This window comes from Paracidovorax avenae ATCC 19860 (assembly GCF_000176855.2).
Lineage (GTDB): Bacteria > Pseudomonadota > Gammaproteobacteria > Burkholderiales > Burkholderiaceae_C > Paracidovorax > Paracidovorax avenae.
This window is the reverse complement of sequence record NC_015138.1, coordinates 1,405,668-1,461,042: the sequence shown is the minus strand read 5'-3', so window position 1 is coordinate 1,461,042 and position 55,375 is coordinate 1,405,668. Positions and strand designations below refer to the sequence as shown.

Annotated in this window: 54 protein-coding genes and 1 tRNA gene (2 of these 55 only partly in view); 16 read left to right on the top strand and 39 right to left on the bottom strand. The window is 68.9% G+C overall.

Features of this window, described 5'->3' with window-relative positions; translation table 11 throughout:
- Positions 1–417, top strand: the 3' portion of a protein-coding gene (locus ACAV_RS06445) for an alpha/beta hydrolase (protein WP_013593765.1). 477 nt of this gene lie to the left of the window's left edge; the window shows 417 of its 894 coding nt (coding positions 478–894); its start codon lies beyond the left edge, outside the window; its stop codon occupies positions 415–417.
- A gap of 20 nt (positions 418–437) precedes the next feature.
- On the opposite strand, the gene ACAV_RS06440 is transcribed toward ACAV_RS06445, so the two are convergent.
- Positions 438–929 carry a winged helix-turn-helix transcriptional regulator gene (locus tag ACAV_RS06440; protein ID WP_013593764.1) on the bottom strand — a complete coding sequence of 164 codons (492 nt, stop codon included), beginning with the start codon at positions 927–929 and terminating at the stop codon, positions 438–440.
- Positions 930–1,013: 84 nt separating this feature from the next.
- On the opposite strand from ACAV_RS06440, the gene ACAV_RS06435 reads away from it, so the two are divergent.
- From ACAV_RS06435 to ACAV_RS06425, 3 genes are read left to right on the top strand one after another with little or no spacing between them, the layout of a single operon-like run.
- Positions 1,014–1,880, top strand: coding sequence for an SDR family oxidoreductase (locus ACAV_RS06435; RefSeq protein ID WP_013593763.1), 867 nt, complete (start codon positions 1,014–1,016; stop codon positions 1,878–1,880).
- Positions 1,881–1,928: 48 nt separating this feature from the next.
- Complete coding sequence (gene miaA / locus ACAV_RS06430; RefSeq protein WP_013593762.1) at positions 1,929–2,981, top strand: tRNA (adenosine(37)-N6)-dimethylallyltransferase MiaA; 1,053 nt, start codon at positions 1,929–1,931, stop codon at positions 2,979–2,981.
- Positions 2,978–3,682 carry an ABC transporter ATP-binding protein gene (locus tag ACAV_RS06425; protein WP_013593761.1) on the top strand — a complete coding sequence of 235 codons (705 nt, stop codon included), beginning with the start codon at positions 2,978–2,980 and terminating at the stop codon, positions 3,680–3,682. The genes miaA and ACAV_RS06425 overlap by 4 nt, the downstream gene beginning before the upstream one ends.
- A 26-nt stretch (positions 3,683–3,708) precedes the next feature.
- Here ACAV_RS06425 and ACAV_RS06420 read toward each other — a convergent pair whose 3' ends face one another.
- A complete protein-coding gene (locus tag ACAV_RS06420; RefSeq protein ID WP_013593760.1) occupies positions 3,709–4,137 on the bottom strand; it encodes an Hsp20/alpha crystallin family protein in 429 nt (142 codons plus the stop codon).
- 148 nt (positions 4,138–4,285) lie between these two features.
- Between ACAV_RS06420 and ACAV_RS06415 the strand changes: the two genes are divergently transcribed.
- From ACAV_RS06415 to ACAV_RS06390, 5 genes are all read left to right on the top strand, one after another.
- A complete protein-coding gene (locus ACAV_RS06415; protein ID WP_013593759.1) occupies positions 4,286–6,886 on the top strand; it encodes an ABC transporter permease in 2,601 nt (866 codons plus the stop codon).
- Between the two features lie 199 nt (positions 6,887–7,085).
- Entirely contained in the window at positions 7,086–7,793 is a 708-nt protein-coding gene (locus ACAV_RS06410; RefSeq protein WP_013593758.1) for an IPTL-CTERM sorting domain-containing protein, read from the top strand.
- Positions 7,794–9,022: 1,229 nt separating this feature from the next.
- Positions 9,023–10,072 (top strand): tetratricopeptide repeat-containing glycosyltransferase, encoded by a 1,050-nt coding sequence (locus tag ACAV_RS06400; RefSeq protein ID WP_049791229.1) that lies wholly within the window; start codon positions 9,023–9,025, stop codon positions 10,070–10,072.
- Positions 10,073–10,126: 54 nt separating this feature from the next.
- Entirely contained in the window at positions 10,127–11,206 is a 1,080-nt protein-coding gene (locus tag ACAV_RS06395) for a PLP-dependent cysteine synthase family protein (protein ID WP_013593755.1), read from the top strand.
- 2 nt (positions 11,207–11,208) lie between these two features.
- A complete protein-coding gene (locus tag ACAV_RS06390) occupies positions 11,209–12,333 on the top strand; it encodes a lipocalin-like domain-containing protein (RefSeq protein WP_013593754.1) in 1,125 nt (374 codons plus the stop codon).
- A gap of 13 nt (positions 12,334–12,346) precedes the next feature.
- Here the strand turns inward: ACAV_RS06390 and ACAV_RS06385 are convergent, their stop codons facing one another.
- The 6 genes from ACAV_RS06385 to ACAV_RS06360 all read right to left on the bottom strand — a co-directional run bounded on the left by ACAV_RS06385 (position 12,347) and on the right by ACAV_RS06360 (position 18,324).
- A complete protein-coding gene (locus tag ACAV_RS06385; protein WP_013593753.1) occupies positions 12,347–13,327 on the bottom strand; it encodes a branched-chain amino acid ABC transporter permease in 981 nt (326 codons plus the stop codon).
- 19 nt (positions 13,328–13,346) lie between these two features.
- On the bottom strand, positions 13,347–14,231 hold the full coding sequence (locus ACAV_RS06380) for a branched-chain amino acid ABC transporter permease (protein ID WP_013593752.1): 885 nt from the start codon (positions 14,229–14,231) through the stop codon (positions 13,347–13,349).
- 47 nt (positions 14,232–14,278) lie between these two features.
- Positions 14,279–15,484, bottom strand: a complete 1,206-nt coding sequence (locus ACAV_RS06375; RefSeq protein ID WP_013593751.1) for an ABC transporter substrate-binding protein — start codon at positions 15,482–15,484, stop codon at positions 14,279–14,281.
- Positions 15,485–15,547: 63 nt separating this feature from the next.
- Positions 15,548–16,768, bottom strand: coding sequence for an ABC transporter substrate-binding protein (locus tag ACAV_RS06370; protein WP_013593750.1), 1,221 nt, complete (start codon positions 16,766–16,768; stop codon positions 15,548–15,550).
- Positions 16,769–16,840: 72 nt separating this feature from the next.
- Positions 16,841–17,551 (bottom strand): ABC transporter ATP-binding protein, encoded by a 711-nt coding sequence (locus tag ACAV_RS06365; protein WP_013593749.1) that lies wholly within the window; start codon positions 17,549–17,551, stop codon positions 16,841–16,843.
- The gene (locus tag ACAV_RS06360; protein WP_013593748.1) at positions 17,551–18,324 is read right to left on the bottom strand and encodes an ABC transporter ATP-binding protein; all 774 of its coding nucleotides are present in this window, start codon (positions 18,322–18,324) and stop codon (positions 17,551–17,553) included. Before ACAV_RS06360 ends, ACAV_RS06365 begins: the two co-directional genes overlap by 1 nt.
- A gap of 340 nt (positions 18,325–18,664) precedes the next feature.
- Between ACAV_RS06360 and ACAV_RS06355 the strand changes: the two genes are divergently transcribed.
- Complete coding sequence (locus ACAV_RS06355; RefSeq protein WP_013593747.1) at positions 18,665–20,500, top strand: ABC transporter transmembrane domain-containing protein; 1,836 nt, start codon at positions 18,665–18,667, stop codon at positions 20,498–20,500.
- 47 nt (positions 20,501–20,547) lie between these two features.
- Here ACAV_RS06355 and ACAV_RS06350 read toward each other — a convergent pair whose 3' ends face one another.
- From ACAV_RS06350 to ACAV_RS06240, 23 genes are all read right to left on the bottom strand, one after another.
- Positions 20,548–21,042, bottom strand: coding sequence for a DUF1178 family protein (locus tag ACAV_RS06350; protein WP_013593746.1), 495 nt, complete (start codon positions 21,040–21,042; stop codon positions 20,548–20,550).
- A 70-nt stretch (positions 21,043–21,112) separates the two neighbouring features.
- Positions 21,113–21,418, bottom strand: coding sequence for a DUF2818 family protein (locus tag ACAV_RS06345; protein ID WP_013593745.1), 306 nt, complete (start codon positions 21,416–21,418; stop codon positions 21,113–21,115).
- A 127-nt stretch (positions 21,419–21,545) separates the two neighbouring features.
- Entirely contained in the window at positions 21,546–23,039 is a 1,494-nt protein-coding gene (gene nuoN, locus ACAV_RS06340) for an NADH-quinone oxidoreductase subunit NuoN (protein WP_013593744.1), read from the bottom strand.
- A 24-nt stretch (positions 23,040–23,063) separates the two neighbouring features.
- Complete coding sequence (locus tag ACAV_RS06335; protein WP_013593743.1) at positions 23,064–24,539, bottom strand: NADH-quinone oxidoreductase subunit M; 1,476 nt, start codon at positions 24,537–24,539, stop codon at positions 23,064–23,066.
- A 13-nt stretch (positions 24,540–24,552) separates the two neighbouring features.
- Positions 24,553–26,589 (bottom strand): NADH-quinone oxidoreductase subunit L, encoded by a 2,037-nt coding sequence (gene nuoL, locus ACAV_RS06330; RefSeq protein ID WP_174270269.1) that lies wholly within the window; start codon positions 26,587–26,589, stop codon positions 24,553–24,555.
- A gap of 28 nt (positions 26,590–26,617) precedes the next feature.
- Positions 26,618–26,926, bottom strand: coding sequence for an NADH-quinone oxidoreductase subunit NuoK (nuoK, locus tag ACAV_RS06325; RefSeq protein ID WP_011794416.1), 309 nt, complete (start codon positions 26,924–26,926; stop codon positions 26,618–26,620).
- A complete protein-coding gene (locus ACAV_RS06320; RefSeq protein WP_013593741.1) occupies positions 26,923–27,591 on the bottom strand; it encodes an NADH-quinone oxidoreductase subunit J in 669 nt (222 codons plus the stop codon). Before ACAV_RS06320 ends, nuoK begins: the two co-directional genes overlap by 4 nt.
- A gap of 38 nt (positions 27,592–27,629) precedes the next feature.
- Positions 27,630–28,145 (bottom strand): NADH-quinone oxidoreductase subunit NuoI, encoded by a 516-nt coding sequence (gene nuoI, locus ACAV_RS06315; RefSeq protein ID WP_011794414.1) that lies wholly within the window; start codon positions 28,143–28,145, stop codon positions 27,630–27,632.
- A gap of 15 nt (positions 28,146–28,160) precedes the next feature.
- Positions 28,161–29,237, bottom strand: coding sequence for an NADH-quinone oxidoreductase subunit NuoH (nuoH, locus tag ACAV_RS06310; protein ID WP_013593740.1), 1,077 nt, complete (start codon positions 29,235–29,237; stop codon positions 28,161–28,163).
- Complete coding sequence (gene nuoG / locus ACAV_RS06305; RefSeq protein ID WP_013593739.1) at positions 29,234–31,396, bottom strand: NADH-quinone oxidoreductase subunit NuoG; 2,163 nt, start codon at positions 31,394–31,396, stop codon at positions 29,234–29,236. The genes nuoH and nuoG overlap by 4 nt, the downstream gene beginning before the upstream one ends.
- Before the next feature lie 15 nt (positions 31,397–31,411).
- On the bottom strand, positions 31,412–32,770 hold the full coding sequence (gene nuoF / locus ACAV_RS06300) for an NADH-quinone oxidoreductase subunit NuoF (protein ID WP_013593738.1): 1,359 nt from the start codon (positions 32,768–32,770) through the stop codon (positions 31,412–31,414).
- Positions 32,767–33,291, bottom strand: a complete 525-nt coding sequence (nuoE, locus tag ACAV_RS06295; RefSeq protein WP_013593737.1) for an NADH-quinone oxidoreductase subunit NuoE — start codon at positions 33,289–33,291, stop codon at positions 32,767–32,769. Before nuoE ends, nuoF begins: the two co-directional genes overlap by 4 nt.
- Complete coding sequence (locus tag ACAV_RS06290; protein WP_013593736.1) at positions 33,288–34,541, bottom strand: NADH-quinone oxidoreductase subunit D; 1,254 nt, start codon at positions 34,539–34,541, stop codon at positions 33,288–33,290. The genes nuoE and ACAV_RS06290 overlap by 4 nt, the downstream gene beginning before the upstream one ends.
- A gap of 30 nt (positions 34,542–34,571) precedes the next feature.
- Positions 34,572–35,180 (bottom strand): NADH-quinone oxidoreductase subunit C, encoded by a 609-nt coding sequence (locus tag ACAV_RS06285; RefSeq protein ID WP_013593735.1) that lies wholly within the window; start codon positions 35,178–35,180, stop codon positions 34,572–34,574.
- A gap of 13 nt (positions 35,181–35,193) precedes the next feature.
- Positions 35,194–35,673 (bottom strand): NuoB/complex I 20 kDa subunit family protein, encoded by a 480-nt coding sequence (locus ACAV_RS06280; RefSeq protein WP_011794407.1) that lies wholly within the window; start codon positions 35,671–35,673, stop codon positions 35,194–35,196.
- 24 nt (positions 35,674–35,697) lie between these two features.
- The gene (locus ACAV_RS06275) at positions 35,698–36,057 is read right to left on the bottom strand and encodes an NADH-quinone oxidoreductase subunit A (protein WP_013593734.1); all 360 of its coding nucleotides are present in this window, start codon (positions 36,055–36,057) and stop codon (positions 35,698–35,700) included.
- Between the two features lie 76 nt (positions 36,058–36,133).
- Positions 36,134–36,218: transfer RNA gene (locus tag ACAV_RS06270), tRNA-Leu, on the bottom strand.
- A gap of 116 nt (positions 36,219–36,334) precedes the next feature.
- The gene (gene secG, locus ACAV_RS06265; RefSeq protein WP_013593733.1) at positions 36,335–36,724 is read right to left on the bottom strand and encodes a preprotein translocase subunit SecG; all 390 of its coding nucleotides are present in this window, start codon (positions 36,722–36,724) and stop codon (positions 36,335–36,337) included.
- A gap of 35 nt (positions 36,725–36,759) precedes the next feature.
- The gene (tpiA, locus tag ACAV_RS06260) at positions 36,760–37,515 is read right to left on the bottom strand and encodes a triose-phosphate isomerase (protein ID WP_013593732.1); all 756 of its coding nucleotides are present in this window, start codon (positions 37,513–37,515) and stop codon (positions 36,760–36,762) included.
- Positions 37,512–38,516: an NAD(P)H-quinone oxidoreductase gene (locus ACAV_RS06255; protein WP_013593731.1), complete on the bottom strand. Its 1,005-nt coding sequence runs from the start codon at positions 38,514–38,516 to the stop codon at positions 37,512–37,514. Before ACAV_RS06255 ends, tpiA begins: the two co-directional genes overlap by 4 nt.
- A 93-nt stretch (positions 38,517–38,609) precedes the next feature.
- Positions 38,610–40,889 (bottom strand): polyribonucleotide nucleotidyltransferase, encoded by a 2,280-nt coding sequence (gene pnp, locus ACAV_RS06250; RefSeq protein ID WP_013593730.1) that lies wholly within the window; start codon positions 40,887–40,889, stop codon positions 38,610–38,612.
- Positions 40,890–41,105: 216 nt separating this feature from the next.
- The gene (gene rpsO, locus ACAV_RS06245; protein WP_011794401.1) at positions 41,106–41,372 is read right to left on the bottom strand and encodes a 30S ribosomal protein S15; all 267 of its coding nucleotides are present in this window, start codon (positions 41,370–41,372) and stop codon (positions 41,106–41,108) included.
- A gap of 127 nt (positions 41,373–41,499) precedes the next feature.
- Positions 41,500–42,672, bottom strand: coding sequence for a pyridoxal phosphate-dependent aminotransferase (locus tag ACAV_RS06240; RefSeq protein WP_013593729.1), 1,173 nt, complete (start codon positions 42,670–42,672; stop codon positions 41,500–41,502).
- Between the two features lie 50 nt (positions 42,673–42,722).
- Between ACAV_RS06240 and ACAV_RS06235 the strand changes: the two genes are divergently transcribed.
- Positions 42,723–43,025, top strand: coding sequence for a hypothetical protein (locus ACAV_RS06235; protein ID WP_013593728.1), 303 nt, complete (start codon positions 42,723–42,725; stop codon positions 43,023–43,025).
- A gap of 132 nt (positions 43,026–43,157) precedes the next feature.
- The gene (locus ACAV_RS06230) at positions 43,158–45,017 is read left to right on the top strand and encodes a phospholipase D family protein (RefSeq protein WP_013593727.1); all 1,860 of its coding nucleotides are present in this window, start codon (positions 43,158–43,160) and stop codon (positions 45,015–45,017) included.
- Positions 45,018–45,052: 35 nt separating this feature from the next.
- Here ACAV_RS06230 and ACAV_RS06225 read toward each other — a convergent pair whose 3' ends face one another.
- Complete coding sequence (locus ACAV_RS06225) at positions 45,053–46,024, bottom strand: tRNA dihydrouridine synthase (protein WP_013593726.1); 972 nt, start codon at positions 46,022–46,024, stop codon at positions 45,053–45,055.
- A 105-nt stretch (positions 46,025–46,129) separates the two neighbouring features.
- Between ACAV_RS06225 and ACAV_RS06220 the strand changes: the two genes are divergently transcribed.
- Positions 46,130–46,669 (top strand): hypothetical protein, encoded by a 540-nt coding sequence (locus ACAV_RS06220; protein WP_041828608.1) that lies wholly within the window; start codon positions 46,130–46,132, stop codon positions 46,667–46,669.
- Positions 46,670–46,698: 29 nt separating this feature from the next.
- Here ACAV_RS06220 and ACAV_RS06215 read toward each other — a convergent pair whose 3' ends face one another.
- The 7 genes from ACAV_RS06215 to ACAV_RS06185 all read right to left on the bottom strand — a co-directional run bounded on the left by ACAV_RS06215 (position 46,699) and on the right by ACAV_RS06185 (position 54,097).
- Positions 46,699–47,865, bottom strand: a complete 1,167-nt coding sequence (locus ACAV_RS06215; RefSeq protein ID WP_013593724.1) for a methyltransferase — start codon at positions 47,863–47,865, stop codon at positions 46,699–46,701.
- Positions 47,866–47,887: 22 nt separating this feature from the next.
- Complete coding sequence (locus ACAV_RS06210) at positions 47,888–48,421, bottom strand: GNAT family N-acetyltransferase (protein WP_013593723.1); 534 nt, start codon at positions 48,419–48,421, stop codon at positions 47,888–47,890.
- Positions 48,422–48,616: 195 nt separating this feature from the next.
- Positions 48,617–50,053: a coniferyl aldehyde dehydrogenase gene (locus tag ACAV_RS06205; protein ID WP_013593722.1), complete on the bottom strand. Its 1,437-nt coding sequence runs from the start codon at positions 50,051–50,053 to the stop codon at positions 48,617–48,619.
- Positions 50,054–50,163: 110 nt separating this feature from the next.
- Entirely contained in the window at positions 50,164–50,517 is a 354-nt protein-coding gene (locus ACAV_RS06200) for a hypothetical protein (RefSeq protein WP_013593721.1), read from the bottom strand.
- A gap of 28 nt (positions 50,518–50,545) precedes the next feature.
- Positions 50,546–53,155 (bottom strand): ATP-dependent chaperone ClpB, encoded by a 2,610-nt coding sequence (clpB, locus tag ACAV_RS06195; protein WP_013593720.1) that lies wholly within the window; start codon positions 53,153–53,155, stop codon positions 50,546–50,548.
- A 181-nt stretch (positions 53,156–53,336) separates the two neighbouring features.
- On the bottom strand, positions 53,337–53,855 hold the full coding sequence (gene moaE, locus ACAV_RS06190; RefSeq protein ID WP_013593719.1) for a molybdopterin synthase catalytic subunit MoaE: 519 nt from the start codon (positions 53,853–53,855) through the stop codon (positions 53,337–53,339).
- Positions 53,856–53,860: 5 nt separating this feature from the next.
- Entirely contained in the window at positions 53,861–54,097 is a 237-nt protein-coding gene (locus ACAV_RS06185; protein WP_013593718.1) for a hypothetical protein, read from the bottom strand.
- 91 nt (positions 54,098–54,188) lie between these two features.
- Between ACAV_RS06185 and ACAV_RS06180 the strand changes: the two genes are divergently transcribed.
- The 3 genes from ACAV_RS06180 to ACAV_RS06170 all read left to right on the top strand — a co-directional run.
- Positions 54,189–54,443 carry a hypothetical protein gene (locus tag ACAV_RS06180; RefSeq protein ID WP_011794389.1) on the top strand — a complete coding sequence of 85 codons (255 nt, stop codon included), beginning with the start codon at positions 54,189–54,191 and terminating at the stop codon, positions 54,441–54,443.
- A gap of 29 nt (positions 54,444–54,472) precedes the next feature.
- Positions 54,473–54,802, top strand: coding sequence for a hypothetical protein (locus ACAV_RS06175; protein WP_013593717.1), 330 nt, complete (start codon positions 54,473–54,475; stop codon positions 54,800–54,802).
- A gap of 225 nt (positions 54,803–55,027) precedes the next feature.
- Positions 55,028–55,375, top strand: partial view of a hypothetical protein gene (locus ACAV_RS06170; protein ID WP_013593716.1) — the 5' portion only. The gene runs 96 nt beyond the window's last position; 348 of the gene's 444 nt are visible here — the first part of the coding sequence; the start codon lies at positions 55,028–55,030; its stop codon lies beyond the right edge, outside the window.

Sequence of the window (55,375 nt, the reverse complement as noted above, 5' to 3'; positions counted from 1 at the left end):
ATCGCCATCGACCTGGCCGCCATGGTGCCGGACGAAAAGGGCACCATCGTGGAGGGAACGTTTACCAACATTCCCGAGGTGGTGGCCACGTTCAAGTGGGGGTGGCTGCCCATCTCGGGTCTCATCACGCAGCGTTTCGAGTCGATCCGCAAGGTGGCACACATCGGCTCGCCGCTGCTCGTGGTGCACGGCAGTGACGACAGCCTCATCCCGCCCTCCCTGGGCAGGCGGCTGTACGAAGCGGCCCAGGGGCCGAAGCGCTTCGTCCTGGTGGAGGGCGGCACCCACCACAGCACCAACAGCGTGGGCGAAGCGCAGTACCGCGAGGCGCTGGCGGACCTGTTCCGGATTCCCGCCGGACCCGTGCCCGCGCACGCACCGGCGCAACGGGCATCGGCCGCCAGTTCCGCGGCCTGACCGGGCCAGGGCCCGGAGGGTCAGCCCGCTGCGGCTGCGGAGGCCGCGGCGGAGCCCCTCGCCGCCAGGATCTCCGGCAGGTGCCCGCCGATCCAGTCGGCCAGGGCCTGCACGTGCCGGCCGACCTCGCGTCCGAGGGGCGTCAGGCGGTACTCGACATGCGGCGGCACGACGGGATAGGCCCGGCGATCCACGAAACCGTCCCGTTCCAGCACCTGCAGCGTCTGCGCCAGCATGCGCTCGCTCACGCCGCCCACCTTGCGCCGCAGCTCGCTGAACCGCAGCGTGCGGTCGTCGAGCGCCACCAGCACCAGCACGCCCCAGCGGCTCGTGACGTGCTGCAGGATCTCCCGCGCCGGGCAGTCCGGCGACAGCACATCGCCCCGGCGCATCAGTTCGGCCAGGGGCAGGGACGCCTGGGCGTCGGAGGACGGAGGCGGAGGGCGCGACAGCCCGGGGGGCGCGCCGGAGGACACGGGGTGTGAAGTGGGGATGGCGGTGCGCTGGTCCATCACTTACCTTTTTGTAGGTACTTACGAAAAGTTTGCTTGAGGGCTATTGTCGCGTCTTCGTTCACTCGTCACAAGGAACAGGACATGATCGCCATCACCGGAGCCTCCGGCCAGCTCGGCCGCCTCGTCATCGACGCCCTGCTGCGCACGGTTCCCGCCCAGAACATCGTGGCGCTGGTGCGCAACCCGGCCAAGGTGCAGGACCTCGCCGAACGCGGGATCGTGGTGCGGCAGGCGGACTACGCCGCCCCCGCTGGCTGGGATGCGGCCCTGCAGGGCGTGCGTCGGCTGCTGCTGGTCTCCAGCAGCGAAGTGGGGCAGCGGACGGCGCAGCACCGCACCGTCATCGATGCCGCGCGGGGCGCGGGCGTGGAACTGCTGGCCTACACCAGCGTGCTGCACGCGGACACCTCGGCCCTGGAACTGGCGCGCGAGCACCGGGACACCGAAGCGTTGCTGCGGGAATCCGGCGTGCCCCACGTGCTGCTGCGCAATGGCTGGTACACCGAGAACTACCTGGCCGGGGTGGGCGCCGCGCTGCAGCACGGCGTGCTGCTGGGCAGCGCGGGCGAAGGGCGCATTGCGTCGGCAGCGCGGGCGGACTATGCCGAAGCGGCCGCCGCGGTACTGCAGGCACCGGACCAGACCGGGAAGGTGCATGAACTGGCGGGCGACAGCGCCTATACGCTGGCGGAGCTGGCTGCGGAAATCTCCCGCGCGTCGGGCCGGGCCATTCCCTACCGCGACCTGCCCGAAGCGGAATACGCAGGGGTCCTGGAAGGTGCCGGGCTGCCCGCGCCGTTCGCAGCCATCCTGGCGCAGTCCGATGCCGCGGCGGCGCGGGGAGCGCTCTTCGACGGCGGCGGCCAGCTGGCACGGCTCATCGGCCGGCCGACCACGCCCTGGCAGGGCCAGGCGGCAGAGGCTGTCCGCGCCGCCATGCCGGGCTGACCTGCCAGCCGCGGGCAGGCACCGGGCACTGGTACGCTCCGGGGGATCATGTCCACTCCCCCTTTCCTGCCGGCCGCCGGTGTGCCGGCAACCCACCTGCCCCGCGGAACGGCCGCGCCGGCGCTTCCCGCCTGCCTCGCGCTGGCGGGCCCTACCGCATCGGGCAAGACGGCCGGAGCCCTCGCCCTGGCCCGTGCGCTCGCACCCCACAGGCCCGTGGAAATCGTGAGCGTGGATTCGGCGCTGGTGTACCGCGGCATGGACATCGGCACGGCCAAGCCGACCGCCGCCGAGCAGGCGGCCGTGCCGCACCACCTGATTGACATCCGCGATCCGCTGCAACCCTACAGCGCAGCCGAATTCGTGGCCGACGCGCAACGGCTCGTGCGCGAGATCCAGGCGCGCGGCGCCCTGCCGCTGCTGGTGGGGGGCACGATGCTGTACTTCAAGGCGCTGTGGGACGGTATCGACGACATGCCGCCGGCCGACGCCGCCGTGCGGGCCCGGCTGGAAGCACAGGCCGCGGCCGAAGGCTGGCCGGCCCTGCATGCGGAGCTGGCCCGCGTGGATCCGCCGACGGCGGCCCGGCTGGCGCCCGGCGACAGCCAGCGCATCCAGCGGGCGCTGGAGGTCTGGCACGTGTCAGGGCGCCCGCTTTCGAGCTTTCACACCCGCGCGGCAACGTCCGGGAACGCAGCGGACGCGGGGCACGGGCCCATGCCGCTTTTTTCGCTGGAACCCCAGGACCGTGCGTGGCTGCACGAACGCATCGCCCGGCGCTTCGACGCCATGCTGGACGAGGGTTTCGTGGACGAAGTCCGGCGCCTGCGCGCGCGCGGCGACCTGCACCCGGACCTGCCGTCGATGCGCTGCGTGGGCTACCGGCAGGCATGGGAAGCGCTGGACGCCGAAGAGCGCACCGGCCGCCTTCCGCTGGCGGAACTGCGCGAGCGCGGCATCGCCGCCACCCGGCAGCTCGCCAAGCGGCAGGTCACCTGGCTGCGCGCGATGCCGTGGCGCCACGCGATCGCCTGCGATGCCCCCGGCGCCACGGAGCGCTGGGTGGCGGCCGCTCTCGACGCGCTCGGGGTGCGGGCATGACGGCCCAGGGCGATGCGATCTCTGCGGGCATGCCGCTGCTGCAGGCGGCCGGGCTGACGCGCCACTACGGCACCGGCACGCCCGTGTTCCGCGACGTCGACCTGGCCGTGCAGCCCGGGGAATTCATCGCCATCGTCGGCGAATCCGGCGTGGGCAAGTCCACGCTGCTCAACTGCCTGGCCGGGCTGGACCATTGGCAGGCCGGCAGCGTGCGCCATGGCGCGGCCGACCTGGGCACCATGGACGATGCAGAGCGCGCCCGCTGGCGGCGCATGCACGTGGGGTTCGTGTTCCAGGCGTTCCACGTGCTGCCGCACCTGGACGTGGCGCAGAACGTGGCACTGCCGCTGATGCTGCTGGGCCGCAGCGACCCGGCGCGGGTGGACCGCATGCTGGAGGCCGTAGGCCTGCAGGGCCTGGGCGCGCGGCTGCCCCGGCAACTGAGCGGCGGCCAATTGCAGCGCGTGGCCATCGCGCGCGCGCTGGTGCACGGCCCGGGCCTGCTGCTGGCCGACGAGCCCACCGGCAACCTGGACCCGGCCACTGCGGAACGGGTGATGGACCTGCTCGTCGCGCAGACGCGCGACCACGGGGCCGCGATGGTGCTCGTCACCCATTCGCGGACCGCGGCGCAGCGCGCCGACCGCACGCTGCGCCTGACCGCGGACGGCATCCGGCCGCAGGCCATCGCGGCCGGCTGAGTCGCCCTGGCCCGCCATGGCCCACCCTATTCGATCGCGATCCGCTGGCCGCCGGTGCCGCGTTTCTTGGGCAGCGTCAGCGTGAGCACGCCGTGGTCGTATTTCGCCTTCGCTTCCTGCGCGTCGATCTCGGCCGGCAGCTGGAACGAGCGGGCCACGGCGCCGTAATAGCGTTCGGAGCGCAGCACCTTGTCGCCTTCGGTCTGCTGGTCGTGCTGCCGCACCTCGGCGCGCAGGCTCACGACGTTGCCGTCGAGCGAGACATGGATGTCTTCCTTGGGCACGCCGGGAATCTCGGCGTGCACGGTGTAGCCGCCGTCGTTTTCCTTCACGTCCACCTTGATCTGCTGCGGCGTGGGCAGGCCGTCGCCATGCAGCGGGCGCACGTAGAAGCCGGGCGCGAAGTCCTTGAAAAATTCGTCCAGAAGACCGCCACGGGTCACGAGTGAATTCATGATGAGCTCCTTCGTCGTGTCGAACATCGGGGTTGGAAAACGTGCCGGCATGCCGGCCGCACTGCCCATATAGGCCTGCGGCCATGCGCTTCAAGACCCCGTGCGGCCTCCACGGCACGCGCGGTGACGGCAGCGCCACAATCGCTCCATGCTCGCCTTGCTCCGCACCTTTTCCTGGCAGGAACTGCGCCGCCATCCCTGGCGCACCGCGGTGGCCATGGTTTCCGTCATGCTGGGCGTGGCACTTGCCTTCGCGGTGCATGTGATCCATGCCTCCGCACTCTCGGAGTTCAGCCAGGCCGTGCGCGCGGCCGGCGGCCAGCCCGACCTGCAACTGCGCGCCGCGCAGGGCGACCTGCCCGAGGCGCTGTACGGCCCCGTGGCCACCCATGCCCTCGTAGCCAGGGCCGGTCCCGTGCTGGAGGTTTCCGTGCAGGCCAGCGCGCCCGGACGCAGCCCGGTGGCGCTGCGCGTGGTGGCAGCGGACACGCTGCTGCTCGGGGCCATGGCGCCGGAGCTCGCGCCGCAGCCGTTCCCGGACGCGGGCCGGCTCGCCATCCTGTCGCCCGCCACGCTGTTCCTCAATGCAGCCGCGCTGCAGGCCCTGGGGCTGCAGGCCGACCGCGGCAGCCCCGTCACCTTGCGGCAGGGCCTGTCGGGGAACGCAGCCCGGATAGCCGGCACGGTGGCGGCCGCGGGGCCGCCGCTGGCGGTGATGGACATTGGCGCGGCGCAGGATTTCTTCGGCCGTGCGGGCCGGCTGAGCCGCATCGACGTGCAATTGCAGCCCGGCCGCCGCGTGGAGGATTTCCAGGCAGCGCTGCCGCAGATGCTGCAGGCCGCGGGCCTGGAGGCGGCCGATGCGGCGGGCCTTGCCGTGGTGCGGCCGCAGGACACGGCCCGGCGCACGGACGACCTGTCGCGCGCCTACCGGGTGAACCTGACGGTGCTGGCCCTGGTCGCGCTCTTCACCGGGGGCTACCTGGTGTTCTCCGTGCTGGCGCTGAGCGTGGCGCGCCGCAGTCCGCAATTCGCGCTGTTGGCGGTGCTCGGCGCCACGCCGCGCATGCGGCGGGCCCTGGTACTGGCCGAGTCCGCGGCCCTGGGGGCTGCCGGCAGCGTGGCCGGCATCGCGCTCGGCACGGGCCTGGCCGCGCTGGCACTGCGTGCCATGGGTGGCGACCTGGGCGGAGGGTATTTCGAGGGTGTGCGCCCCTCGCTGCAGTGGAGTGCCGGCGCCGCGCTGCTGTACGCGGCGCTGGGGACCGCGGCCGCGCTGGCGGGGGGCTGGTGGCCCGCGCGATCGGCGGAACGGCTGGCGCCGGCCGTCGCTCTCAAGGGGGCGGGCACGGCCTCCGACATGCAGCCCCGGCTGGCACTGCCCGCGCTGTGCGCCGCGGCGGGGTGTGCGCTGGCATTCGCGCCGCCGGTGGCGGGGCTGCCGCTCGGCGCGTACGCGTCGGTCGCGTTGCTGCTGGTGGGCGGCATCGGCCTGCTGCCGGTGCTGGTGCACGGGCTGCTGGGCCTGCTGGCACCCTGGGCGGGCCGCCGCCCGCTGCCGATGCTCGCCGTGGAGCGTGCGCGGCGGATGCACGGCATGGCGGCCGTGGCGGTCGGCGGCGTGGTCGCCAGCCTGGCCCTGTCCGTGGCATTGACGGTGATGGTGGCCAGCTTCCGCGGCTCGGTGCTGCAGTGGCTGGACACCGCGCTGCCCGCGCCGCTGTACCTGCGTGCGACGGGGGGCGGCGGGGGCGGCGGCGATGCGCCCTTTCCGCCGGGATGGGACGACACCGTGGCGCGGCTGCCCGGCGTGGAACGGGTCGAGGCGCTGCGCATCGGCAGCCTGCTGCTGGATCCCTCACGCCCCGCCGTGGCGCTGCTGGCCCGGTCCTTCGGGCGCGGCGCGGCGCAGGCACTGCCGCTGCGCGAGGCCCCGCTGCCCGTGCCTCCGGGCCGTATCGCGGTGTACGTGAGCGAAGCGCTGGCCGACCTGTACGGGGTGCGGCCGGGCGCCAGCTGGCCGGCACTGTCCCGGGCGATGGCACTGCGCACCCGGGGTGCCGGACAGCCCACGGCCGAGTTCTTCGTCGCAGGCATATGGCGCGACTATGTGCGCCAGTTCGGCGCGGTGGCCATGGAGCGCACCGACTACATCCGGCTCACCGGCGATGCCGGCATCGACGATCTGGCGATATGGCCCGTGCCGGGCGCGGACGAGGCCGCGCTGCGGTCCGCCATCACGGACCGGCTGCCGCAGGCCCTGCGCGAGGGCGCGGAGCCTGCCATCGAGTTCAGCACCGCACAGGCGATCCGGGAACGCTCCCTCGCGCTCTTCGACCGCAGTTTCGCTGTGACCTACTGGCTGCAGGCCGTGGCCATCGGCATCGGGCTGTTCGGCATCGCGGCGAGCTTCTCGGCGCAGGTGCTCGCGCGGCGCAAAGAACTGGGCCTGCTGTCGCACCTGGGCCTGACGCGTCCGCAGATCCTCGGCGTGGTGGCCGGCGAAGGCGCTGCATGGACCGCCGCCGGGGCCGTCGCCGGACTGGCGCTCGGATGTGCCGTCTCGGCCGTGCTCGTCCACGTGGTGAATCCGCAGAGCTTCCACTGGACCATGGAGATGCACATCCCCGCGGCGCGGCTGGCGCTGCTGTGCTGCGCGGTCGTCGCCACCGGCACGGTGGCAGCGTGGCTTGCGTGCTACTCGTCCGCATCCCGCCATGCAGAACTGGCACTCCGGGAAGACTGGTGAATCAAAAAAATGCTTACCACGTGATGCTTTTTGTTGAATTTCACGCAAAATGACGTCATTGCGAATAGCTATGGGGTTCCGGGGAGGGCGCTCCATGACAAGGTGCCCGAGCACCGACGAGGCTGTTCAGCGTATTACTACATTCATCGCAGAAACCGGCCCGATACGCCGGCCTGCAGGTTGTCCGGAGGAGATTTTCATGCTTCGTCACCCACTGCGCTGGCTTGCCGGCGCCGCGCTCGCGCTCACCCTCTGCACTCCGGTCGCGGCCCAATGGGTGGTCCCGCCCGGCTCCTCGCTCGACGTGCCTCCGGGCGGTGCCGTGGACATCTCCTGCACGTCGCTGGACATGCAGGGCACGCTGAACCTGAGCGGCGGCACGCTGTCGGTGGACTCCTCCGCCACCTTCGCCTCCGGCTCCAACGTGACCGGCTCCGGCGGCACCATCTCGGTGGGTGGAGACCTCATCGCCACGGGCCCGGTGAACACCGGCAACAACACGCTCGTGCTGCGCGACGGATGCGACCCGGGCAATACGTCCCAGATCAGCGGCAACATCGTCGTGCAGAACCTCGTGCTGCAGAGCACGACGGGCCGCAACTTCGTCCTGCCCGCAGGCGCCAACATCACGGTGCTGGGCTCGCTGACGATCCAGGGCACCCAGGCGCAGCCGGTGCAGCTCACTTCGGCCAGCGGCACGGCCGTGGTGAACCTGGGCCCGAATGCCACCATCACCCGCAATTTCGCCAGCGTGCCGCCGACGGTGCAGATCGGCGCCGCCGCGACGGCAGTGACCTCGATTCCCACGCTCAGCGAATACGGCCTGGTGCTGCTGTCCCTGCTGATGGGCGCGCTCATGGCCTGGAAACGCCGCGGACCGGCACCACGCCCGCACAGCGCACGCTGAATGCCCTTGCCGGGGCGGAACACTTCTGCCCCTGGCCAGGTACCTGTCGCGTGCGCCGCATGCGCATCAAAAAGATATCCAGAGATCCAGTAGAGAGAGGGTTCCACCATGCCGAAAAAACGCCCGGGCCATCATTGGGCCGCCACCACGCTGTGCTCCGTCCTCGCCCTGCATGCCGCAGGCGCGCTCGCCGCGGACATCACCGTCACCCCCCCTGCCGGTGGCGGTTTCGTCGTCAAGGGCGGCACCCAGGAACGGCTGCGCGTGCAGGGCACGGGAGAGGTCTACATCCCCGGCCTGTCCTCGACCGGCACGAGCAACACCCTGACCTGCTATGACGCGGGCACGGGGCAGCTCACCAGGTGCGCCCCCGGCGTGGGCGGCGGAGCGACAGGGGCTACGGGCCCCCTGGGCCCAACCGGGGCGACGGGCCCTGCCGGCGCCACGGGTGCGACGGGCGCCACCGGCGCGTCCGGCCCGACGGGCGCCACCGGGGTGACCGGGGCCACCGGGCCTTCCGGAACCGGAGCCACCGGCGCAACGGGCCCGACAGGCGCCACGGGCGTGACCGGAGCCACGGGACCGACCGGCGCCACGGGCATCACGGGTGCCACGGGCGCCACCGGGGTGACCGGCCCGACCGGAGCCACGGGTGTGACGGGCCCCCAGGGCACACAGGGTCCGCAAGGTATCCAGGGCATCCAGGGTGTTCAGGGCAACACTGGAGCGACAGGTCCCACCGGGGCCACCGGCCCTACAGGTGCGACAGGCAACACCGGCGCGACCGGGGCCACGGGCCCGACGGGGAGCGTGGGCACATTGACGCGAAGTACAAATACGGGCACCTGCGGCGGGAGTGGCACGCAAGATGTGACCGCCACCTGCAGTTCCGGATCGGTGGTGTCAGGAGGATGCCATTCCAATGACACGACGCTGAACAGCATCTCACGGTCATTCAGGCCCGCCAGTACCAGCAATCAATGGACATGCAGTTTTTCATGCAACTCCGCAGTAACCATCACTGCTGAGGCGTATTGCCAATGATGCAGAGGGCAGCTCTGTGCTAACCGCATATCCTGCCAGCCGTATCGGCTTCGTATCAAGGGAATCTGCTCCGTGGCGAAGTGCAGGCCAGATGCCAAAATCGTCTTGCTGTTGACTATTGCATCACTGCAGTCTTGCGAGAAAAGCCGTTGCCATTGTCCGAGTCCCCCCGCATCTGCCTCAACATGATCGTGAAGAACGAGGCACCGGTGATCACCCGGTGCCTCGCTTCCGTGCGGCCCTTCATCGACCACTGGGTGATCGTGGACACGGGCTCCACCGACGGCACGCAGGACATCGTGCGCGAATTCCTGCAGGGCGTGCCCGGCAGCCTGCACGAGAGGCCCTGGAAGAACTTCGCGCACAACCGCAACGAGGCGCTGGAGCTCGCCAGGCCGCAGGCGGACTACGTGCTCTTCATCGATGCGGACGAGCAGTTGCGCGTGCCCGAGGGCTTCGCCTGGCCCGCGATGTCCGCGGACGGGTACATGTTCACCTGCCGCATGGGCGACTGCGAATACCTGCGCAACGCCATGGTCGCCGCGCGCGTGCCCTGGCGCTGGGAGGGCGTGCTGCACGAGTTCCTGGCAGCCCCCGCGCATGCGCCCTGGCAGCCGCTGCCCGGCCCGTTGATCGATGTGTCGCACGACGGTGCCCGTGCCCGCGATCCGCAGACCTACCTGCGCGACATCGCCGTGCTCGAGCAGGCGCTGCGGGACGAGCCCGGCAACACGCGCTACGCGTTCTACCTGGCCCAGAGCCTGCGGGACGCGGGGCGGCTTCAGGAGTCCCGCGAAGCCTACCGCCGGCGCGCGGCGATGGGCGGCTGGGACGAGGAATGCTGGTTCGCGGTCTTCCAGGTCGCCGTGCTCACCGAACGGCTGCAAGCCCCGCCGCACGAGGTGCGCGACGCCTACCTCGCGGCCTATGCGCAACGGCCCGCGCGCGCGGAGCCCCTGTGCGAACTGGCCCGCTACCACCGGCTGCGGTCGGAGTTCGCGCTGGCCCACCTCTACGCGCAGCAGGCGGCGCGCATGCCGCGGCCCGCGGACATCCTGTTCGTGGATGCCGGCGTCTATGCATGGCGCTCGCTCGACGAACTCGCCGTGAGCGCGTTCTACGTGCAGTCCTTCGAGCAGGGCCGCGAGGCGCTGCAGAAGCTGCTGCAGGAGAGGAGCTTCCCGCCTTCGGAGGCCGCGCGCATCGAGGCCAACCGCCCCTTCTTCGGGCTGTAGCGCAGGATACGGAGCGCGGGCCGCCGCGGCCCGCGCGCCTGCGATACTTCCCGCATGACCCCACTCCCCCCCTCCGGCGCGGCGCCCGGCGGCTGGCTGCACGAAGCCATTGCCCGCATCGAGGCCGACTACCACCGCAGCGCCGACACGCACCTCATTCCGCTCAACCTGCCGGCGTATGCGGCCCACGGCATCGACCTCTACCTGAAGGACGAGTCCACCCATCCCACGGGCAGCCTGAAGCACCGGCTCGCGCGTTCGCTGTTCCTGTACGCGCTGTGCAACGGCTGGGTGCACGAAGGCTCGACCATCGTCGAGTCCTCGAGCGGCTCCACAGCAGTGAGCGAGGCGTATTTCGCGCGGCTGCTGGGCCTGCCTTTCGTGGCGGTGATGCCGCGCCGCACCTCGGTGGAAAAGGTGGCGCAGATCGAGTTCCATGGCGGCCGCTGCCACTTCGTGGACAACCCTGCCGAGGTGTACGACGCGGCGCGCGCGATCGCTGCCGACACCGGCGGGCACTACATGGACCAGTTCACCTATGCCGAACGGGCCACGGACTGGCGCGGCAACAACAACATCGCCGAGAGCATGTTCGTGCAGATGCAGCGTGAGCGCCACCCCGTGCCGCGCTGGATCGTGGTCGGAGCCGGCACGGGAGGCACGAGCGCCACCATCGGCCGCTACATCCGCTACCAGCAGTACGCCACCCAGGTCTGCGTGGCCGATCCGGCCGGCTCGGTGTTCAGCGCGTACTGGCGCTCGGGCGACGGGACGCTCACGGCGGCGGGCTCGCGGATCGAGGGCATCGGCCGCCCGCGCGTGGAGCCGAGCTTCATCCGCACGCTCGTGGACCACATGGAGGAAGTGGCGGACACCGATTCGGTGGCGGCGATGCAGGTGCTCTCGCAATTGCTCGGGCGGCGTGTCGGCCCCTCCACGGGCACCAACTTCGCCGCCATGCTGCGCCTGGCCAGCGGCATGCGCAAGCGCGGCGAACAGGGCTCGCTGCTGTCGCTGCTGTGCGACTCGGGCGAACGCTACCTGCCCACCTACTTCGACGATGCCTGGGTGGCCGGCACCATCGGCGACTGCGCGGCCGCGCGCGCCGGCATCCAGGCCAGCATGGACGCCTGACCATGCCGGGCCGCCCGACGCGCCGCGCCTGCCTCGCCGCCGCGCTCGGCGCCGCGTCCGCCAGCGCGTGGGTGCCCAGGCCGGCACACGCGCTGCCCGCGCGTGCCCTGTCGTTCCCCCGCGACCACGGCAGCCACCCGGACCTGCGCACCGAGTGGTGGTACATCACCGGACATGCCCGCGCGGACGGCCAGGACTGGGGGTTCCAGATCACCTTCTTCCGCTCCCGGGTAGACGAGACCCGAACGCTGCGCTCCGCCTTCGCGGCCCACCAGCTGCTGTTCGCGCACGCCGCGCTCACCGACGTGCGCAGCGGCCGGCTGCTGCACGACCAGCGCATCGCGCGCGCAGGCTTCGGCGTGGCACGGGCGCAGGAATCCGACACCGCCATCCGGATCGGGGACTGGTCGCTGGCCCGCAGCGGCACCGCGGACGGCGGCAGCCGGTACGTCGCCCGCATTCCGGCGGAACGCTTCACCCTGGAACTGCAGTTCGACAGCACCCAGCCGCTCGTCCTGCAGGGCCGCCAGGGCCTGTCGCGCAAGGGGCCGCAGCCGGAGCAGGCGAGCTACTACTACAGCCAGCCCCAGCTGGCAGTACGCGGCACCATCGCGCTGCCCGGCCGGCGCCTTGCCATCGGCACGGACGACAGCGGTGCCCCGCGCACGGCGCGCGCCTGGCTGGACCACGAGTGGAGCGAGGCCCTGATGCACCCCGAGGCCGTGGGCTGGGACTGGATCGGCATGAACCTGGACAACGGCGGCGCGCTCACGGCCTTCCGGCTGCGACGCCAGGACGGCAGCGCGCTCTGGGCCAGCGGTTCGTTCCGCGGGGGCGCGGATGCCGCGCTGCAGATCTTCGAGGACGGGCAGGCCGTGGCGTTCGCCCCCCTGCGCCACTGGACCAGCCCGCGCACCGGCACGCGCTACCCCGTCGCCTGGCGCATAGACACACCCGCCGGCCGCTTCGAGGTCGAAGCCCTGGCCGACGACCAGGAACTGGACAGCCGCGGCTCCACCGGCGCGATCTATTGGGAGGGCCTGAGCGTGCTGCGCGACGCCTCCGGCAGCGAGGTGGGACGCGGCTACCTGGAACTCACGGGCTACGCAGGCGCGCTGCGCCTGTAATGCCAAAGGCGACTCAGGAGGTTTTCCTGATCTTTGCCAGGATCTCCCCCATGATCCCGCGGCGGAACGCCAGCACGCAGACCACGAAGATCAGGCCGGTGACGATGGTCACCGACTCGCCCAGCGTGCGGAACCAGTCCACGCCCGTGAGGGACGCGAGCAGGTTGCCGAATTCGCCGATCTTGTTCTCCAGCAACACCACCACGGCGGAGCCGACCAGCGGGCCGGACAGCGTGCCCAGGCCGCCGACGAGCGTCATCAGGATCACCTGGCCCGAGGCCGTCCAGTGCACGTCCGACAGCGTGGCGAAACCGAGCACCAGCGTCTTGAGCGAGCCGGCCAGCCCCGCGATGGCGGCCGAGATCACGAAGGCCAGCAGCTTGAAGCGCTGCGTGTCGTAGCCCAGCGAGATGGCGCGCGGCTCGTTTTCCTTGATGCCCTTGAGCACCTGGCCGAACGGCGAATGGATGGTGCGCACGATCAGCAGGAAGGCAGCGACCACCACGGCCAGCGCCACGTAGTACATGGTCACGTCGCTGGACAGGTCGAGCACACCGAACAGCTTGCCGCGCGGCACGCCCTGCAGGCCGTCCTCGCCGCCCGTGAACGGCGCCTGCAGGCAGGCGAAGAACAGCATCTGCGCGAGCGCCAGCGTGATCATCGAGAAATAGATGCCCTGGCGGCGGATGGCCAGCCAGCCGAACAGCAGGCCCAGCAGCGCGCCGCCGGCCGTGCCCAGCAGCAGGCCGACCTCGGGCGTGAGCCCCCAGACCTTGATCGCATGGCCTGCGACGTAGGCCGCGCCCCCCAGGAAGGCCGCATGGCCGAAGGACAGCAGCCCCGTGTAGCCCAGCAGCAGGTTGAAGGCCGAAGCGAACAGTGCGAAGCACAGCAGCTTCATCACGAACACGGGATAGGCGCCGAGGAACGGCGCGGCGATCAGGCCCAGCAGCAGCAGGCCATAGCCGAAAGTGGCGAGATTCTTGTGGTGCATGTGCGCGGCCCCGTCCTGGTCACTTTTCCTTGCCGAACAGGCCGGCGGGGCGGATGAGCAGCACCACCACCATGATGACGAACACCACGGTGGACGATGCCTCGGGATAGAACACCTTGGTGAAGCCTTCGACGACGCCCAGGCCCAGGCCCGTGAGGATGGAGCCCATGATCGAGCCCATGCCGCCGATCACCACCACCGCGAACACCACGATGATGAGGTTCTGCCCCATGAGCGGCGTGACCTGGTACACCGGCGCCGCGAGCACGCCCGCGAAGGCGGCCAGCGCCGCGCCGAAGGCGTAGGTGAGCGTGATCATCACCGGCACGTTGATGCCGAAGGCCTCCACCAGGCGCGGGTTCTCGGTGCCGGCGCGCAGGTAGGCGCCGAGCTTGGTCTTCTCGATGACATACCAGGTGCCGATACAGACCACGATGGACGCCGCCACCACCCAGGCACGGTAGTTGGGCAAGATCATGAAGCCGAGGTTGGTGGCGCCCTCCAGCAGCTCCGGCGTGTCGTACCCCAGGCCCGAGACGCCGTAGATGGAGCGGAACACGCCCTCGATGAGCAGCGTGAGCCCCAGCGTGAGCAGCAGGCCGTAGAGGTGGTCGAGCTTGTAGATCCAGCGCAGCAGCAGCCGCTCGATCGCCACGCCGAAAAGGCCGACGACGAGCGGCGCCGCGACCAGCATCACCCAGTAGTTGATGCCGAAATACGAACCCGCCATCCAGGTGAGCAGCGCCCCCAGCATGAACAGCGCGCCATGCGCGAAGTTGATCACGTTGAGCAGGCCGAAGATCACCGCCAGCCCCAGGCTGAGGATGGCGTAGAACGAGCCGTTGACCAGCCCCAGCAGGAGCTGGCTCAGCAGGGCCGGCAAAGAGACACCGAAGATTTCCATGGGGAGGCGGCTTGGGATGCGGGTGGAGGGCGCTCAGGCGGTGCGGGTCATTTCCAGAGCGCGCACTTGCTCTCGGCCTTGGTGGCGAAGACCTGGTCGCCCGGCAGCTTCTTCACGAGCTTGTAGTAGTCCCAGGTGCCCTTGGATTCCGCGGGCGTCTTCACCTGCATGAGGTACATGTCGTGCACATAGCGGCCGTCCGGGCGCAGCGTGCCGCTGTTGAAGAAGTCGTCCATCTTCATGCCGCGCCAGGCCTCCATCACGTTGTCGGCCTCGATGCTCTTGGCGGCTTCCACGGCCTTGAGGTAGTTCATGGTGGCCGAGTAGTCGGCCGCCTGGATCTCGGTCGGGCGGCGCTTGGTCTTCTCCATGAAGCGGTCTGCGAACTTGCGGGTCTCGTCGTTCAGGTCCCAGTACCAACTGGTGGTGAACTGCAGGCCTTCCGTGGTCTTCAGGCCCAGGCTGTGGATGTCGCTGAAGAAGATCAGCAGGCCGGCGAGCTTCATGTTCTTGCCGATGCCGAACTCCTTGGCGGCCTTGATCGAGTTGATCGTGTCGCCGCCCGCGTTGGCCAGGCCCAGGATCTGCGCCTTGGAGTTCTGCGCCTGCAGCAGGAAGGACGAGAAGTCCGACGCGTTGAGCGGGTGCCGCACCGAGCCCACCACGGTGCCGCCCTTTTCCTTCACCACGCGGGAGGTGTCGGCCTCCAGCGCGTGGCCGAAGGCGTAGTCGGCCGTGAGGAAGAACCAGCTCTTGCCGCCCGCGTCCACGATGGCCGCGCCCGTGCCCTTGGCGAGCGCCACGGTGTCGTAGGCGTAGTGCACGGTGTAGGGACTGCACTGCTCGTTGGTCAGCGCCGAGGTGGCCGCGCCGTTGTTGATGAAGACGCGCTTTTTCTCCTGCGCCACCTTGGCCATGGCCAGCGCCGTGCCCGAGTTGGTGCCGCCGAAGACCATGGTCAGGCCCTGCGTGTCGATCCACTCGCGCGCCTTGCTGGCCGCAATGTCCGCCTTGTTCTGGTGGTCTGCCGTGAGCAGCTCGATCGGCCGGCCGAGCACCTTGCCGCCGAAATCGTCGATCGCCATCTGGATCGCCACCGCGCCGTTCTTGCCTTCCACGTCGGCGTACAGGCTCGACATGTCGGTGATGAAGCCGATCTTCACCGGCGCGTCCTGCTGCGCGTGCGCGGCCGAGGCCGCGAAGAGCCCTGCGGCGCCGAGCGCCAGTGCCAGTTTCGTGATTCCGTATGCCATGGTCCTTGTCTCCTTCTGTTGTCGTTCGTCCATCGCGGGAAAGCGGCTGTCAGGCGCGGCGCGTCACTTCCAGAGCGCGCACTTGCTCTCGGCCTTGGTGGTCCACACTTGGTCGGCGGGGAGCTTGGCGACCACCTTGTAGTAGTCCCATGGCTCCTTGGATTCGGCGGGCGACTTCACCTGCATCAGGTACATGTCGTGCGCGAAGCGGCCGTCCGGGCGGATGCTGCCCTTGGCGTAGAAATCGTCGATGGGCGTGGACTTGAGCTTTTCCATCACCTTGTCGGCGTCCGTGCTCTTGGCGGCCTCCACCGCCTTGAGGTAGTTCATCGTGGCCGAGTAGTCGGCCGCCTGGATGTCCGTGGGCATGCGCTTGGTCTTGGCGAAGAACTTGCGGCCGAAGGCGCGCGTCTTGTCGTCGAGGTTCCAGTCCCAGCTGGTGGTGAGCAGCAGGCCTTCGGTGTTCTTCAGGCCCAGGCTGTGGATGTCCGTCAGGAACACCAGCAGGCCGGCCATCTTCATGCTCTTGTTGATGCCGAATTCGCGCGCGGCCTTGATGGCGTTGATGGTGTCGCCGCCCGCGTTCGCGAGGCCCAGGATCTGCGCCTTGGAGTTCTGCGCCTGCAGCAGGAACGAGGAGAAGTCCGAGGCATTCAGCGGGTGCTTCACGCTGCCCAGCACGCGGCCTCCCTTTTCCTTCACGACCTTGGCCGTGTCGGCCTCCAGCGCGGCGCCGAAGGCATAGTCGGCCGTCAGGAAGAACCAGTCCTTGCCGCCCTGCTGCACCACCGCGCCGCCGGTGCCCTTGGCGAGCGCCACGGTGTCGTAGGCGTACTGCACGGTGTAGGGGCTGCACTGCTCGTTGGTCAGCGCCGAGGTACCCGCGCCGTTCACCATGAAGACGCGCTTCTTCTCCTGCGCCACCTTGGCCATCGCCAGGGCCGTGCCCGAGTTGGTGCCGCCGAAGAGCATCGTCAGGCCCTGCGTGTCGATCCACTCGCGCGCCTTGCTGGCGGCGATGTCGGCCTTGTTCTGGTGGTCGGCCGAGACCAGTTCGATCGGCATGCCCAGCACCTTGCCGCCGAAATCGTCGATCGCCATCTGGATCGCCACCGCGCCGTTCTTGCCTTCCACGTCGGCGTACAGGCTCGACATGTCGGTGATGAAGCCGATCTTCACCTTGCCGTCCTGCGCCTGCACGGCCGAGGCGGCGCACAGGCCTGCGAGGCCGAGCGCCACGGCGAGGGTCTTGAAGGTCGCGGTGGTGCGAGGGTGTTTCGTCATGTCGTCGTCTCCTGAGGCTGGATGGTCGTTCGTTCGGGTCGATTTCGGCGTGGCGCGGGCGAGGCCGGCGGCTCACACGCCCAGCAATTCGTTGAGTACCGGCATGCGCTGCTCCAGCTCGTCGGCGCCGAACTGCAGGGCGATGCTGCCGTGCTCCATCACGTAGAAGCGGTCGGCGAGCGGCGCGGCGAAGCGGAAGTTCTGCTCCACCATCACCACCGTGTAGCCCTTCTGGCGCAGCGTGGTGATCATGCGCGCCAGGGCCTGCACGATGACGGGTGCGAGCCCCTCCGAGATTTCGTCGAGCAGCAGCAGCTGCGCGCCCGTGCGCAGGATGCGCGCCACGGCCAGCATCTGCTGCTCGCCGCCCGACAGCCGCGTGCCCTGGCTGTGGCGGCGCTCCGCGAGGTTGGGGAACATCGCGTAGATCTCGTCCAGCGGCATGCCGGAGCGGCCCGTCTTGAGCACGGGTGGCAGCAACAGGTTCTCCTCGCACGACAGGCTGGAGAAGATGCCGCGCTCCTCGGGGCAGTAGCCCACGCCCAGGTGCGCGATGCGGTGCGTGGGCATCTGGATGGTTTCCTGCCCGTTGATCTTCACAGAGCCCTTGCGGGCGCCGGTCAAACCCATCACCGCGCGCAGCGTGGAGGTGCGGCCTGCGCCGTTGCGGCCCAGCAGGGTCACCACCTCGCCGGGCTGCACCACCATGTCCACGCCGTGCAGCACGTGCGATTCGCCGTACCAGGCCTCCAGGCCGCGGATTTCGAGAGCGGGGGCGGCCATCAGTGGGCTCCCTGCAGCTGGCCGTCGGTCGTGCCCATGTACGCCTCCATGACCTGCGGATTGCGCGAGACCTCCTCGTACGGCCCCTCGGCCAGCACGGCCCCGCGCTGCAGCACCGTGATGCGGTCCGCGATGGTGGAGATGACTTTCATGTTGTGCTCGACCATGAGGATCGTGCGGCCCGCCGACACCTTCTTGATGAGCTGCGTGACGCGGTCCACGTCCTCGTGGCCCATGCCCTGCGTGGGCTCGTCGAGCAGCATCAGCTCGGGCTCCATCGCCAGGGTCGTGGCGATCTCCAGCGCGCGCTTGCGGCCGTAGGGCAGGTTGACGGTGACCTCGTCGGCCAGGTCGGCAAGGCCCACTTCCGCGAGCAGTTCGCGCGCCCGGCTGTCGAGGTGCGCCAGGCTGCGCTCGCTTTTCCAGAAATGGAACGAGGTGCCGAGCCGGCGCTGAAGGCCGAGCCGCACGTTCTCGGTGAGCGTCAGGTGCGGGAACACGGCCGAGATCTGGAACGAGCGGATCACCCCGCGCCGGGCGATCTGCGCAGGGGCCTCGCGGGTGATGTCCGCGCCGTTGAAGGTGATGGTGCCGGACGTGGGTTCGAGGAACTTGGTCAGCAGGTTGAAGCAGGTGGTCTTGCCCGCGCCGTTGGGGCCGATCAACGCATGGATGGAACCGCGGCGCACCGACAGGTTCACATCGCTCACCGCGGTGAAGCCCTTGAATTCCTTGGTGAGATGGCGGGTTTCGAGAATGACGTCGTCGCTCATGGGGCAGGAGCCGCTCCGTGGTGGGCCCCTCCGGCACGCCGCGCGAGGAACGGCGGCGCATGCCGGGGGGCAGGTTGCGGTGCATCGTATGCCGCCGTGCCGAAGGCCAGGAACTGGGACAAATGCCTATGTATAAACGCCTAAGCAAACACCCCCCGCCCTGCCCTCGGAGCCTTTTCACGCGATCGCGGCTTCGCCTGGAACCCTGTCCACCTCAAAGACCACCTTCACCCGTGGACGCCGTGGGGTATCGGTATGTTGCTATATTTCAGATAGCAAACATCCGACACGACAAAGGTGCTCTCCGTGCGGGCCGCCACCTTCTTACACTGGCGTCACCATGCCAGTCGCCTCCGCACCGCCCCGCCATTCCGCCACGCCCCCGGGAAATCCCTCGCGCCCGCCCACGCGCGCCCTGGCGGGCCTGGTCCCCTTCCTGCGGCCGTATGCAGGCCGCATCGCCCTGGCCCTCGTGTTCCTGGTGCTGGCTGCGGCTGCCACGCTGGCTTTTCCCGTGGCCCTGCGCTCGCTGATCGACGGCGGCCTGCTGCCCGGCGACCGCGGCGCGCAAGCCATGGCGCTGCGGGAGCACTTCGGGCTGCTGTTCGGCGTGGCTGTGGCGCTCGGCGTGTTCTCGGCGGCTCGCTTCTACCTGGTCAGCTGGCTCGGCGAGCGGGTCACCGCCGACCTGCGCAACGCCGTGTACGCGCACGTGCTGCGCCAGAGCCCGGCCTTCTTCGAAACCACGCAGACGGGCGAAGTCCTCTCGCGCCTGACCACCGACACCACGCTGGTGCAGACCGTGGTGGGCTCCTCCCTGTCCATGGGACTGCGCAACGCGGTGATGGGACTGGGCGCGCTGGGCATGCTGGTCTGGAGCCATCCGCGCCTGATGGCGGTCGTGCTGCTGGGCATCGTGCTCGTGGTCGCTCCCACAGCCTGGATCGGGCGCCGGGTCCGGCGGCTGTCGCGCGACAGCCAGGACCGGGTGGCGGACGCCAGCGCACTCGCAGGCGAAGTGCTGAACGCGATTCCCGTGGTGCAGAGCCATACGGCGGAGGCCCGTGAAAGCGCGCGTTTCCAGGCCGCCACCGCGCACGCCTTCGACGCCGCCGTGCGCCGCAGCCGGGCGCGCGCCGCCCTGGTGGCCTTCATCATCGTCGCCAACGCGGGGCTGCTGCTCTGGGGCCTGTACCGCGGCACGCAGGCCGTGCTGGCCGGCGACATGTCGGCCGGGCAGCTCGGAGAGACCGTGATCTACGTCATGCTGCTGGCCGGCGCGGTCGCGGTGCTGGGCGAGGTCTATGGTGACCTGCTGCGCGCGGCCGGCGCGACCGAGCGGCTGATGGAACTGCTGGCGGCCCGCCCTGCGATCGCCTCGCCCACGGCGCCCACCCCCCTGCCCGCGGGCAGCCAGGGCCTGCGCGTGGATTTCGAGCATGTCGGGTTCCACTATCCCTCTCGGCCCGCGCAGCCCGCGCTGCGGGATTTCGACCTGCACATCCAGCCCGGCGAGACCGTGGCGCTGGTGGGTGCAAGCGGCGCCGGCAAGACCACCGTCTTCCAGGTGCTGCAGCGCTTCTACGACGTGGATCCGGCACCGGAAGGCGGTCGCATCCTGCTGGACGGGAAGGACCTGCGCACGCTGGCACTGGACGACTTCCGGGCCCGCATCGCCGTCGTACCGCAGGATGCCGTGGTCTTCTCGGCCTCGGCCCGCGAGAACATCCGCTACGGCCGGCCCGATGCCAGCGACGCCGAGGTGGAGGCCGCCGCGCGCGCGGCGTTCGCGCACGATTTCATCGCCGCACTGCCCGAAGGCTACGGCACCTTCCTGGGAGAGCGCGGCGTGCGCCTGTCGGGCGGGCAGCGCCAGCGCATCGCCATCGCCCGCGCCCTGCTCAAGGACGCCCCGCTGCTGCTGCTCGACGAGGCCACCAGCGCGCTGGACGCCGAGAGCGAACGCATGGTGCAGGCCGCGCTGGATGCCGCGCTGCATTCGCAGGGCCGGCGCCGCACCACGCTGGTGATCGCCCACCGCCTGGCCACGGTCCAGAATGCGGACCGGATCGTCGTGATGGAACAGGGACGGGTGGTCGAGCAGGGGCGGCACGCCGAGCTGATGCTGCGCGGCGGCCCGTATGCCCGACTCGCGGCGCTGCAGTTCACGGCCTGACCGGGGGAGGCCGAGCCGGCGGGCGCCGCATGGGGCGGCCCTGCGGGCTATTGCAGGGTTTCCTTGGCGGAGGCCGGCAGGGGCAGCGGCAGCACCGCGATGCCCTCCTCCAGCAGCTGCACCGTCTCCTGCACGCTGGCCTGGCCGCGGATGGGCCGGTCCTCGGCGTCGCCCTCATGGATGCGGCGCGCCTCCTGGGCGAACCGGCTTCCCACGTCCTCGGTATGGGCCATCACATGGCGCGCCAGCCGCAGCCACGCAGCCTGCAGGGACTGGGGCGTGGGCCCCGCCCCTCCGGGAGCGGAGGGACCGGACGGCATCGCCTGGTCCGCCTTCCCGGCAGCGCCGGGCACCGCCACGGCCGCTCCGGCGGAAGACTTCAGGTTCAGCCGGGGGGCGCTGAGCACCTTGCGGATCTCCCGGCTGCCGCACAGCGGGCACTCCACCAGGCCACGGGCGAGCTGGTCCTGGAAATCCGCTTCGGATGCGAACCATCCCTCGAAGGCATGGTCGAATGCGCAATGCAGGTCAAGCACCTTCATGATGATGCAATGGGGTCCGTGGCGTAACGTTCACGTGCGCGGGCAAGGGCACAGGCGCCTGCGGCCCACGTCAGCCCCTGCGGCGCAGCAGGTAGCGATAGACGAAACCGGGAAAGGCCAGCGTCGCGAAGAGCGCGACCGTGACGGCATAGAACTCCCAGCCCTGCGGGGCGATCTGGCCAACGCGCTTTTCCAGCAGCAGGGCCAGCCCGCCCACCAGGAAATAACACAGCAGCCATTCCCCCAGCCGCGCCGCCAGGGGTTTGGCCGGCACTGCGCGGGGCCCCACCACCAGCCAGCGGTGGTTGCAGAAAGGCAGGTTGGCGGCCACGAGCGCCGCCACGATCACGAGCCAGATGGATGCGGAGGATGACACGGGGAGCGATCGCAACAGGTCCGGAAGGAAGCCGCCCCTCCACGCTCTGCACCGCCGCACCCGTATGGTGGCGGAGCGCGATGGAGCGGGAAATCGGAAATGGCGGCCGGCCTCCGCGAACGGTCGTTCAGGTGGCCAGGGCGCGCACCACCGCGTCTGCGCACAGTGCCATCAGGCCGCCCGGCACGAGGCCGAGAACCAGCACGAGGGCACCGTTCACGGTGAGCACCATGCGCACGTCGAGCGGCGCGGACACGCTGGTGGCCGTCAGCGGTGCGTCGAAGTACATCACCTTCACGACGCGCAGGTAGTAGAACGCGCCGATCAGCGACATCACGACGGCGAACACGGCCAGCGCGATGTACGGGGCCTGGCCGGAAGCCACCAGGGCCTGCAGCACGGCCAGCTTGGCGTAGAAGCCCACCATCGGGGGGATGCCGGCGAGCGAGAACAGGCAGATGGCCATCACGCCGGCGTAGAGCGGGCTGCGCTGGTTCAGGCCGGCCAGGTCCGAGATCTCTTCGCTCTCGAAGCCTTCGCGCGCCAGCAGCAGGATGATGCCGAAGCTCGCCAGCGTGGTCAGCACGTAGGTCAGGATGTAGAACATCGCCGAGCTGTAGGCGTTCTCGACCGCGTTCGCATCGACGTTGCCGTTGATGACGCCCGACAGCAGGCCCAGCAGCACGAAGCCCATCTGAGCGATGGTCGAGTACGCCAGCATGCGCTTCAGGTTGGTCTGCGCGATGGCCGCCAGGTTGCCCACGAGCAGCGAGCCGATCGCCAGCACGGCCAGCATCTGCTGCCAGTCGATGGCCAGCGGCAGCAGGCCGTCCACCAGCAGGCGGATCATGATCGCGAACGCCGCGAGCTTGGGCGCGCTGCCGATGATGACCGTCACTGCGGTCGGGGCACCCTGGTACACGTCCGGAATCCACATGTGGAAGGGCACGGCACCGATCTTGAACGCGAGGCCGGCCACGACGAACACGAGGCCGAACACCAGCACCTGGTGGCGGATCTGGCCCGAGTTCACGGCCTTGAAGACCTGGCCGATGTCGAGCGAACCGGTGGCGCCGTACAGCATCGAGAGGCCGTAGAGCAGGAAGCCGCTCGCCATCGCGCCGAGCACGAAGTACTTCATGGCGGCTTCGGTGGCCGTGGTGTGGTCCCGGCGCAGTGCCACCAGCGCGTAGCTGGACAGCGTGAGCAGTTCGAGGCCCAGGTAGATCACCAGGAAGTTGTTGCCCGACACCATGACGAACACGCCCAGCAGCATGAACATCGAGAGCGTGAACAGCTCGCCGCCGCGCAGCATGCCGCGGTCCGCCGCATAGGGGCGGCCATAGACCAGCGTCACCATCACGGCGATGGTCGCGAAGCACTTGAGCCAGTTGCCCATGGCGTCGCTGACCACCATGTTGCCGAAGCCGTAGAACGTGTTGCCGCTGCTCGCGTACATGCCCTGCAGCACGGCCACGACGGCCAGGGTGAGCATGGTGAGCACGTAGGTGCCGGTGCGACGGGGGCTCGTCACGCCCAGGTCCACCAGGGCGATCACGCAGGCCATCACCAGGAGCACGATCTCCGGGTACACCGCCAGCCAGCTGATGTTGTCAATCATCTCGGTCTCTCGTTGTCAGTCGGTTCAATGGAGCTTGGTCTGCGCCACGTGCTTCAGCAGTTCGGCCACCGACACGTCCATCACGTCGGTGAAGGGGCGCGGATACAGGCCCATGTAGAGCACGGCCACGGCCAGCACGCCCAGCACCAGGAATTCGCGGGCGCTGATGTCCAGCAGGCCGCGCACGTTGTCGTTGCCCACCGGGCCGAGATAGACGCGCTTGAACATCCACAGCGTGTAGGCAGCGCCGAAGATCAGCGCGGTGGCGGCCAGCAGACCGATCCAGAAGTTCGCCTTCACGGCGCCCAGGATCACCATCCACTCGCCCACGAAGCCGGCCGTGCCCGGCAAGCCGCAGTTGGCCATCGCGAACAGCAGCGCGAACGCCGCGAACTTGGGCATGGTGTTGACCACGCCGCCGTAGGCCGCGATCTCCCGCGAATGCACGCGGTCGTACAGCACGCCGATCGAGAGGAACATCGCGCCCGACACGAAGCCGTGGGCGATCATCTGCACCAGGCCGCCAGAGACGCCCAGGTCGTTGAAGATGAAGAAGCCCAGCGTCACGAAACCCATGTGGGCCACGGACGAATACGCCACCAGCTTCTTCATGTCCTTCTGCACCATGGCCACCAGGCCCACGTAGATCACCGCCACCAGCGACAGCGCGATCATCAGCCACGCCCAATGGCGTGCGGCATCAGGCGCGATGGGCATCGAGAAGCGCAGGAAGCCGTAGGCGCCCAGCTTCAGCATGATGGCCGCCAGCACGGCGGAGCCGCCCGTGGGGGCTTCCACGTGCACGTCCGGCAGCCAGGTGTGCACCGGCCACATCGGCACCTTCACGGCGAAGGCCGCGAAGAAGGCGAAGAACAGCAGCGTCTGGGCGCGGGCCGACAGCGGCAGCTGGTGCCAGGTGGCGATGTCGAAGCTGCCGCCGGACTGGTTGTACAGGTACACCAGCGCGATCAGCATGAGCAGCGAGCCGAGCAGCGTGTAGAGGAAGAACTTGAACGCCGCGTAGATCTTGTTCGGGCCGCCCCAGATGCCGATGATGAGGTACATCGGGATCAGCGTGGCTTCGAAGAACACGTAGAACAGCAGGCCGTCCATGGCGCTGAACACGCCGATCATGAGGCCCGAGAGGATCAGGAACGCGCCCATGTACTGGTTCACGCGCTCGGTGATCGACTCCCAGGAGGCGATCACCACGATCACCGTGATGAAGGCCGTCAGCGGCACGAACCAGAACGAGATGCCGTCCAGGCCCAGGTGGTAGTGCACGTTGAAGCGCTCGATCCAGAGGATCTTCTCGACGAACTGCGCCGCGGCGGTGCCGTTGTCGAAGTTGCCGTAGAGCGGCAGCGTCACGGCCAGGCCGATCAGCGAGCCGATCAGCGCGATCCAGCGGACGGCGCGCGCCTGATCGTCGCGCCCGAAGGCCAGCAGCAGGGCACCGAAGGCGATCGGCGTCCAGATGGCAAGACTCAACAAACCCATTTTTCTTGTTCCTCTACTTGTTGAGCCACACGAAGTACGTCATGAGCCCGAACACGCCCAGGATCATCACCAGCGCATAGTGGTAGATGTAGCCCGACTGCACCCAGCGCACGATGCCGGCGACCCAGCCGACGACCTTCCAGGAACCGTTCACCACGGCGCCGTCGATCACGGCCTGGTCGCCGCCCTTCCACAGGCCCGTGCCCAGTGCGCGGGCACCGCGGGCGATGATGTTCTCGTTGATCCAGTCGAGGTAGTACTTGTTCTCGAACAGGACGTAGATCGGCATGCAGGTGCGCTTGATCGCAGCCGGCAGGGCCGGGTTCACCATGTACATGTAGTAGGAGAGCGCGACACCGGCCAGGGCCAGCCAGAACGGCGCCGCCTGCAGGCCGTGCAGGGCCATCGCCACCGGGCCGTGGAACATCTCGGACAGCTCGGCCATCGCGGGGTGCCTGGCGGCGTCCACGAAGATCACGTCCTTGAAGAAGTCGCCGAACAGCATCGGCTGGATGGCCAGGAAGCCGATCACCACCGAGGGGATCGCCAGCAGCACCAGGGGCACCGTCACCACCCACGGCGACTCGTGCGGCTTGGCGTCGTGGCCATGGCCGTGACCATGGTCGTCGTGGGCATGGTGGTCGTCGTGGTGCGCGTCCGGATTCTGGTCGTAGCGCTCCTTGCCGTGGAAGACCAGGAAGTACATGCGGAACGAATAGAACGCGGTGACGAACACGCCGGCCAGCACGGCGAAGTGCGCGAAGCCCGCGGCGGGCAGCGTGCTGGCGTGCACGGCCTCGATGATGCTGTCCTTGGAATAGAAGCCCGAGAACAGCGGCATGCCGATCAGCGCCAGGGAGCCCAGCAGCGAGGTGATCCAGGTGATGGGCATGTACTTGCGCACGGCGCCCATCCAGCGGATGTCCTGGTTGTGGTGCATGCCCATGATCACCGAGCCCGCGCCGAGGAACAGCAGCGCCTTGAAGAACGCGTGCGTCATCAGGTGGAAAACGGCCACCGAGTAGGCGGAAGCGCCCAGCGCCACGGTCATGTAGCCCAGCTGCGACAGCGTGGAATAGGCCACCACGCGCTTGATGTCGTTCTGGATCATGCCCAGGAAGCCCATGAACAGGGCCGTGATGGCACCGATCACCAGGATGAAGTTGAGGGCCGTGTCCGACAGCTCGAACAGCGGCGACATGCGCGACACCATGAAGATGCCGGCGGTCACCATGGTGGCCGCGTGGATCAGCGCCGAGATCGGGGTCGGGCCTTCCATCGAGTCGGGCAGCCACACGTGCAGCGGGAACTGCGCGCTCTTGCCCATCGCGCCGATGAACAGGCAGATGCAGATCACGGTGATGAGCATCCAGTTCGTGCCCGGGAAGCCGATGGTGCCGAGCTCGCCCGACTTGGCGAAGATCTCGCCGTAGTTCAGCGTGCCGGTGTAGGCGGCGATCAGGCCGATGCCCAGGATGAAGCCGAAGTCGCCGACGCGGTTCACGAGGAACGCCTTCATGTTGGCGAAGATGGCCGTGGGCTTGTTGAACCAGAAGCCGATCAGCAGGTACGACACGAGGCCCACCGCTTCCCAGCCGAAGAACAGCTGCAGCAGGTTGTTGCTCATGACCAGCATGAGCATCGAGAACGTGAACAGCGAGATGTACGAGAAGAAGCGGTTGTAGCCGTCGTCCTCTTCCATGTAGCCGATGGTGTAGATGTGCACCATCAGCGACACGAAGGTCACCACGCACATCATCATGGCGGTGAGCGTGTCGATGAGGAAGCCGACTTCCATCTTGAGGCCGCCCACCACCATCCAGGTGTAGAGCGTCTCGTTGAAGCGGGCGCCGTCGAGCGCCACGCTCTTGAACGTCAGGGCCGAGAGCACGAACGCGACGAACACGCCGAGGATCGTGAGGGTGTGGCTCGCGCGGCGTCCGATGCGGTTGCCGCCGAAGGCCGTGCCGAGGATGCCGGCGAGCGCGGAGCCCGCCAGCGGCGCCAGCGGCACCGCGAGGAGCATCGAAGCTGAGAGGGTTTGACTCATTCTTGAAGACCTTGCAAGTACCGGCGGATCAGCCCTTGAGGGTGTTGAGATCTTCCGCGTCGATGCTGGACTTGTTGCGGAACAGCAGCACCAGGATCGCGAGGCCGATGGCGGATTCGGCCGCGGCCACCGTCAGGATGAAGAACACGAACACCTGCCCGTGCATGTCGCCCAGGTAGTGGGAGAACGCGACGAAGTTCATGTTCACGGCCAGGAGCATCAGCTCGATGGCCATGAGCAGCACGATGAGGTTCTTGCGGTTCAGGAAGATGCCGATCACCGACAGCGCGAACAGCATCGCGCCCAGCGACAGGAAATGGCCCAGGGTCAACGTCATGCCTTCTTCTCCTCGGCGGCTGCGGGCGCCGCCGCTTCTTCCGCGGGCTTCTGCGTCGCGGCGACCTTCACCAGCGCGACGCGGTCGGCGGCGCGCACGCGCACCTGCTCCGAAACCTTGGTCACCTTGGTGTCCTTGCGCTGGCGCAGGGTCAGGGCGATGGCGGCGATCATCGCCACCAGCAGGATCACCGCGGCGATTTCCACCGGGTACAGGTATTCGGTGTAGAGCAGCTTGCCCAGCGCCTTGGTGTTGGAGTACTGCACCACGTTGCCGGCCGCGTCCACCATGGCCGCCACGGCCTTGGGTTCGTCCATGCCGCGGAAGCCGCCCATCAGCACCGCGGCCATTTCGAGCGCGATCAGCGCGCCGATGAAGGCCGCGAGCGGGAAGTGCCGCCAGAAGCCCTGCCGCACGGTGTCGATGTGGATGTCCAGCATCATCACCACGAACAGGAACAGCACCATGACGGCGCCCAGGTACACCAGCACGAGCGCGATGGCCAGGAATTCGGCCTTCAGCAGCAGCCAGATGGCGGCGGCCTGCGAGAACGCGAGGATCAGGTGGAGCACCGCATGCACGGGGTTGCGCGCGGTGATGACCCGGAAGGCCGCATACAGCAGCACGACCGAGAACAGATAGAAGAAACCAGTCTTGGCGTCCATGAATCGGATCTTGTGAAAAGTGGTTCAGGAGCCGCTGGTCAGCGGTACTTGGCGTCGGCCGCCTTGGCGGCGGCGATTTCGGCCTCGTAGCGGTCGCCGACCGCCAGGAGCATGTCCTTGGTGAAGTACAGGTCGCCCCGCTTCTCGCCGTGGTATTCCAGGATCTGCGTCTCGACGATCGAATCGACCGGGCAGCTCTCTTCGCAGAAGCCGCAGAAGATGCACTTCGTGAGGTCGATGTCGTAGCGCGTCGTGCGACGCGAACCATCGGCACGCACGTCCGACTCGATCGTGATCGCGAGCGCCGGGCAGACCGCCTCGCAGAGCTTGCAGGCGATGCAGCGCTCCTCGCCGTTCTCGTAGCGGCGCAGCGCATGCAGCCCGCGGAAGCGCGGCGACAGCGGAGTCTTCTCTTCGGGGAACTGCACCGTCACCTTGCGGCGGAACGCGTAGCGGCCGGTCAGGGCCATGCCCTTGACCAGTTCCACGAGCATGAAGCTCTTGAAAAAGTCCTTGAAGGAAAAAGATGTCGTAGCAGCAGCAACAGCAGCCATGATGTCGTGTCCCGCTTATTTCCAGATGTTCCAGGGCGACAGCAGCCACGCGCCCACGATCAGCAGCCACACCAGGGTGACCGGAATGAAGATCTTCCAGCCCAGGCGCATGATCTGGTCATACCGGAAGCGCGGGAAGGTCGCGCGGATCCAGATGAACATGGACACCACGAGGAAGGTCTTGAGGCCCAGCCAGATCCAGCCCGGGATGAAGTCCAGGGCCGCCACCGGCGACAGCCAGCCGCCCAGGAACATGGTCACGCCCAGGATGGACACGAGCCACATGCTGGCGTATTCGGCCAGGAAGAAGATAGCGAAGCCCATGCCCGAGTATTCGACCATGTGGCCGGCCACGATTTCCGCCTCGCCTTCCACCACGTCGAACGGGTGGCGGTTGGTCTCGGCCACGCCGGAGATCAGGTAGACGATGAAGATCGGCAGCAGCGGCAGCCAGTTCCACGACAGGAACGACAGGCCGGCGTTCGCCATCGTGCCCTGCCCCTGGCTCAGCACGATCTGCGTGAGGTTCATGCTGCCCGAGACCATGATGACCACCAGGAAGCAGAAGCCCATGGCGATCTCGTAGCTCACCATCTGGGCCGATGCGCGCAGCGCACCCAGGAAGGCGTACTTCGAGTTCGAGGCCCAGCCGGCGATGATCACGCCGTACACCTCGATCGAGGTGATCGCCATGATCAGCAGCAGGCCGGCGTTCACGTTGGCCAGCGCCACGTCGGGGCCGAAGGGGATCGCCACCCAGGCCGCGAGCGCGGGCATGATGGCCATCACCGGGCCCAGCACGAACAGGCCCTTGCTGGCCGCCGCGGGCTGGATGATTTCCTTGGTGAGCAGCTTCAGGCCGTCGGCCAGCGGCTGCAGCAGGCCGAACGGGCCCACGCGGTTGGGGCCGTGGCGCACCTGCATGAAGCCCAGCAGCTTGCGCTCCCAGAGCGTGAGGTAGGCCACCGCGCCCATGAGCGGCGCCACGATGGCGACGATCTTGAGCAGGTTCCAGAGCACGGGCCACACGGCGCCCGTCCACCAGGACTGGGCGACGAGGTTCAGCCCGCCGTTGTAGAGCGCGTCGATCATGCTGCGGCTCCTTCCACGGCGGCGGGGGCGGCCGCGGCAGCCTGGCGACCGTCGGCCGTCAGATGCAGCGAGGGCGCACGGCGCACGAGGCTGTCGAGCTGGTAGATGGCAGCGACCACGGGCTCCGGCGTGCCGGCTGCGGCCGGCACGGCAGGTGCCGTGGACGTGGTGTTGGACAGGCGGGCGGCCGGCACGTGCGTCGGCAGTTCGGCACCGGTGGCGCCCACGGCGTGGGCCAGCACCTCCTGCGAGGTCTCGAAGCCGATGCCCTGCACGCCCAGCAGGTTGCCGAGCACGCGCAGCACCTTCCAGGCCGGACGCGCATCGCCCAGCGGCTTGACCACGGCGTGGAAGCCCTGCAGGCGGCCTTCGGCATTCACGAAGCTGCCGGAGGTTTCGGTGAACGGGGCGATGGGCAGCAGCACGTCGCTGAATTCCAGGTTGGTCTTGAACGGGCTCAGCGTCACGACCATCTCGGCCTGCGCGAGCGCCTCGGCGGCGCGCGCACCGGCAGCGGAGTCGTGCACCGGCTCGGTATTGAGGAGCAGCGCGGCCTTGAGGCCACCGGCCAGCATGCGGCCGGCATCGAGCCCGCCCTGGCGGGGCTGTGCGCCCACGAACTGCGCGCCAACGGTGTTGGCCGCTTCGGTCAGGTAGCCGACCACGGCGCCGGTCTGCGCGCCGATCCACTGGGCCAGCGCCAGCAGCGACGAGGCCTGGGCATGGTGCGCGGCGGCATTGCCGAGCAGCACGGCGCGGCCTTCGCCGGACGCGAGCGAACGCGCAACGGCCAGTGCCGCATCGGTCGCACGGCCGGAGGCCACGGGCGCGGCCACGCCACGCTCCTGGGCCACGGCGGCGGCGATGTCGGCCAGCGCGGCGGCCCACTCACCGGCGGGCGCCACGATGGATTGCGCCATCGGCATGGCCCAGTCGTAGGCCACGGCGTTCAGCGCGCTCACCGCGCAGCCCTTGCGGGCCGCCTGGCGGATGCGCTGCGCGAACAGCGGGTGTTCCTTGCGCAGGTTGGAGCCCACGACCAGCACGGACTGCAGCGTGGACAGCGCCGCGATCGGCATGCCCAGCCAGCGGACGCCTTCGGAAGCCGGGAATTCGGCATTGCGCAGGCGGTAGTCGATGTTGTCGCTGCCCAGGCCGCGCACCAGCAGCGTGGCGAGGTGCAGTTCTTCCAGCGTGCTGTGCGGGCTGACCAGCGCGCCGATGCTCTGGGCACCGTGCTCGGACTGGATGCCGCGCAGGCCGTTGGCCACGTATTCGAGGGCCGTCTGCCAGTCGACTTCCTTCCACTGGCCGCCCTGCTTGAGCATGGGCTTCGTGAGGCGGTCGGGGCCGTTCAGCGCTTCGTACGAGAAGCGGTCGCGGTCGGCGATCCAGCACTCGTTCACGTCCTCGTTCTCGAACGGGACGACGCGCATGACCTTGTGGTTCTTCACCTGGACGATCAGGTTGGCACCGGTGGAATCGTGCGGGCTGACCGACTTGCGGCGCGACAACTCCCAGGTGCGGGCGCTGTAGCGGAACGGCTTGCTCGTGAGCGCGCCCACGGGGCAGATGTCGATCATGTTGCCCGACAGCTCGGAATCCACGGTATCGCCCACCACGGTGGTGATCTCGGAATGCTCGCCGCGGTGGATCATGCCCAGCTCCATCACGCCGGCCACTTCCTGGCCGAAACGCACGCAGCGGGTGCAGTGGATGCAGCGGCTCATCTCCTCCATGGAGATCAGCGGGCCGACGTCCTTGTGGAAGACCACGCGCTTTTCTTCCTCGTAGCGCGAGGAGGAGCCGCCATAGCCCACGGCCAGGTCCTGCAGCTGGCACTCGCCGCCCTGGTCGCAGATGGGGCAGTCCAGCGGGTGGTTGATCAGCAGGAATTCCATGACCGACTGCTGGGCCTTGATGGCCTTGTCGCTCTTGGTGCGCACGATCATGCCCTGCGTCACGGGCGTGGCGCAGGCGGGCATCGGCTTGGGAGCCTTCTCCACGTCCACCAGGCACATGCGGCAGTTGGCGGCGATGGAGAGCTTCTTGTGATAGCAGAAATGAGGGATGTAGGTGCCCGCCTTCTCGGCCGCATGCATCACCATGCAGCCTTCGGCGACTTCCACCTTCTTCCCGTCGAGTTCGATTTCAACCATATGCGTTTCTCGCGATCAGGCGGAGGCCGGAGCCTGGGGGCTCGTCTTGTTGCGGATCAGCGCCTCGAATTCCGGACGGAAGTGCTTGATCATGGCGCGCACCGGCATGGCCGCCGCGTCGCCCAGGGCGCAGATGGTGCGCCCCTGGATGTTGTCCGCCACCGAATTGAGCAGGTCCAGGTCGCCTTCGCGGCCCTGGCCGTGCTGGATGCGGTCGATGACGCGCCACATCCAGCCCGTGCCCTCGCGGCAGGGCGTGCACTGGCCGCAGGACTCGTGCGAATAGAAGTACGACAGGCGCAGCAGGCTCTCGACCATGCTGCGCGAATCGTCCATGACGATCACGGCGCCCGAGCCCAGCATCGAGCCGGCCTTGGCGATGGAGTCGTAGTCCATCGTGCATTCCATGATGATGGACGCGGGCAGCACCGGGGCGGACGAGCCACCCGGGATCACGGCCTTGAGCTGGCGGCCCTTGCGCACGCCACCGGCGAGCTCCAGCAGCTTGGCGAACGGTGTGCCCAGCGGCACTTCGTAGTTGCCGGGCTTCTCCACGTCGCCGGACACCGAGAAGATCTTGGTGCCGCCGTTGTTCGGCTTGCCGCAGGCCAGGTAGGCCGCGCCGCCGTTGCGGATGATCCAGGGCACCGCCGCGAAGGTCTCGGTGTTGTTGATCGTGGTGGGCTTGCCGTACAGGCCGAAGCTGGCCGGGAACGGCGGCTTGAAGCGGGGCTGGCCCTTCTTGCCCTCCAGCGACTCGAGCAGCGCGGTTTCCTCGCCGCAGATGTAGGCGCCGAAGCCATGGGCGGCGTGCAACTGGAAGCTGAAGCTGCTGCCCAGGATGTTGTCGCCCAGGTAGCCCGCGGCGCGCGCCTCTTCCAGCGCCTCCTCGAAACGCTCGTAGGTCTGGAAGATCTCGCCGTGGATGTAGTTGTAGCCCACCGAGATGCCCATCGCGAAGGCCGCGATGATCATGCCCTCGATGACGATGTGCGGGTTGAACTGCAGGATGTCGCGGTCCTTGCAGGTGCCCGGCTCGCCTTCGTCGGAATTGCAGACGAGGTACTTCTGCCCCGGGAACGAGCGGGGCATGAAGCTCCACTTCAGGCCCGTCGGGAAGCCCGCGCCGCCGCGGCCGCGCAGGCCGGATTCCTTGACGGTGGCGATGACCTGGTCCTGCGTCATCGGCTCGCCGCCGTCGGTGCCGAGGATCTTGCGCAGGGCCTGGTAGCCGCCGCGCGCCTCGTAGTCCTTGATGCTCCAGTTCGTGCCGTCGAGGCCCGCGTAGATCTGCGGCTCGATGTGGCGGTCGTGGAAGCAGGTCTGGACGCCCGTGGCCTGGAACTGCGAGAGGATCTGTGCTGCGGTGGTCATGCCTGTCCCTCCGCCTGGCGCAGGCCGTCCACGAGCTGGTCGAGCTTCTCGTTGTCCATGAAGCTGCACATCGTGCGGTCGTTCACCAGCATCACGGGCGCATCGGCGCACGCGCCCAGGCATTCGCACTGCTGCAGCGTGAACAGGCCGTCGGGCGTGGTCTCGCCCATGGCGATGCCGAGCTTCTTCTCGAGGTGGTGCAGCGCCTTCTGGCCGTCGCGCAGCTGGCACGGCAGGTTGGTGCAGACGTTCAGCTTGTACTTGCCCAGCGGCTGCTGGTTGTACATGTTGTAGAAGGTCGTGACTTCATGCACGGCGATCTGGGGCATGCCCAGGACCTCGGCGATCACGGCCTCGCTCTCGGCGCTGACCCAGCCCTGCTCCTGCTGCACGATGGACAGGCAGGCCATCACGGCGGACTGCTTCTGCTCCGGCGGGTACTTCGCCACTTCGCGGGCGAAGCGCGCGCGCGTAGCCTCGGTCACCGGCGAGCCGGCGGCTTGGTTCGATTCGGTACTCATCGGTCAATCTCTCCGAACACGATATCCATCGTGCCAATGATGGCCACGGCATCGGCAATCATGTGCCCGCGCGCCATCTCGTCGAGGGTCGCGAGGTGGGCAAAGCCCGGCGCGCGGATCTTGAGCCGGTACGGCTTGTTGGCGCCGTCGCTCACGAGGTAGATGCCGAACTCGCCCTTCGGGTGCTCGACGGCGGCATAGGCTTCGCCCTCGGGCACGCGGAAGCCTTCGGTGAAGAGCTTGAAGTGGTGGATCAGCTCTTCCATGTTCGACTTCATCGACTCGCGCGACGGCGGTGCCACCTTGTGGTTGTCGGTGATGACGGGGCCGGGGTTGGCCTTGAGCCAGTCCACGCACTGCTTGATGATGCGGTTGGACTGGCGCATCTCCTGCACGCGCACGAGGTAGCGGTCGTAGCAGTCGCCCGTCTTGCCCACGGGAATGTCGAATTCCACGCGGTCGTAGGCGTCGTAGGGCTGCTTCTTGCGCAGGTCCCAGGCGATGCCCGAGCCGCGCAGCATCGGGCCCGTCATGCCGAGGTTCAGCGCGCGCTCCGGCGTCACGATGCCGATGTCCACGGTGCGCTGCTTCCAGATGCGGTTGTCCGTCAGCAGCGTCTCGTACTCGTCCACGCACTTGGGGAAGCGCTGCGTGAAGTCGTCGATGAAGTCCAGCAGCGAGCCGCGGCGGTTCTGGTTCATCACCTCGATCGCCTTGGCGTTGCGCACCTTGCTCGCCTGGTACTGCGGCATGCTGTCGGGCAGGTCGCGGTAGACGCCGCCCGGACGGAAGTAGGCCGCGTGCATGCGCGCGCCCGACACCGCCTCGTACATGTCGAACAGGTCCTCACGCTCGCGGAACGTGTAGATCAGGATCGTGGAGCTGCCGCAATCGTTTCCGTGCGATCCCAGCCACATCAGGTGGTTCAGCAGGCGCGTGATCTCGGAGAACATCACGCGGATGTACTGCGCGCGCAGCGGCACGTCGATGCCCAGCAGCTTCTCGATGGCCAGGCAGTAGGCGTGCTCGTTGCACATCATCGAGACGTAGTCCAGCCGGTCCATGTAGGGCAGCGACTGGATGAAGGTCTTGTGCTCGGCCAGCTTTTCGGTGGCGCGGTGCAGCAGGCCGATGTGGGGGTCGGCGCGCTGGACGACTTCGCCGTCGAGCTCGAGCACCAGGCGCAGCACGCCGTGCGCGGCCGGGTGCTGCGGACCAAAGTTCAGGGAGTAGTTCTTGATTTCAGCCATCGTGGATCGCCTGAATGCGCTAGCAGCGCCTCAGTGCAGGCCTCCATACTTTTCTTCGCGGATGATGCGGGGCGTGATCTCGCGCGGCTCGATCGTCACCGGCTCGTACACCACGCGGCGCGCCTCGGTGTCGTAGCGCATCTCGACGTGGCCCGACAGCGGGAAATCCTTGCGGAACGGATGGCCGATGAAGCCGTAGTCGGTCAGGATGCGGCGCAGGTCGTCATGGCCGTCGAACACGATGCCGTAGAGATCGAAGGCTTCGCGCTCGTACCAGTTGGCGGAGTTCCAGATGCTGGACACCGACGCCACCACGGGGAAGTCGTCGTCAGGGCAGAACACCTTCACGCGCACGCGCTGGTTGAGACTGACGGACAGCAGGTGCGACACCACGGCGTAACGCGCACCTTCCGTGCCCACGTCGCCATAGGTGGAGTAGTCGATGCCGCAGAGGTCCACGAGCTGCTCGAACCGGCAGCCGGGCGCATCGCGCAGCAGCTGCATCGCGGCCAGGTAGTCGGCGGCCGGGACGGTCACCGTGAGTTCGTCGAGCGCGATCACGATGTCGCGCGCCTTGTCGCCGAGCGCAGCGGCGACCGCGTCCCGCAGAGCCTCGGGTCGGATGGCAATGGCTGTCATGCTGGAGAACCCTTCAGACGCGGGCGATGGTATGGGTGCGGCGGATCTTCTGCTGGAGCTGGATGATCCCGTAGATGAGCGCCTCGGCGGTCGGGGGGCAGCCCGGCACGTACACGTCCACCGGCACGATGCGGTCGCAGCCGCGCACCACCGAGTAGCTGTAGTGGTAGTAGCCGCCACCGTTGGCGCAGGAACCCATGGAGATCACCCAGCGCGGCTCCGACATCTGGTCGTACACCTTGCGCAGGGCCGGGGCCATCTTGTTGCAGAGCGTGCCGGCCACGATCATCAGATCGGACTGCCGGGGGCTCGCGCGGAACACCTCGGCGCCGAAGCGGCCGATGTCGTAGCGCGCCGCGGCGGCATGCATCATCTCGACGGCGCAGCAGGCCAGACCGAAGGTCATGGGCCACAGCGATCCGGTCTTGGCCCAGTTCACCACGGAGTCATAGCTCGTGGTGATGAAGCCTTCCTTCATCACGCCTTCAATCATCGTGTCGTTCCTTGTGAAGCCCCGTCATTCCCAATCCAGGGCACCCTTTTTCCACTCGTAGGCGAAGCCCACGACCAGGATGGCCAGGAAGACGATGACGGCGACGAAACCGGTCACCCCGACCTCGTGCAGCGTGACCGCCCACGGGAAGAGGAATGCGATTTCCAGATCGAAAAGAATGAAGAGGATGGCGACGAGGTAGTAGCGCACGTCGAACTTCATGCGCGCATCTTCGAAAGCCTCGAAGCCACACTCGTAGGGGGAATTCTTGGCCGCGTCGGGCCGGTTGGGACCCAGCACGTAGCCCAGGACCAGGGGCACCACCCCCACTCCGATGCCGACCAGGATGAACAGAAGAACGGGGAGGTATTGATCGAGGTTCATCTGGAGGGGTACTCACCGCTGGGGCCGCACCCCCATTCCTGCGATGAGGAATGGCCGGGCGGGCTTGCTTGTGTGTTGGTGCCGTCGGCGAGACTCGAACTCGCACAGCTTTCGCCACTACCCCCTCAAGATAGCGTGTCTACCAATTTCACCACGACGGCTGATGTCTGCATCTGGATGGCATGAGGAACCCGAAGGGCTATTTGGCTTTCCAGACAATCCGGAATTCTACTCCGGAAAAACCCGACTCTCTATGAATCGGTTACTTTTCCGACAATTATTTTGTCGGGATCTGCGCTGCGCCAGAGGCCGGTGCCGCGGGCGGCACGGCGGACGCCGGAGCGGCCGGCGTGGACGAAGGCGACACGGACTGCACGGCGGCAGGAGCGGCTGCCGGGGTCTCGAGCACACTGCCGACCCCGGCGGGGCGGACGTTGCCGAAATAGGCCAGCGCGAGCGTGGCCGCAAAGAACACGCCGGCCAGCACCGCCGTCGAGCGCGACAGGAAGTTCGCGCTGCCGCTGGCGCCGAACAGGCTGCCCGAGCTGCCGCTGCCGAACGCGGCACCCATGTCGGCACCCTTGCCGTGCTGGATGAGCACGAGGCCGATCATTGCCAGCGCGGCCAGCATCTGCACGGCCAGGATCACATTCACGAGCACATTCATTTCTTCTCTACTCCGGTTGGTTCGCGCGGCGCCGCTCAGGCTGCCGCTGCGATGATCTGCAAAAAGTCCTGGGCCTTGAGCGATGCGCCGCCCACGAGGCCCCCGTCGATGTCGGGCTGGGCCAGCAGCGTGGCCGCATTCGCGGCGTTCATGCTGCCGCCGTAGAGCAGGCGGATGCGGTCCGCGTGCTCGCTGGCCGCTGCCAGCTGCGCGCGCAGCACGGCATGCACCTGCTGCGCCTGCTCGGGCGTGGCGGTGCGGCCGGTGCCGATGGCCCAGACGGGCTCGTACGCCACCACGGTCTCGCTGATGCAATGGCCGTTCAGGTGGATGACCGCGGCCAGCTGGCGCTTGACCACGGCCTCGGTCTGCGCGGCCTCGCGCTCGGCCAGCGTCTCGCCCACGCACACGACCGGCGTGATGCCGGCGGCCAGCGCGCGCTGCGCCTTCTCGGCCACCTGCTCGTCGGTCTCGCCGTGGTACTGGCGGCGCTCGGAATGCCCGACCAGCACGTAGCGCACGCCGAATTCCTGCAGCATCGCCGCGGAGATTTCACCCGTGTAGGCACCCACTTCGTGCCGCGACACATCCTGCGCCGCCAGCGCGATGGCCGAGCCTTCGGCCAGGCCCTGCACCTGTGCGAGGTAGGCCGCCGGCACTGCCACGGCCACATCCACGTTCTGGAACGCGCCCGCCTCGAGGCCGCCACGCAGCGCCTGCAGCAACGCGGCATTGGCGCCCAGGGCGCCATTCATCTTCCAGTTGCCCGCGATGAGTTTCTTCTTTGTCATGCTGTCCACGTCAAAACGATCTTGCCGGCATGCTGGCTCGACTCCATGAGCGCATGGGCCCGGGACGCCTCGGCCGCCGGGAAGGTGCTGTGCACCACGGGCCGGACGGTGCGCGCCGCCAGCAGCGGCCACACCCGCTCGCGCAGGGCGGCCGCGATGGCGCCCTTGAACGCGACGGAGCGGGGCCGCAGCGTCGAACCCGTCACCGTGAGGCGGCGGCGCAGCACGAGCCCTGCATCGAATGAGGACTTCACCCCGCCCTGCACGGCGATGATGACCAGGCGGCCATCCTCGGCCAGGCACTCGACCTCGCGCGCCACGTAGTCGCCTGCCACCATGTCGAGCACCACGTCCACGCCGCGGCCATCGGTGATGCGCCGGGCCTCGGCCACGAAGTCCTGCGTCTTGTAGTTGATGGCGTGGTGGGCACCGAGCTCCAGGCAGGTGCGGCACTTCTCGTCCGAGCCCGCCGTCACGATCACCGTGGCGCCGAAGGCGCGGCCGAGCTGGATGGCCGTCACGCCGATACCGCTGCTGCCGCCCTGCACCAGCAGGGTTTCGCCGGCCGCGAGGCGGCCGCGGTCGAACACGTTGCTCCACACCGTGAAGAAGGTCTCGGGCAGCGAGGCCGCCTCCACGTCGCTCCAGCCTTCGGGCACCGGCAGGCATTGCGCGACGGGTGCGACGCACCACTCGGCATAGCCGCCGCCCGCGACCAGCGCGCACACGCGGTCGCCAGCCTTCAGGCCGGCAGCGGCCATCGCCGGCCCGTCGCCTTCCGCGATGGTGCCCGCCACTTCGAGCCCGGGCAGGTCGGAAGCTCCCGGCGGGGGCGCATAGTGCCCCTTGCGCTGGAGCACGTCGGGCCGGTTGATGCCGCTGGCCGCGACGCGGATCAGCAGCTCGCCGGCGCCCGGCCGCGGCACGGGCCGCTCGGCGAGGCGCAGTACTTCCGGGCCGCCGGAGCCCGCGATTTCCACGGCACGCATGGTGGTCGCCATACTGGATCCCCAGGGATGTCAGGTGTCAAAAGAAGGCCAGGCCGGCACCAGGGCCGGACCGGTGGTCACCGCCGCCGGAGGCGGCGCTGGCGCTCAGGCATCCATCTGGCCGGAGTGCTCGCCCGTACCGGTGGATTGCTGCTGCTGTTGTTGCTGCTGGTCGGCACCGGCAGGTTCGCGGCGCTCGCGGCGCTCGCCACGTTCCGTGCGGTCGCCACGGTCGCCGCGATCCCCACGGTCGCCGCGCTCGGCGGGCGCCGGACGGCCGCTGTCACCCATGGGGCGGTCCAGCAGCGCGCGCATGGACAGCTTCACGCGGCCCTTCTCGTCGGTCTCGAGCACCTTGACCTTCACGACCTGGCCTTCGGTCAGGTAGTCGGTGACCTTCTCCACGCGCTCGTGGGCGATCTGGCTGATGTGCAGCAGGCCGTCCTTGCCGGGCAGCAGGTTGATCAGCGCGCCGAAGTCCAGGATCTTGACCACGGGGCCTTCGTAGATCTTGCCGATCTCGACCTCGGCCGTGATCTGCTCGATGCGCTTCTTGGCGACGTCGGCCTTCTCGGCATCGGTCGCGGCGATGGTGATCGTGCCGTCTTCCTCGATGTTGATCTGGCAGCCGGTTTCTTCCGTCAATGCGCGGATCACGGCGCCGCCCTTGCCGATCACGTCGCGGATCTTCTCGGGGTTGATCTTCATCGTGTAGAGCTTGGGCGCGAAGCTGGAGACCTCGGTCTTGGCCTCGCCCATCGCTTCCTGCATCTTGCCGAGGATGTGCAGGCGGGCTTCCTTGGCCTGGGCCAGGGCGACCTGCATGATTTCCTTGGTGATGCCCTGGATCTTGATGTCCATCTGCAGGGCGGTGATGCCGGCCGTCGTGCCGGCCACCTTGAAGTCCATGTCACCGAGGTGGTCCTCGTCGCCCAGGATGTCGGTCAGCACGGCGAAGCGGTTGTCTTCCTTGATCAGGCCCATGGCGATGCCGGCCACGTGGGCCTTCATCGGCACGCCGGCGTCCATCATCGACAGGCAGCCGCCGCAGACGGAAGCCATCGAGGACGAGCCGTTGGACTCGGTGATCTCGGACACCACGCGGATCGTGTAGGGGAACTCTTCCTTCGTCGGCAGCACGGCGACCAGCGCGCGCTTGGCCAGGCGGCCGTGGCCGATCTCGCGGCGCTTCGTGGAGCCCATGCGGCCCACTTCGCCGGTGGCGAAGGGAGGCATGTTGTAGTGGAACATGAAGCGGTCTTCGAACTCGCCGGCCAGTGCGTCGATGCGCTGCGCGTCGCGCTCGGTGCCCAGCGTGGAGACCACCAGGGCCTGCGTCTCGCCGCGCGTGAAGAGGGCCGAGCCGTGCGTGCGGGGCAGCACGGAGCTGCGGATCTCGATGGGGCGCACGGTGCGCGTGTCGCGGCCGTCGATGCGGGGCTCGCCGGCCAGGATCTGGCTGCGCACGATCTTCGATTCGATGGCGAACAGCAGGTCGCCCACCTTGCCGGCGTCGAAGGGCTCGCCGCTGGCCTTGAGCGCTTCCATCACGCTGGCGTTGGCTTCGCGCAGGGCCTGGGTGCGGGCCTGCTTGCTGCGGATCTGGTAGACGGCGCGCAGCTTCTCTTCGGCCAGGTCCTTGACCTTGGCGACGAAGGCCTCGTCTTCGGCGGGCGCCTGCCAGTCCCACACGGGCTTGCCGGCTTCGCGCACCAGTTCATGGATGGCGTTGATGGCGATGTTGGCCTGCTCGTGGCCGAACACCACGCCGCCCAGCATGATGTCTTCGCTGAGTTGCTGGGCTTCGGATTCGACCATCAGCACGGCAGCTTCGGTGCCGGCGACGACGAGGTCCATCTGCGAATTCTTGCGGGCGGTCTGGCCCGGGTTCAGCACGTATTCGCCGTTGATGTAGCCCACGCGCGCGGCGCCGATGGGGCCGGCGAACGGGATGCCGGAGATGGCCAGCGCAGCACTCACGCCGATCATGGCGGCGATATCGGCATCGACCTCGGGGTTGAGCGACACGGTGTGGACGACCACGTGCACTTCGTTCAGGAAGCCTTCGGGGAACAGCGGGCGGATCGGGCGGTCGATCAGGCGGCTGGTCAGCGTCTCGTGCTCGCTGGGCTTGGCTTCGCGCTTGAAGAAGCTGCCGGGGATCTTGCCGGCGGCGTACGTCTTCTCGATGTAGTCCACCGTCAGGGGGAAGAAGTCCTGGCCTGGCTTGGCCGACTTGGAAGCCGCCACGGTGGCGAGGATGACGGTGCCGTCGATCTCGACCAGCACGGCGCCGTTGGCCTGGCGGGCGATCTCGCCCGTTTCCATGACGACGGTCTTGTCGCCCCACTGGAAGGACTTGGTGACTTTGTTGAAGATGGTCATGCGTGTTTCCTATGCTTCGGTGTGGATGCCGGCCCGGAGAGGCCGGCGGGGGCCGGAGGGCAACTCAGAACACGATGCCATTCCAGTGGACCTGGGGCCGGGCCGGCAGCCCCCAAGGCCATTGGAATGACACAGCTTCGCTCTGCTATTGCGGCTCCGAAGTAGAAAACGCCTGAGTCAGCGTGCTAACCCAGGCGTTCCTGCGTGCGGATGCGCTTACTTGCGCAGGCCCAGCTTGGCGATCAGGGCCGTGTAGCGGTCGGCGTCCTTGGCCTTGAGGTAGTCCAGCAGCTTGCGGCGGCGGCTCACCATGCGCAGCAGGCCGCGGCGGCCGTGGTGGTCCTTGGCGTGCTGCTTGAAGTGGGGGGTCAGCTCGTTGATGCGGGCCGTGAGCAGGGCCACCTGCACTTCGGGGCTGCCGGTATCGTTGGCGGCGCGGGCGTTGTCCTTGATGACTTCGGCCTTGACGGAGGATGCGATCATTGGTTTTTCCTTGAGTGTCGGAGCCGGCGGGCCTCGCGCGTGGCGAGGCTGCGGCCCCAGGTTTTGACTTGCGCCGCGGGCTGGAACGGCCGGCGGCGTGCGTCTTGCACCATGCAAAACCATGGGATTATACCGCGCCGGCCTTTTCGAGCCATTTCCGCAGGCGCGCCACCCCTTCCACCAGCCGCGCGGGGTCGCGCGAGGCGAAGCACCAGCGCAGCCAGCCCTCCCCTTCCGGACCGAAAGCATTGCCGGGCGCCAGGCCCAGGCCGGCTTCCGCCACGAGGCGCTTGGCGGTGGCCATCGCGTCGCCATGGCCGTCCATGCGGAAGAAGGCGTACATGCCACCGCTGGCCGCATGGGCATGCACGCCGGGCACCGCCTGCAGCAGCGGCAGCAGGGTGTCGCGGCACAGGCGCATGTGGGCGGTGACGCGCGGCACGATCTCCGCCTCGTGCTGCAGCGCCGCGATGCCGCCGCGCTGCGTGAAGACGCTCACGCACGAGGTATTGAACTCGATCAGCTTGCCCATGTGGGCCGCCAGTGCCGGCGGCAGGACGAGCCAGCCCAGCCGCCAGCCCGTCATCAGGAAGCTCTTGGAGAAGCTGTGCACCACCACCAGGCGGTCCTCCGGCGCGGCGAGGTCGAGGAAGCTCGGCGCGCAGCCGTGGGGCGTCGGTTCGTAGTACAGGCGCTCATAGACCTCGTCGGCCAGGATCCAGGTGCCCGTGGCGCGGCAGTGCTCCAGGATCTCGCGCTGCTCGGCCGCCGACAGCGTCCAGCCCGTCGGATTGTTCGGGGCGTTCACCACCAGCAGCCGCGTGGCCGGCGTCACCGCGCGCTTCAGGGCGTCCATGTCCAGCGCCCAGGCACCGTCCTCCCGCGGGCGCAGCGGCAGGCACTGCAGGCGCGCACCCAGGATGCGCGGCTGGGCCACGAGGTTGGGCCAGACGGGGGTGACGGCGACCACCTCGTCGCCCGGATCCACCAGCGCCTGCACCGCCAGCATGAGTCCGCTGACGCCGCCGGACGTGACGGCGATGCGCCCGGCATCGATGGCCGGGCCGTGCAGGCGCGCCATGTAGACGGCGATGGCTTCGCGCAGCGCGGGCAGGCCGAGGTTCTGGGAGTAGAAGGTTTCACCGGCGCGCAGCGAGGCGATGGCGGCCTCGTTCACCACGTCCGGGGTGGCTTCGTCGCTTTCGCCGAACCAGAACGCGAGCACATCGGGCCGCCCCATGCCGGCGTTGGCGACTTCACGGATCTTGGATTCTTCGAGGTGGGCGAGGGTGTGGCGCATGGAAATGTCAGGTCGGCGAAACGGTACATTGTCGAGCCGGAGGAACCCCCATGCAATCGAAAACAAACCCTGTTGCCTGCGCCACCGTCGTGCTGCTCGTGGGCATCCTGGCCACGGGCACCGCGGCCGCAGCCACCGGCAGCGCGCCCGCACTCCTGGGAGCCACTGCTGCGGCCAACGCAGGCCCGCACCAGACCGAAGCCCGCTCCCGGGCGCGCGGGAAGGCGCCACGCGTGCGCAGCAGCCCGGCCTCCTCGTCCGCGGAGACGCCTGCCCAGCGGGAACGCCGGCTGATCCGGGAATGCAGGGGGCTGCCCAACGCGGGCGCCTGCCTCGGCTACGCCCGCCGCTGAGCACGGACTCTTGCGGGCGCCTCGGGCGCGCCCTGGCGATCGACGCCACCGCCGGGGCGTTGTCCGACAGCTCGGCGGCAGGCGCCGCGCTATACCTCGGGCACCCCGCACTCCATGCACCGCAGGATTCCCATGCCCGACGGCTCCGCCGCCCTTCTTCCGCGCGCCCGCGCCGCCCTCGGGCGCTGGGGCGCCGTCCTGGCCCTCGCCCTGGCCACCGCCGCCTGCAGCGGCCTGCCGCAGAACGTGGAGCGCCCGGAATCGAGCGCCCTGCCCGCCATGGCGGCGGCGGACACACCGCTCGCGCGCACCGTGGACGAGCGCAGGCAGGCGGCCGGTGCCCGCCATGCCTCGGGCTTCCTGCTGCTGAGCGGACCACAGGACGCCTACGGCAGCCGCCTGGCACTGGTGGAGGCCGCCCGCAAGACGCTGGACCTGCAGTACTACGCCATCCACGCGGACGCCAGCAGCGAGCGACTGCTGCGCGGTGTCGTCGCGGCAGCGCGCCGGGGCGTGCGCGTGCGGGTGCTGCTCGACGACTTCCACAGCACCGGGCGCAATGCGCTGGTGATGGGCCTGGCGTTCCAGCCGAACATCGAGATGCGCATGTTCAACCCCGTCGCCGGCCCGCGCGGCTCCATGGTGGGCCGGCTGTGGGGGTCGCTCACCGACTTCTCGCGCGTGCAGCAGCGCATGCACAACAAGCTCTTCATCGCCGACAACACCATGGGCGTGACCGGAGGACGCAACCTGGGCGACGCCTACTTCGGGCAGGCCGATTCCGGCAACTTCGTCGATCTGGACGTGCTCGCCGCCGGCCCCATCGTCGCGGAGATGTCGCGCAGCTTCGACGCCTACTGGAACAACCCGCGCGCCTATCCGGTGCAGTCGCTCATCACGCGCGAGGAACTGCAGCGCCTGCGGCAGCAGACGCTCGACCGCTATCCGGAGCGCAACACCTCCGGAGGCGACTCCGGCACCGCTGCGGACGACCGGGCGCCCGGGGACGAGGAAGCCCCTGCCCCGGCCGGCGACGGCCCCCGTCCGCCCGATGGGGAGCCGCGCCCCGCGCCAGGCGAGCCCTCCGACGACAAGCGTGCTCGCGTCTGGAACGAGCGGCCGATGGACCTGGGCGCAGCGCCATTCGTCTGGGCGCCGGCGGTCCTCCTCGCGGACCGGCCGGCGAAGATCGCGGCGGACGGGGAGACGGCCAGCATCCGCAGCACCCCGCCGGGTACCGCGCTGGACGTACGGGGGCCCCGTGGCCCGGTGCCCCCTGCCTCCCAGGCAGCCGGCCCTTCCGCGCCTCCGGGCGGCCCGCTGCAGGCATCGGCCGGACGTGCCGCGGAGGGCGATACCGTGGTGGACGGACTGCTCCACCTGCTCGGCCAGGCGCGCCAGGACCTGCTGGTCATCTCGCCCTACTTCGTGCCGGGCGACGACATGAAACGCGCCTTCGCCGATGCCCGCGCCCGGGGCGTGCGCATCCGCGTGCTTACCAACTCGCTCGCCTCCAACGACGCGCCGATCGCCCATGTGGGCTACGCACGGCACCGCGAAGAGCTGCTGTCGATGGGCCTGGAGCTCTACGAGCTGCGCAGCGAACAGGCCGGCGTGAAATCCGCCTTCGGCGACTCCGGCGCCAGTGCCACCGGCAAATCCCGCGCGATGCTCCACTCCAAGGTGCTGGTGCTGGACGGGCGGCTCATCGTCGTGGGCTCCATGAACCTGGACCTGCGATCGCAGTTGCAGAACACCGAGATCGCCCTGCTGATCCAGAGCCGCGGCCTGTCGCGCATGGCTTCGGCGCAGATCGAGACCGCCATGCGCGAGGACGCCTGGCACGTCGAGCGGCTGCCGGACGGCAGCCTCGTCTGGCGGGCACCCCAGGGCAGCGGGCTGCCGGACGCCACGCACGAACCCGACGCCAGCCTGGGCCTGCGGATGCTGCTGCGGCTGCTGGGCCCCCTGGCGCCGGACCACCTGCTCTAGGCAGCTAGGCAGGCTCCCTTCGGGCGCGCAGGGCATCAAGCCCCGCCCGTCTGCGCCTCCACCCAGGCGGTGATGGTGCGCTGGTCGGTGACCGTGCGCACGTGCTGGTAGGCGGCCTCCGCCTCGGGAAAGCGCCGGCGCAGCAGGTTGAGCCATTGCTTGAGCCGCCCCGCGCGCTGGCGCGGCTCCAGGTCCTCGCAGACCGTGCGCCAGAACACGCCCAGTTGCGGCAGCAGCGCCTCCCAGGCCAGCGCCGGGGCTCCGGCACGGCCCGCATCGGCCGCGCGGATGGCCAGGGCCAGGCCCGGGTCCGCCACGATGCCGCGGCCCAGCATCAGCGCATCGCCACCCGAGAGCGCCCGGCAGCGCATCGCATCCGCCACCGTCCAGATCTCGCCGTTCGCGATCACCGGAATGTGCACGGCTGCGCGCAGCGGCGCGACGAGTTCCCAGTAGGCCGGCGGGCGGTAGCCGTCGGCCTTGGTGCGGGCATGCACCACCAGTTCGCAGGCTCCACCGGCCTCGGCGGCCTGTGCGCATTCCCGGGCCAGCGAGGTATCGTCGTAGCCCAGCCGCATCTTGGCCGACACCGGCATCCCTGCCGGCACCGCGCGGCGCACCGCGGCCACCACGGCGGCGATGCGCTCGGGCTCGCGCAGCAGCGCGGCGCCGCCGCCGTGGCGGTTCACCACATTGGCCGGACAGCCGAAGTTCAGGTCGATGCCCTCGGGCCCCAGCGCGGCCAGCCGCGCCGCGTTCTCGGCCATGCTGGAAGGGTCCGATCCCAGCAGCTGGGCACGCACCGGCACGCCCGCCGCCGTGCGCCCGCCGTTGCGCAACTCGGGGATGTAGCGCAGGAACACCTTGTCCGGCAGCAGCGTGCCGGTCACGCGGATGAACTCGGAAACGCAGCGGTCCACGCCGCCCACGCGAGTCAGCACGTCGCGCAGGACGAAGTCGAGAAGCCCCTCCATGGGGGCGAGCAGCAGCAGGGGAGGATGGGACATCGGGGCAGGGGCGCCCGCACCGGAGGCCGCGTCATCGCGGCGTCATCGGAGTGCGGTGGAATGCAGGCTTCCATTGTCGCCAATGTCCCGCCCCCTCCGCACTCCATGCTGCTCTTGAAGACCGACAAGGCCCGCCTGGAACTCTCCCCGGGCGTGCGCACCCTCAGCCTGCGCGAACGCTCGCTGCTGCTGCTGGCCGACGGCCGGCCCGCGGCCGAGCTGGAAGCGCTCTACCACGGCGCCGGCAAGGACATCGTGGCCCGCCTGCTGGCGGACGGCTACCTGGTCCAGGCCGGCGGCGCCGCGGCTCCGGCTCCGGCGCCTGCCGCCGCACCGTCCACCGCCGCCGTGACGCGCCAGGCGCCATCCCAGGCCCCACCGGAAACCCCGCCCGCGCCCTCCAACGCGCTGCGCTCGCTCGCGGGTGCGCGCATGTACCTGTTCGACATCTGCGAGCGCATGTTCGCGCGCCGCAACCCCGCGCTGGCACAGAACTTCCTCGAGGCACTGCGCGGCGCGCGCGACCGCGACAGCATGATGGATGTCAGCGAAGCCTTGCTGGAAGAGATCGAACTGCTGGCCGGCCCGGAGCGGGCCGCCATCGTGCGCCAGCGCATGGAGCAGTTGCTGCCCATGCCGGCCTGACACGGCGCGCTGGAAGGCCCCTGCGGGTGTCAGGCGGCGCCGAGCCGCCAGAGCGAAGTGACCTCCGCTGCACGGGCCGCATGCAGCGGATCGGAAGCGTCTGCAGCCTTCCCGTGGCGCGGCCGGACGTCGTGCCGGCCCAGCACCTGCAGGCCCGCGGCCTCGATCCAGCCGAGCAACTCGGCGCGCGGGCGCAGCTCCAGGTGCTCCGCCAGGTCCGAAAGGATCAGCCAGCCCTCTCCGTCCGGCTCCAGGTGCCCGGCCAGGCCGCCGAGGAAGCCCCGCAGCATGCGGCTGTCCTCGTCATAGACCGCGCGCTCGACGGGAGCAGCGGCACGCGCCGGCACCCACGGCGGATTGCACACCACCAGGGGCGCACGGCCCGGAGGGAAAAGGTCGGCCTGGAGGATGTCCACGGCCGGCAGCACGCGCAGGCGCTGCAGGTTCTCGCGCGCACAGGCCAGGGCCCGGGGGTCCTGGTCGGTGGCGACGACACGGCGCACGCCGCGCCGCGCGAGCACGGCCGCGAGCACGCCGGTGCCGGTGCCGATATCGAAGGCCAGCGCAGCCGCGCCCGCGGGCAGCGGCACCTGCGCCACGAGATCGATGTACTCGCCGCGCACGGGCGAGAACACGCCGTAGTGCGGATGGATGCGGTTGTCCGGTGGTGCCCCCAGGGCGGGAATCTCCACGCCCCTCTTGCGCCACTCGTGCGCGCCCATGAGGCCCAGCAGCTCGCGCAGCGAGGCCACGCGGGGCGTACCGTCGGGAGCGCCCCATGCCTCGGCCAGCGCCGGCCGCCAGTCGGGTGCCCGCCGCAGCGCGATGCCATGGTCGCCTTCCACCGGAATGAGCAGCATGCCGAGCACCCGAGCCCGCTGGGCCTGGGCCTGGCGATGCAGGTGGAAGGCCTGCGCCGGTGCAGTCGCCGGCGCCGCAACCGCCTTGCCGCGGCCTTTCGCGCCGCCGCGTGGGCGGCCCCGGCTATCGGCCCGGCGCATCAGCGCCTGCAGCAGGTGCCGGGCATTCTGGAAGTCACCCTGCCACAGCAGTCCCGTGCCTTCGCAGGCCATGCGGTAGGCCGCATCGGCGGGCAGCGTGTCGTCGGCCACCACCACGCGGCGCGGCGCGGCGACGCCGGCCTCCGAGTGCCATTGCGCGCTGCGGTCCTGGCCGCCGTGGTTCCAGTGGATCATGCCGGACAAGGGCTCTCGCGGATCAGTTGAGGGGGCGCTGCAGGCGCACTTCCTCGATCTTCACCCCGCCGATGACGGCGGTCTTGGCGGTGGACATCTCGCGCTTGAAGCCCGCGAGCTCGTGGAAGCGCAGCGCGCGCTCGTTGCGCATCGGCACCCACGCGGTCACGTTGGTGCAGCCTTCCTGCTGCAGGCCCTCGCGGGCGGCATCCCAGAGGGCCACGCCCACGCCCTGGTCCCAATGGGACGGCGCGGCATAGATGGCCCAGATCTCGCCGGTGGTCGGGCGGGACTTGGCATCGCGCGAACGGTCGAAACCGACGAAGCCGACGATCTTGTCGCCTTCCACCGCCACCTGCACCTGGGGCTCGCAGTACTCGATGGCTTCACGCCAGTACGCCTGGCGTTTCTCGACCGAAGACATGGCTTTCAATTGGTCGTCGGGAACAAGGCCGCGGTACGCTTCCATCGCGGACTGCGTATGGATCTGGGCGATGGCTTTGGCATCGCGGAGCGTGGCGGGACGGACCTGAATACTGGCCTGAATACTGGACATTGGGAACGAACGGAACAGAAGAAGAAAAAAGGGGTGCGGAACGCAAAACCCACGATTGTCGCGCAATTGGTTTTCGGGCTCCAGTCCATGGGTGCTGCAAGGCCCTGCGGACAGGTCGCGCGAAGCCTTGCGCAGTGGCCGGAATGCCCTCCGGAAGCCGGCGAAAACACGGCCTGCCGAAGTGGGGCAAGGCCGTCAGAGCCAGCGCCGCAACAGCTCCAGCACCCGGTCGAAACGCGCGCCGTAGGGCGGATGCAGCAGATGGCCCAGCGACCAGCGGGACTGCACCAGCACGGATTTCTGGTGGCAAAAGCGCAGGAACCCATGCTCCCCATGGTAGGCGCCCCAGCCGCTGTCGCCCACGCCGCCGAACGGCAGGTTGTCGTGCGCGACATGCAGCAGCGTGTCGTTCACGGTGACGCCGCCACTCACGGTGCGGCGCAGCACGTCATCGCGCACCGCTTCGCTGCGGCCGAACCAGTAGAGCGCCAGCGGGCGCGGCCCGGAATTGATGTGGTCGATGGCGTCCTGCAGGCGGTCGTAGCCGAGCACGGGCAGCACCGGCCCGAAGATCTCCTCCTGCATGATCTGCATCTGCAGCGTGGCATGGAAGACCAGCACCGGCGGCATCTGCCGCGCCACGCCATCGCCGATGCCCTGCGGGGGCGGTGGCGGAGAGCCCGGCACGGGTTCGAGCACATGCACCTCCGCGCCCTGCGTCTGGGCCTGCTGCAGCATGGTGCGCAGGCGCGCGAGGTGCCGCGAATGGATGATGGAGGCGTAGTCGGGATTGCCCTCGAAATACGGGAACAGCTTCGCCACTGCGGCGCGGTACGCCTCCGCGAACGCCCCCTCGCTGCCGCGCGGCAGCAGCACGTAGTCGGGCGCCACGCAGGTCTGCCCGGCGTTGAACAGCTTGCCGTGCGCGATCTTGAGCGCGGCATCCCGCAGGTCGCAGTCCGCATCGATGATGCAGGGCGACTTGCCGCCCAGCTCCAGCGTGGTGGGCGTCAGGTGCGCGGCGGCGGCCTGCGCGACCTTGCGGCCCACGGCCGTGGAACCCGTGAAGACGAGATGGTCGAAGGGCAGCGAAGCCACCAGCGCGGCCACGGCCGCATCGCCCTGGACCACGCAGAACTCTTCAGGCGAGAAGAACTGCGCCACCAGCGATGCGAGCTGGGCGGAGGTGTGCGGGGTGAGTTCGCTGGGCTTGAGCATCACGCGGTTGCCCGCCGCGAGCGCGCAGATGGCCGGCCCGAGCGCGAGCTGCACGGGGTAGTTCCAGGGGGCGATCACCCCCACCACGCCCAGCGGCTGGCGCTGAATGAAGGCGTGCGCGGGCTGCAGGTGCAGCGGGGTGTGCACGCGGCGCGGCTTGCTCCAGCGCGCCAGGTGCCGCAGTGTGTGCCTGAGCTGGGTGCGCAGCACGAACAGGTCGGCCACCTCGGTCAGGCGCGGCGAGCGGATGCCGAAGTCGGCCTGCACGGCCGCCGCGAGCGCCGGCCCGTGCTCGTCCAGCAGCTTGCGCATGCGCAGCAGGCGCTCCCGCCGCACCAGCAGCGGCGTCTCGGGCTGTTCCCGGCTGGCCTGCCGCTGGAGTTGGAAGTGGTGGCGGATGTCGTCTGGCGTCATGCGGCAATCATAGGGAGGGCCCTCGCAACGCCATGTAAACGGGCGTCTCCAAAAGCCAGGGAAAGCACGTGCGGGCGGGCGCCGGCATGCCGCAGCGCCGGCCGGTCACATCACACCTTGCCGGGCAGGTCGCGCGGCTGCACGTCCACGACGTCGGCGCGTGCGCCCGGCAGTTCGGCCGAGCGCAGCGAACCCGGCTCCCCATCGGCCGCCTGGCCCCGCCGGCCGGCGGCCGACCAGCGCGCGGTGCTGCGGTACACCGTGCTCCAGCCTTCGCGCGGGTCCATGCGCATGGTCCATGGCGTGGCGGGCTGGCCCGTGAGCCGCGCCCAGAGGGAACGCACGCCCCACACCAACGCCAGCAGCGCCACGGCGATGAGCAGGCTCAGGAAAAACACCGCCCCCACGGCCACGACCGCGAGGCGCACGATCCACCGGATCACACCGGCCAGGAAATCATTCAAGGCACATCCTTTCCACACGACATCGAACTTACCCCACCGCGGCCGCTTCGCCGAAATGGAAGACCCCAGGGTCCTGTACGGGATCCACGTTCACCGGGATCACGCTCTTGGGCGGATAGCGGCCTTCCAGCAGCAGCTTCGAGAGGGGATTCTCGATGCGCTGCTGGATCGCGCGCTTGAGGGGGCGGGCGCCGAACACCGGATCGAACCCCACCTTGGCCAGCTCGGACAACGCGCCGGGGGACACCTGCAGGTGCAGGTCCATTTTCGCCAGTCGCGCTTCCAGGAGTTGCAACTGGATGCGTGCGATCGCTTCGATGTTCTTCGCGTCGAGCGCATGGAACACCACCGTTTCGTCGATCCGGTTGAGGAATTCGGGCCGGAAATAGTTCTTGAGTTCCCCCCAGACCGCTTCCTTCACGTCGTCCGCGTCCTGGCCGACCATGGCCTGGATCAGGTGCGAGCCGATGTTGCTCGTCATCACGATCACCGTGTTCTTGAAGTCCACGGTACGGCCCTGGCCATCCGTCAGGCGGCCATCGTCGAGCACCTGCAGCAGCACGTTGAACACGTCCGGATGCGCCTTCTCGACCTCGTCGAGCAGCAGCACGCTGTAGGGCTTGCGGCGCACGGCCTCGGTCAGGTAGCCGCCCTCCTCGTAACCCACGTAGCCGGGCGGCGCGCCGATCAGGCGGGCCACGGAGTGCTTCTCCATGAACTCGCTCATGTCGATGCGCACGAGGTGCTCCTCGCTGTCGAACAGGAAGCCTGCCAGTGCCTTGCACAGCTCGGTCTTGCCCACGCCGGTGGGGCCGAGGAACAGGAACGAGCCCATGGGCCGGTTCGGATCGGCGAGACCCGAGCGCGAGCGGCGGATGGCGTTGGCCACGGCCGCGATGGCCTCGTCCTGGCCCACCACGCGCTCGTGCAGCTTGTCTTCCATCTGCAGCAGCTTGTCCTTCTCGCCCTGCATCATCTTCGAGACGGGGATGCCCGTGGCGCGGCTCACGACCTCGGCAATCTCCTCGGCGCCCACCTGGGTGCGCAGCAGCCGGTTGGGCGTGGCGGTGCCGTCGGTGCCCTCTTCCTTGGCCTGGGCTTCCTTGAGCTGGCGCTCCAGGTCGGGCAGCTTGCCGTATTGCAGTTCGGCCACCTTGTTGAAGTCACCCTTGCGCTTGAGCTCCTCGATCTGCAGCTTCACCTTCTCGACCTGCTCGCGCACCTGCTGGCTGCCCTGGGCCTGCGCCTTCTCGGAGGTCCAGATGTCCTCCAGGTCGGCGATTTCCTTCTGCAGCTTGCCGATCTCGTCCTCCAGCAGCGCCAGGCGCTTCTGCGAGGCTTCGTCCTTTTCCTTCCTCACGGCCTCGCGTTCGATCTGCAACTGGATCAGCCGGCGGTCGAGCTTGTCGATGGCCTCGGGCTTGGAGTCGATCTCGATCTTGATCTTGGCCGCGGCCTCGTCGATGAGGTCGATGGCCTTGTCGGGCAGGAAGCGGTCGGTGATGTAGCGGTGGGACAGTTCGGCCGCGGCCACGATGGCCGGGTCGGTGATCTCCACGCCGTGGTGCAGTTCGTAGCGCTCCTGCAGGCCCCGCAGGATGGCGATGGTCGCCTCCACGCTGGGCTCGCCCACGAGGATCTTCTGGAAGCGCCGTTCCAGCGCGGCGTCCTTCTCGATGTACTTGCGGTACTCGTCGAGCGTGGTCGCACCCACGCAGTGCAGCTCGCCGCGCGCCAGGGCCGGCTTGAGCATGTTGCCCGCGTCCATGGCACCCTCGGCCTTGCCCGCCCCCACCATGGTGTGCAGCTCGTCGATGAAGACGATGGTCTGGCCCTCGTCCTTGGCCAGTTCGTTCAGCACGGCCTTGAGCCGCTCCTCGAACTCGCCGCGGTACTTGGCGCCCGCCAGCAGCGCGGCCATGTCGAGCGACAGCACGCGCTTGCCCTTCAGGCTCTCGGGCACCTCGCCCGCGACGATGCGCTGCGCCAGACCTTCCACGATGGCGGTCTTGCCCACGCCGGGCTCGCCGATGAGCACGGGGTTGTTCTTGCTGCGGCGCTGCAGCACCTGGATGGCGCGGCGGATCTCGTCGTCGCGGCCGATCACCGGATCGAGCTTGCCGGCCCGGGCGCGCTCGGTGAGGTCGAGCGTGTACTTCTTGAGCGCCTCGCGCTGGCCTTCGGCCTCCGCGCTGTTGACCTGGGCGCCGCCGCGCACCGCGTCGATCGCGGCTTCGAGGCTCTTGCGCGTCAGGCCGTGCTCGCGCGCCAGCTGGGCGGTATCGCCCTTGCCGTCCACGAGCGCGAGCAGGAAGAGTTCGCTCGCGATGAACTGGTCGCCGCGCTTGATCGCTTCCTTCTCGGTGGCCTGCAGCAGCCGGCCCAGCTCGGGGCCGACCTGCACCTGGTCCTGGCCCTGCACCTGGGGCAGGCGCTTGATGGCGTTCTCCGCCGCCGTCTGCAGGGCGGCCACGTTGGCGCCGGCACGCTGCAGCAGCGCGCGCGGGCCCTCCTGCTGCCGCAGCATGGCGGCCAGCAGGTGCACGGGTTCGATATAGGCGTTGTCATTGCCCAGCGCGAGCGATTGCGCGTCGGCGAGGGCTTCCTGGAACTTGGTGGTGAGTTTGTCGAGACGCATGGTCTGTGGTCCTCCGGAACTGGTGGGCAATTGAGGGGCCCGCCCGGAGTTTTCAAGCTGCCCGTGCGGCGTGTGCATCACACAAGCGGCACCACTGCTACCGGAAAAGGAGCACCCACACCTGCTGCTGCAAGACGGTGCAGGGATTTTTCCGTCCGGCCATGGGACCGGCGCCGGCCAGTCAGCCGTGGTTGCCCGACGCGATGCCCCAGCGGGCCAGCGCCGCGTCGTCGCTCGCGCGCGCGTCCACCCAGCGCGCGCCTTGCGGCGTGGCTTCTTTCTTCCAGAAAGGCGCCTGGGTCTTGAGGTAATCCATGAGGAATTCGCAGGCCTGGAAACTCTGGCCGCGGTGGGCCGAGGTGACGGCCACCAGCACGATCTGGTCCTGCGGCGCCAGCAGGCCCACCCGGTGCACCACGCGCGCGCCGAAGATGTCGAAGCGCCGCTGGGCTTCGTCCACCATCGCCTCGATGGATTTTTCCGTCATGCCGGGGTAGTGCTCCAGTTCCATCGACGCCACGGCATCTCCGTCGCTGCGGTCGCGCACCGTGCCCAGGAAGCAGCAGACGGCACCCACGCGTCCATCCTGGGCGCGCAGCGCCGCCAGCTCGGCCGAGACGTCGAAATCCTGGGGCTGGATGGAAACCCGGGCGCCGGCTTCCGCGCAGGCCGGAGGAATGGAAGACGGCGTACCGGCCATGGCGATCACGGCGCCCGGTGCAGGCGCGGCGCGGCGAGCAGCGCGCGCTCCTCCTCGATGAACGCATCGAGCTGGCGCCGCACGGGGGTATCGGACGGCACGCCCGCCAGCAGCGCCTGCAGCCGCGCGACGTCGCCTGCCGAGGGCGCGACCTTGATCTGCGCCATGGCGGCCTGCGTCTGCCCGCCCCGGATCAGGGCGACCACCTTCGCGGCCCATGCGTTCTTGTCCTGGCGTGCCATGCAGTCTTCCTCGTGCTCGTGTGCGTGATGTCCAGGCAGGATTGTCCACGGTAACGGCCGCCGTCCGAGCTGTTTGCTACAGTGGCCGCCCATGGCCACGCAGACCATCACCACCGAACTCTACGTCCTGTTCCCTTCGCCGCGCAACCAGCACCGCGGCGTATATGCCCACCAGGTCTTCGTGCCGCATCCGTATGCGCTCATCCACCTGCCGGACTACGGCCTGGCGGGCCCGGCCAGCCTGTTCGCCGCGTGCCGCCGCGAGGACAACAAGATGGGTCAGCTCGTCACTTTCGAGCAGGCGGACGACGCCCGGCGCTTCGAGCGGCTCTTCACCCCCGACTGAACCACCGCCGGCCTGCCCCGCACTGTCCCATGCATGACGACAACCAGATCCTCGTACCGCCCTCCTTCACCGCGCTCTACAGCGACGCGCGCCAGCGCCTGACGGCGCCCGCGGCCGAAATACGCGAACGCTACGAACTGTGCGAGGACCTCGCCAACCACCTCGTGGAGCAGGCGCAGACGCTCTACCACGTGCAGGCGCCCTCGGAGGCGGAGATCCTCGGCCGCATTCACGCCGGCCTGTGCACCCCCGGCGCCGGCGTGTCGCCCATCGAGGCGCGGTGGATCACGCTGCGCCTGGCGGAACTGCTGAGCTGGCGCAGTCCAGAGTTGCCCGAGACGCCGTCGTCTTCCGGCTAGCGCCGCCAGACGCGCGCCGTCTGGTTTTCGCTCCAGGCAAGCTGTCTTCGCGTCCGAAGAACAACCCTGGCCATTGGAAGACGATCCTCATGGATTTTGGAGATATCCACCATGGGAAATCAATGTATCGGAGGCTCTTCTTCGGCCAGCAGGTCGTCTCGCCGTGCGGCTTCGCACCATGCGCCTGCAGAATCCAGTGCACGCAGTGGGCGTGACTCCTCTCCCATGCCATCCGGCGGAGGCGTGCTCGGCGGTTTGCGGCGCCGCAGCGCGCAGCCGCAGACCACCGGCGCGCAACTCCAGCAGGCCTACGACGAAGTGGCCGATCTGCTGAACCGGACGACCGGCAACCCGGCCTTCCGCGCCCAGCAACAGGAGCTCCACCGTCTGCAGGGGGAAATTTCACTAGCCCTGCCGCTGGGAGAACAGGTAGATCGGCTCGACACACGGCTGAACGATTTGAGGCAGCAGCTGCAAGGCACCCAGCCCTTCACGGAACCTGCGGTGGTCTATCAAACACCCCAGCAGACTGCACAGGCGGAGGCAGAGGCGCTGGCGCGGGCGTGGAACAGT

Bases quoted from the DNA above. Each gene is read 5' to 3' on its own strand.
- ACAV_RS06440 (WP_013593764.1), bottom strand. From the start codon at position 929: ATGGACCAGCGCACCGCCATCCCCACTTCACACCCCGTGTCCTCCGGC.
- ACAV_RS06435 (WP_013593763.1), top strand. From the start codon at position 1,014: ATGATCGCCATCACCGGAGCCTCCGGCCAGCTCGGCCGCCTCGTCATC.
- miaA (WP_013593762.1), top strand. From the start codon at position 1,929: ATGTCCACTCCCCCTTTCCTGCCGGCCGCCGGTGTGCCGGCAACCCAC.
- ACAV_RS06425 (WP_013593761.1), top strand. From the start codon at position 2,978: ATGACGGCCCAGGGCGATGCGATCTCTGCGGGCATGCCGCTGCTGCAG.
- ACAV_RS06420 (WP_013593760.1), bottom strand. From the start codon at position 4,137: ATGAATTCACTCGTGACCCGTGGCGGTCTTCTGGACGAATTTTTCAAG.
- ACAV_RS06415 (WP_013593759.1), top strand. From the start codon at position 4,286: ATGCTCGCCTTGCTCCGCACCTTTTCCTGGCAGGAACTGCGCCGCCAT.
- ACAV_RS06410 (WP_013593758.1), top strand. From the start codon at position 7,086: ATGCTTCGTCACCCACTGCGCTGGCTTGCCGGCGCCGCGCTCGCGCTC.
- ACAV_RS06400 (WP_049791229.1), top strand. From the start codon at position 9,023: ATGATCGTGAAGAACGAGGCACCGGTGATCACCCGGTGCCTCGCTTCC.
- ACAV_RS06395 (WP_013593755.1), top strand. From the start codon at position 10,127: ATGACCCCACTCCCCCCCTCCGGCGCGGCGCCCGGCGGCTGGCTGCAC.
- ACAV_RS06390 (WP_013593754.1), top strand. From the start codon at position 11,209: ATGCCGGGCCGCCCGACGCGCCGCGCCTGCCTCGCCGCCGCGCTCGGC.
- ACAV_RS06385 (WP_013593753.1), bottom strand. From the start codon at position 13,327: ATGCACCACAAGAATCTCGCCACTTTCGGCTATGGCCTGCTGCTGCTG.
- ACAV_RS06380 (WP_013593752.1), bottom strand. From the start codon at position 14,231: ATGGAAATCTTCGGTGTCTCTTTGCCGGCCCTGCTGAGCCAGCTCCTG.
- ACAV_RS06375 (WP_013593751.1), bottom strand. From the start codon at position 15,484: ATGGCATACGGAATCACGAAACTGGCACTGGCGCTCGGCGCCGCAGGG.
- ACAV_RS06370 (WP_013593750.1), bottom strand. From the start codon at position 16,768: ATGACGAAACACCCTCGCACCACCGCGACCTTCAAGACCCTCGCCGTG.
- ACAV_RS06365 (WP_013593749.1), bottom strand. From the start codon at position 17,551: ATGGCCGCCCCCGCTCTCGAAATCCGCGGCCTGGAGGCCTGGTACGGC.
- ACAV_RS06360 (WP_013593748.1), bottom strand. From the start codon at position 18,324: ATGAGCGACGACGTCATTCTCGAAACCCGCCATCTCACCAAGGAATTC.
- ACAV_RS06355 (WP_013593747.1), top strand. From the start codon at position 18,665: ATGCCAGTCGCCTCCGCACCGCCCCGCCATTCCGCCACGCCCCCGGGA.
- ACAV_RS06350 (WP_013593746.1), bottom strand. From the start codon at position 21,042: ATGAAGGTGCTTGACCTGCATTGCGCATTCGACCATGCCTTCGAGGGA.
- nuoN (WP_013593744.1), bottom strand. From the start codon at position 23,039: ATGATTGACAACATCAGCTGGCTGGCGGTGTACCCGGAGATCGTGCTC.
- ACAV_RS06335 (WP_013593743.1), bottom strand. From the start codon at position 24,539: ATGGGTTTGTTGAGTCTTGCCATCTGGACGCCGATCGCCTTCGGTGCC.
- nuoL (WP_174270269.1), bottom strand. From the start codon at position 26,589: ATGAGTCAAACCCTCTCAGCTTCGATGCTCCTCGCGGTGCCGCTGGCG.
- nuoK (WP_011794416.1), bottom strand. From the start codon at position 26,926: ATGACGTTGACCCTGGGCCATTTCCTGTCGCTGGGCGCGATGCTGTTC.
- ACAV_RS06320 (WP_013593741.1), bottom strand. From the start codon at position 27,591: ATGGACGCCAAGACTGGTTTCTTCTATCTGTTCTCGGTCGTGCTGCTG.
- nuoI (WP_011794414.1), bottom strand. From the start codon at position 28,145: ATGGCTGCTGTTGCTGCTGCTACGACATCTTTTTCCTTCAAGGACTTT.
- nuoH (WP_013593740.1), bottom strand. From the start codon at position 29,237: ATGATCGACGCGCTCTACAACGGCGGGCTGAACCTCGTCGCCCAGTCC.
- nuoG (WP_013593739.1), bottom strand. From the start codon at position 31,396: ATGGTTGAAATCGAACTCGACGGGAAGAAGGTGGAAGTCGCCGAAGGC.
- nuoF (WP_013593738.1), bottom strand. From the start codon at position 32,770: ATGACCACCGCAGCACAGATCCTCTCGCAGTTCCAGGCCACGGGCGTC.
- nuoE (WP_013593737.1), bottom strand. From the start codon at position 33,291: ATGAGTACCGAATCGAACCAAGCCGCCGGCTCGCCGGTGACCGAGGCT.
- ACAV_RS06290 (WP_013593736.1), bottom strand. From the start codon at position 34,541: ATGGCTGAAATCAAGAACTACTCCCTGAACTTTGGTCCGCAGCACCCG.
- ACAV_RS06285 (WP_013593735.1), bottom strand. From the start codon at position 35,180: ATGACAGCCATTGCCATCCGACCCGAGGCTCTGCGGGACGCGGTCGCC.
- ACAV_RS06280 (WP_011794407.1), bottom strand. From the start codon at position 35,673: ATGATTGAAGGCGTGATGAAGGAAGGCTTCATCACCACGAGCTATGAC.
- ACAV_RS06275 (WP_013593734.1), bottom strand. From the start codon at position 36,057: ATGAACCTCGATCAATACCTCCCCGTTCTTCTGTTCATCCTGGTCGGC.
- secG (WP_013593733.1), bottom strand. From the start codon at position 36,724: ATGAATGTGCTCGTGAATGTGATCCTGGCCGTGCAGATGCTGGCCGCG.
- tpiA (WP_013593732.1), bottom strand. From the start codon at position 37,515: ATGACAAAGAAGAAACTCATCGCGGGCAACTGGAAGATGAATGGCGCC.
- ACAV_RS06255 (WP_013593731.1), bottom strand. From the start codon at position 38,516: ATGGCGACCACCATGCGTGCCGTGGAAATCGCGGGCTCCGGCGGCCCG.
- pnp (WP_013593730.1), bottom strand. From the start codon at position 40,889: ATGACCATCTTCAACAAAGTCACCAAGTCCTTCCAGTGGGGCGACAAG.
- rpsO (WP_011794401.1), bottom strand. From the start codon at position 41,372: ATGATCGCATCCTCCGTCAAGGCCGAAGTCATCAAGGACAACGCCCGC.
- ACAV_RS06240 (WP_013593729.1), bottom strand. From the start codon at position 42,672: ATGCGCCACACCCTCGCCCACCTCGAAGAATCCAAGATCCGTGAAGTC.
- ACAV_RS06235 (WP_013593728.1), top strand. From the start codon at position 42,723: ATGCAATCGAAAACAAACCCTGTTGCCTGCGCCACCGTCGTGCTGCTC.
- ACAV_RS06230 (WP_013593727.1), top strand. From the start codon at position 43,158: ATGCCCGACGGCTCCGCCGCCCTTCTTCCGCGCGCCCGCGCCGCCCTC.
- ACAV_RS06225 (WP_013593726.1), bottom strand. From the start codon at position 46,024: ATGTCCCATCCTCCCCTGCTGCTGCTCGCCCCCATGGAGGGGCTTCTC.
- ACAV_RS06220 (WP_041828608.1), top strand. From the start codon at position 46,130: ATGCTGCTCTTGAAGACCGACAAGGCCCGCCTGGAACTCTCCCCGGGC.
- ACAV_RS06215 (WP_013593724.1), bottom strand. From the start codon at position 47,865: ATGATCCACTGGAACCACGGCGGCCAGGACCGCAGCGCGCAATGGCAC.
- ACAV_RS06210 (WP_013593723.1), bottom strand. From the start codon at position 48,421: ATGTCCAGTATTCAGGCCAGTATTCAGGTCCGTCCCGCCACGCTCCGC.
- ACAV_RS06205 (WP_013593722.1), bottom strand. From the start codon at position 50,053: ATGACGCCAGACGACATCCGCCACCACTTCCAACTCCAGCGGCAGGCC.
- clpB (WP_013593720.1), bottom strand. From the start codon at position 53,155: ATGCGTCTCGACAAACTCACCACCAAGTTCCAGGAAGCCCTCGCCGAC.
- moaE (WP_013593719.1), bottom strand. From the start codon at position 53,855: ATGGCCGGTACGCCGTCTTCCATTCCTCCGGCCTGCGCGGAAGCCGGC.
- ACAV_RS06185 (WP_013593718.1), bottom strand. From the start codon at position 54,097: ATGGCACGCCAGGACAAGAACGCATGGGCCGCGAAGGTGGTCGCCCTG.
- ACAV_RS06180 (WP_011794389.1), top strand. From the start codon at position 54,189: ATGGCCACGCAGACCATCACCACCGAACTCTACGTCCTGTTCCCTTCG.
- ACAV_RS06175 (WP_013593717.1), top strand. From the start codon at position 54,473: ATGCATGACGACAACCAGATCCTCGTACCGCCCTCCTTCACCGCGCTC.